Source organism: Desertimonas flava (assembly GCF_003426815.1).
GTDB classification, from domain to species: domain Bacteria; phylum Actinomycetota; class Acidimicrobiia; order Acidimicrobiales; family Ilumatobacteraceae; genus Desertimonas; species Desertimonas flava.
Window position 1 is genome coordinate 1 of record NZ_QKYK01000041.1, and the last position, 41,360, is coordinate 41,360.

39 protein-coding genes are annotated in these 41,360 nt (G+C 71.1%); 26 read left to right on the forward strand and 13 right to left on the reverse strand.

Translation table 11 applies throughout. The features are described from left to right. Positions 1–10: 10 nt before the first annotated feature. From DN771_RS30945 to eno, 8 genes are all read left to right on the forward strand, one after another. Positions 11–115 carry an LPXTG cell wall anchor domain-containing protein gene (locus tag DN771_RS30945; protein WP_227462494.1) on the forward strand — a complete coding sequence of 35 codons (105 nt, stop codon included), beginning with the start codon at positions 11–13 and terminating at the stop codon, positions 113–115. Between the two features lie 153 nt (positions 116–268). Then, positions 269–3,736, forward strand: coding sequence for a transcription-repair coupling factor (gene mfd, locus DN771_RS26585; RefSeq protein ID WP_117000603.1), 3,468 nt, complete (start codon positions 269–271; stop codon positions 3,734–3,736). A 50-nt stretch (positions 3,737–3,786) separates the two neighbouring features. Beyond that, positions 3,787–4,638 carry a peptidyl-prolyl cis-trans isomerase gene (locus DN771_RS26590; RefSeq protein ID WP_117000604.1) on the forward strand — a complete coding sequence of 284 codons (852 nt, stop codon included), beginning with the start codon at positions 3,787–3,789 and terminating at the stop codon, positions 4,636–4,638. 16 nt (positions 4,639–4,654) lie between these two features. Next, complete coding sequence (gene mazG / locus DN771_RS26595) at positions 4,655–6,127, forward strand: nucleoside triphosphate pyrophosphohydrolase (protein ID WP_117000605.1); 1,473 nt, start codon at positions 4,655–4,657, stop codon at positions 6,125–6,127. A 74-nt stretch (positions 6,128–6,201) separates the two neighbouring features. After that, the gene (locus tag DN771_RS26600) at positions 6,202–6,606 is read left to right on the forward strand and encodes an ArsR/SmtB family transcription factor (RefSeq protein ID WP_117000606.1); all 405 of its coding nucleotides are present in this window, start codon (positions 6,202–6,204) and stop codon (positions 6,604–6,606) included. Continuing rightward, positions 6,603–8,294 (forward strand): SulP family inorganic anion transporter, encoded by a 1,692-nt coding sequence (locus DN771_RS26605; protein WP_117000607.1) that lies wholly within the window; start codon positions 6,603–6,605, stop codon positions 8,292–8,294. Before DN771_RS26600 ends, DN771_RS26605 begins: the two co-directional genes overlap by 4 nt. Positions 8,295–8,310: 16 nt before the next feature. After that, positions 8,311–9,585, forward strand: coding sequence for a DUF4032 domain-containing protein (locus DN771_RS26610; RefSeq protein WP_117000608.1), 1,275 nt, complete (start codon positions 8,311–8,313; stop codon positions 9,583–9,585). 35 nt (positions 9,586–9,620) lie between these two features. Continuing rightward, entirely contained in the window at positions 9,621–10,895 is a 1,275-nt protein-coding gene (gene eno / locus DN771_RS26615) for a phosphopyruvate hydratase (protein WP_117000609.1), read from the forward strand. Positions 10,896–11,000: 105 nt separating this feature from the next. On the opposite strand, the gene DN771_RS29880 is transcribed toward eno, so the two are convergent. Next, the gene (locus DN771_RS29880; RefSeq protein ID WP_162942448.1) at positions 11,001–11,912 is read right to left on the reverse strand and encodes a DUF559 domain-containing protein; all 912 of its coding nucleotides are present in this window, start codon (positions 11,910–11,912) and stop codon (positions 11,001–11,003) included. A gap of 174 nt (positions 11,913–12,086) precedes the next feature. Here DN771_RS29880 and DN771_RS29885 point away from each other — a divergent pair, with 174 nt between their 5' ends. Then, positions 12,087–12,827, forward strand: coding sequence for an FtsB family cell division protein (locus DN771_RS29885; RefSeq protein ID WP_162942449.1), 741 nt, complete (start codon positions 12,087–12,089; stop codon positions 12,825–12,827). Positions 12,828–12,898: 71 nt separating this feature from the next. Next, the gene (locus tag DN771_RS26630) at positions 12,899–13,402 is read left to right on the forward strand and encodes a hypothetical protein (protein ID WP_162942450.1); all 504 of its coding nucleotides are present in this window, start codon (positions 12,899–12,901) and stop codon (positions 13,400–13,402) included. Here the strand turns inward: DN771_RS26630 and DN771_RS26635 are convergent. Then, positions 13,365–14,981: an MFS transporter gene (locus DN771_RS26635; RefSeq protein ID WP_162942451.1), complete on the reverse strand. Its 1,617-nt coding sequence runs from the start codon at positions 14,979–14,981 to the stop codon at positions 13,365–13,367. The two genes, DN771_RS26630 and DN771_RS26635, sit on opposite strands and share 38 nt — an antisense overlap. A 100-nt stretch (positions 14,982–15,081) precedes the next feature. Here DN771_RS26635 and DN771_RS26640 point away from each other — a divergent pair, with 100 nt between their 5' ends. From DN771_RS26640 to DN771_RS26655, 4 genes are read left to right on the forward strand one after another with little or no spacing between them, the layout of a single operon-like run. After that, positions 15,082–16,227: a pectin acetylesterase-family hydrolase gene (locus tag DN771_RS26640; protein WP_162942452.1), complete on the forward strand. Its 1,146-nt coding sequence runs from the start codon at positions 15,082–15,084 to the stop codon at positions 16,225–16,227. 39 nt (positions 16,228–16,266) lie between these two features. Further along, on the forward strand, positions 16,267–17,079 hold the full coding sequence (locus DN771_RS26645; RefSeq protein WP_117000615.1) for a TPM domain-containing protein: 813 nt from the start codon (positions 16,267–16,269) through the stop codon (positions 17,077–17,079). A gap of 26 nt (positions 17,080–17,105) precedes the next feature. Further along, positions 17,106–17,801, forward strand: a complete 696-nt coding sequence (locus DN771_RS26650; RefSeq protein ID WP_117000616.1) for a hypothetical protein — start codon at positions 17,106–17,108, stop codon at positions 17,799–17,801. Next, positions 17,788–19,101: a hypothetical protein gene (locus DN771_RS26655; protein WP_162942453.1), complete on the forward strand. Its 1,314-nt coding sequence runs from the start codon at positions 17,788–17,790 to the stop codon at positions 19,099–19,101. The genes DN771_RS26650 and DN771_RS26655 overlap by 14 nt, the downstream gene beginning before the upstream one ends. Before the next feature lie 193 nt (positions 19,102–19,294). On the opposite strand, the gene DN771_RS26660 is transcribed toward DN771_RS26655, so the two are convergent. The 3 genes from DN771_RS26660 to ychF all read right to left on the reverse strand — a co-directional run bounded on the left by DN771_RS26660 (position 19,295) and on the right by ychF (position 21,095). Beyond that, on the reverse strand, positions 19,295–19,705 hold the full coding sequence (locus DN771_RS26660; RefSeq protein ID WP_117000618.1) for a PIN domain nuclease: 411 nt from the start codon (positions 19,703–19,705) through the stop codon (positions 19,295–19,297). After that, positions 19,702–19,923, reverse strand: coding sequence for a type II toxin-antitoxin system VapB family antitoxin (vapB, locus tag DN771_RS26665; RefSeq protein ID WP_117000619.1), 222 nt, complete (start codon positions 19,921–19,923; stop codon positions 19,702–19,704). The genes DN771_RS26660 and vapB overlap by 4 nt, the downstream gene beginning before the upstream one ends. An 83-nt stretch (positions 19,924–20,006) precedes the next feature. Then, positions 20,007–21,095 (reverse strand): redox-regulated ATPase YchF, encoded by a 1,089-nt coding sequence (gene ychF, locus DN771_RS26670; protein WP_117000620.1) that lies wholly within the window; start codon positions 21,093–21,095, stop codon positions 20,007–20,009. 100 nt (positions 21,096–21,195) lie between these two features. Here ychF and DN771_RS26675 point away from each other — a divergent pair, with 100 nt between their 5' ends. After that, positions 21,196–21,483: a hypothetical protein gene (locus tag DN771_RS26675; RefSeq protein WP_117000621.1), complete on the forward strand. Its 288-nt coding sequence runs from the start codon at positions 21,196–21,198 to the stop codon at positions 21,481–21,483. A gap of 24 nt (positions 21,484–21,507) precedes the next feature. Here DN771_RS26675 and DN771_RS26680 read toward each other — a convergent pair whose 3' ends face one another. Then, positions 21,508–22,158: a DUF6518 family protein gene (locus DN771_RS26680; RefSeq protein WP_162942454.1), complete on the reverse strand. Its 651-nt coding sequence runs from the start codon at positions 22,156–22,158 to the stop codon at positions 21,508–21,510. A gap of 101 nt (positions 22,159–22,259) precedes the next feature. On the opposite strand from DN771_RS26680, the gene DN771_RS26685 reads away from it, so the two are divergent. Continuing rightward, the gene (locus tag DN771_RS26685) at positions 22,260–23,261 is read left to right on the forward strand and encodes a PHP domain-containing protein (RefSeq protein ID WP_117000623.1); all 1,002 of its coding nucleotides are present in this window, start codon (positions 22,260–22,262) and stop codon (positions 23,259–23,261) included. 10 nt (positions 23,262–23,271) lie between these two features. Here DN771_RS26685 and DN771_RS26690 read toward each other — a convergent pair whose 3' ends face one another. Then, positions 23,272–24,435, reverse strand: a complete 1,164-nt coding sequence (locus DN771_RS26690) for a serine hydrolase domain-containing protein (RefSeq protein ID WP_117000624.1) — start codon at positions 24,433–24,435, stop codon at positions 23,272–23,274. Positions 24,436–24,480: 45 nt separating this feature from the next. On the opposite strand from DN771_RS26690, the gene DN771_RS26695 reads away from it, so the two are divergent. From DN771_RS26695 to DN771_RS26715, 5 genes are all read left to right on the forward strand, one after another. Further along, positions 24,481–24,963 carry a glutathione peroxidase gene (locus DN771_RS26695; RefSeq protein WP_117000625.1) on the forward strand — a complete coding sequence of 161 codons (483 nt, stop codon included), beginning with the start codon at positions 24,481–24,483 and terminating at the stop codon, positions 24,961–24,963. Between the two features lie 170 nt (positions 24,964–25,133). Beyond that, positions 25,134–25,829: a hypothetical protein gene (locus DN771_RS26700; protein ID WP_162942455.1), complete on the forward strand. Its 696-nt coding sequence runs from the start codon at positions 25,134–25,136 to the stop codon at positions 25,827–25,829. A gap of 206 nt (positions 25,830–26,035) precedes the next feature. Then, a complete protein-coding gene (locus DN771_RS26705) occupies positions 26,036–28,120 on the forward strand; it encodes a prolyl oligopeptidase family serine peptidase (protein ID WP_117000627.1) in 2,085 nt (694 codons plus the stop codon). A gap of 19 nt (positions 28,121–28,139) precedes the next feature. Beyond that, entirely contained in the window at positions 28,140–28,421 is a 282-nt protein-coding gene (locus tag DN771_RS26710) for a hypothetical protein (RefSeq protein WP_117000628.1), read from the forward strand. Between the two features lie 6 nt (positions 28,422–28,427). Then, positions 28,428–29,054: a VOC family protein gene (locus tag DN771_RS26715; protein ID WP_117000629.1), complete on the forward strand. Its 627-nt coding sequence runs from the start codon at positions 28,428–28,430 to the stop codon at positions 29,052–29,054. Between the two features lie 11 nt (positions 29,055–29,065). Here the strand turns inward: DN771_RS26715 and DN771_RS26720 are convergent, their stop codons facing one another. Then, the gene (locus DN771_RS26720; RefSeq protein ID WP_117000630.1) at positions 29,066–30,019 is read right to left on the reverse strand and encodes a PD-(D/E)XK nuclease family protein; all 954 of its coding nucleotides are present in this window, start codon (positions 30,017–30,019) and stop codon (positions 29,066–29,068) included. A 77-nt stretch (positions 30,020–30,096) separates the two neighbouring features. On the opposite strand from DN771_RS26720, the gene DN771_RS26725 reads away from it, so the two are divergent. After that, entirely contained in the window at positions 30,097–30,441 is a 345-nt protein-coding gene (locus DN771_RS26725) for a hypothetical protein (RefSeq protein ID WP_117000631.1), read from the forward strand. Positions 30,442–30,454: 13 nt separating this feature from the next. Here the strand turns inward: DN771_RS26725 and DN771_RS26730 are convergent, their stop codons facing one another. Both DN771_RS26730 and DN771_RS26735 read right to left on the reverse strand, forming a co-directional pair. Next, positions 30,455–32,329 carry an alpha/beta fold hydrolase gene (locus DN771_RS26730; protein ID WP_117000632.1) on the reverse strand — a complete coding sequence of 625 codons (1,875 nt, stop codon included), beginning with the start codon at positions 32,327–32,329 and terminating at the stop codon, positions 30,455–30,457. A 53-nt stretch (positions 32,330–32,382) separates the two neighbouring features. Next, positions 32,383–33,984, reverse strand: a complete 1,602-nt coding sequence (locus DN771_RS26735) for a peptide chain release factor 3 (RefSeq protein ID WP_117000633.1) — start codon at positions 33,982–33,984, stop codon at positions 32,383–32,385. Between the two features lie 74 nt (positions 33,985–34,058). Here DN771_RS26735 and DN771_RS26740 point away from each other — a divergent pair, with 74 nt between their 5' ends. Beyond that, a complete protein-coding gene (locus DN771_RS26740) occupies positions 34,059–34,376 on the forward strand; it encodes a GNAT family N-acetyltransferase (protein WP_117000634.1) in 318 nt (105 codons plus the stop codon). Here DN771_RS26740 and DN771_RS26745 read toward each other — a convergent pair. Then, positions 34,373–35,176: an alpha-ketoglutarate-dependent dioxygenase AlkB gene (locus DN771_RS26745; RefSeq protein WP_193615420.1), complete on the reverse strand. Its 804-nt coding sequence runs from the start codon at positions 35,174–35,176 to the stop codon at positions 34,373–34,375. The two genes, DN771_RS26740 and DN771_RS26745, sit on opposite strands and share 4 nt — an antisense overlap. A 133-nt stretch (positions 35,177–35,309) precedes the next feature. Between DN771_RS26745 and DN771_RS26750 the strand changes: the two genes are divergently transcribed. Both DN771_RS26750 and DN771_RS26755 read left to right on the forward strand, forming a co-directional pair. Continuing rightward, entirely contained in the window at positions 35,310–36,776 is a 1,467-nt protein-coding gene (locus tag DN771_RS26750) for a LysM peptidoglycan-binding domain-containing protein (RefSeq protein ID WP_162942456.1), read from the forward strand. A gap of 31 nt (positions 36,777–36,807) precedes the next feature. Further along, positions 36,808–37,635 (forward strand): 50S ribosomal protein L11 methyltransferase, encoded by an 828-nt coding sequence (locus DN771_RS26755; protein ID WP_162942457.1) that lies wholly within the window; start codon positions 36,808–36,810, stop codon positions 37,633–37,635. On the opposite strand, the gene DN771_RS26760 is transcribed toward DN771_RS26755, so the two are convergent. After that, a complete protein-coding gene (locus DN771_RS26760) occupies positions 37,604–38,026 on the reverse strand; it encodes a VOC family protein (RefSeq protein ID WP_117000637.1) in 423 nt (140 codons plus the stop codon). The two genes, DN771_RS26755 and DN771_RS26760, sit on opposite strands and share 32 nt — an antisense overlap. Further along, complete coding sequence (locus DN771_RS26765) at positions 38,019–39,833, reverse strand: flavin-containing monooxygenase (protein WP_117000638.1); 1,815 nt, start codon at positions 39,831–39,833, stop codon at positions 38,019–38,021. The genes DN771_RS26760 and DN771_RS26765 overlap by 8 nt, the downstream gene beginning before the upstream one ends. 99 nt (positions 39,834–39,932) lie before the next feature. Between DN771_RS26765 and DN771_RS26770 the strand changes: the two genes are divergently transcribed. Next, positions 39,933–41,228, forward strand: a complete 1,296-nt coding sequence (locus DN771_RS26770) for an aspartate aminotransferase family protein (protein ID WP_117000639.1) — start codon at positions 39,933–39,935, stop codon at positions 41,226–41,228. Positions 41,229–41,360 lie beyond the last annotated feature (132 nt).

A 41,360-nucleotide genomic window follows, 5' to 3' on the forward strand; every position in this document is an offset into this window, starting at 1 on the left:
GAGTGGGACCCTGCCCGAGACGGGTTCACCCACGCTGCTGATCGCCGCCCTCGCCGGGCTGCTGACGGCCAGCGGTGCGACCCTGCTCGCCATCCGCGGCAAGTCGGAGCGGTAGCCGGAGGCCCACTCACGCCGGTCGTGCACAACCGGAGGGTATGTACCGGACGGAAGCGTCAGGTAGATACCCTCCGGTCGCCGCGGTGGGTACGTACCCTCCCGTCGGTCGCGGGGCCGCGGTGAGGCGAGCCGCCGGTACCCTCGATGGGCCGTGCGTCTGGCGTCGTTACCCCCCCTGCTACGCGATGAACCGGCGCTGACGCGCGCCCTCGGCGACCCGGGTGCCCGCCTCGCCATCGGCGAGGTCGCCCGGCCGATCTCGATCGCCGCCCTCGCCAACCTCTCCAACCGCACGCCGCTCGTGGTGGCGTGCCCGACCGGCACGATGGCCGGTCAGCTCGCCGACGACCTCGTCCAGTTCCTGGGCGAGCCGAACGTCTCGGTGCTGCCGGCGTGGGAGACCCTGCCGTTCGAGCGCGTCAGCCCATCGGTCGAGACGATGGGCCGGCGGCTCGAGCTGCTGTGGCGTCTCCGTCAACCGGAGCGGATGCCGAAGGTCATCGTCGCCGGCGTGCGGGCCCTGTTGCAGCGCCTCGGGCCGGAGGCGGTGGAGGTCGAGCCGATCGCCGTGCACAAGGGCGACATCGTCGACCCCGACGACCTCGCTCGCACACTCGCCAACTTCGGCTACCGACGCGAGGAGCTGGTCGAGCACCGTGGTGAGTTCGCCCGCCGAGGGGCGATCATCGACGTCTACCCGTCCACCGGCGACGCCCCGATCCGGATCGACCTGTGGGGCGACGAGGTCGACCGCCTCACGACGTTCAGCCCGAGCGATCAGCGCTCGGTCGACGACATCGCCGAGGGTCTGATCTTCCCGGCCCGCGAGCTGATCCCCACCGACGAGGTCCGGCAGCGGGCCGCCAAGCTGGTGGCCACCGAGCCGTGGGGGCGCGAGCAGTGGGAGCGGCTGTCGGAGGGGGCCCTGTTCGACGGCATGGAGAGCTGGCTGCCGTGGCTCGTGGACACCGGGCCGAGCGGCGATCTGCTGCTCACCGACGTCCTGCCCGACACGGCCAAGGTCGTGCTCGTCGAGCCCCGGCGGATCCGCGACCGGGCCGCCGACCTCATCGCCGAGGAGGACGACCTCGCCAAGGCCCTGGCGTCGACGTGGGAGCGTCCGGCCGACGTGCCCTTCCCCCGTCTGCACGCCGAACCCGACCGCCTGCTCGCCAACACGGGATCGTTCTGGTCGATCGACAGCGCGCCCGAATCGCCCGACACGCCGGTCGTCGAGGCGTCGGGCTGGGGCCCGGTCGCCGGCGACGGGTCGGGCTTCGCGGCGCGCCTGTCGCAGTTGCTCGGCCAGGGCTATCGCGTCGTCGTGGCGGCCGACGGCGAGGGCTCGGCGGCGCGACTGCGCGACCACCTGCTCGACAGCGGTCTCGACTTCCCGGTTCTCACCTCCGCCGACGGCGACCTCACCGCCAGGGGCGGGCGCATCGTCGTCGCCCCGCTGCACCATGGCGTGACGATCGGCGCGGCGCGAGTGGCCGTCATCGCCGAGGCCGACCTCACCGGTCGTCGCCGGGCCCACCGCCGGCCGCGGCCTCGTCGCCGCGACGCGGGCGGCGTGTTCGAGGACCTCAAGCCGGGCATGTACGTGGTGCACTTCCACCACGGCGTCGGCCAGTACGAGGGCATGGCCAAGCGCACGATCGGTGGCGTCGAACGCGACTACCTCCTGCTCGCCTACAAGGGCGGCGACAAGCTCTACGTCCCGTCCGACCAGATCGACACGCTGCGCCAGTACGTCGGCGGTGAGGCGCCGACGCTGCACCGCCTCGGCGGCTCGGACTTCGCCAAGGCCAAGAGCCGGGTGCGGTCGGCGGTGCGGGAGATCGCCCAGGAGCTCGTCGTGCTCTACCAGAAGCGTGTGACGGCCGAGGGGTTCGCCTTCCGGCCCGACACGCCCTGGCAGGCCGAGATGGAGGACGCCTTCCCGTTCGTGGAGACGCCCGACCAGAAGGCAGCCATCGCGGCGACCAAGGACGACATGGAGCGGCGCTATCCGATGGATCGCCTCGTGTGCGGTGACGTCGGCTTCGGCAAGACCGAGATCGCCGTGCGGGCCGCGTTCAAGGCCATCCAGGACGGCAAGCAGGTCGCCGTGCTCGTCCCCACCACCCTGTTGGCCTCGCAGCACGGCCAGACGTTCGCCGACCGTTTCGCCGGCTACCCGATCCGCGTCGAGACGCTGAGCCGCTTCCTCACGCCGGGCCAGGCCCGCCAGGTGGTGGCCGGGCTGGCCTCCGGCGAGGTCGATTGCGTGGTCGGCACCCACCGCCTGCTCGCCGACGGCGTGAAGTTCAAGGACCTCGGCCTCCTCGTCGTCGACGAGGAGCAGCGCTTCGGCGTGCAGCACAAGGAGGCGATGAAGCAGTTGAAGACGAACGTCGACGTGCTCACGCTGACCGCCACACCCATCCCGCGCACGCTCGAGATGAGTCTCGTCGGCATCCGCGACCTGTCGCTGCTCAACACGCCCCCGGCCGATCGCCAGCCGATCCTCACCTATGTCGGTGGCTACGACGAGCGGGTGGCCGTCGAATCGATCCGTCGCGAGCTGCTCCGCGAGGGCCAGGTCTTCTGGGTGCACAACCGCGTGAGCTCGATCGAGCACGCCGCCGCCCGCCTGCGCGAGCTCGTGCCCGAGGCCCGTGTCGCCGTGGCGCACGGTCAGATGGACGAGGGCACGCTGGAGCAGGTGGTCGTCGACTTCTGGGACGGCCGGTACGACGTGCTCGTCTGCACGACGATCATCGAGTCGGGCATCGACATGCCGGCGGTCAACACGCTCGTCGTCGAGCGCGCCGATCTGCTCGGTCTCGGCCAGCTCCACCAGCTGCGCGGCCGTGTCGGCCGCAGCGGTCAGCGGGCCTACGCCTACCTCTTCCATCCCCCGGAGGTGGCCCTCAGCGAGGAGGCCTATGAGCGGCTCAAGACGATTGGCGAGGCCACCGAACTGGGCAGTGGCTTCAAGATCGCCATGCGCGACCTGGAGATCCGCGGCGCCGGCAACCTGCTCGGTCAGGCCCAGTCAGGGCACATCGCCGCCGTCGGCTACGACCTCTACTGCCAGATGGTCACGGAGGCGGTCGCCGAGATGAAGGGCGAGGCGCCGCCGAACGAACCGGGTGAGATCCGCCTCGACGTGCCCACCGATGCCAACCTGCCGCGCGACTACGTGTCGAGCGAGGCGTCGCGGCTCGAGGCGTATCGCCGGCTGGCCGCCGTCACCACGCCCGAGCAGGTCGACGACATCGCCGCCGAGTGGACCGACCGGTACGGCCCGATCCCCGAGCCGGCCGCGGCGTTGCTCAACGTCGCCCGCCTGCGGGCCGAGTGCCATCGGCTCGAACTGCACGACATCTCGATCGCCGCCGGGTCGCCCGGCCGGCCGGGCGAGGCGCGCCTCGCGCCGCTCGATCTCAAGCTCAGCCAGTCGACCCGCCTGCGCCGCCTGAGCCGTGACGCCAAGTGGAAGGAGGACGCCCGTCAGTTGGTCGTCCCGATCCCGCGAACGCGTCGGGGCGAGAACGGCCCGGTCAAAGTGGACCCGGCCGAGTTCCTGGTGGGCTTCCTGCGAGAGCTGATCCCGCCCGAGACCGCCGCGTAGCGCCCCACGCGTGGGGTGCGCGGGATGTCGCCGGGGTAGCTTCGACGTCCGTGAAGCTTCGCTCCCGTGCCCTGATCGTGGTCGCTGCGGCGGTCGTCGTCGCTCCCGGGGGCGGCGCGCCGGCCAGCGCCGCCGACGTCGCCGCCACCGTCAACGGCACCGACATCACCGTCGACGACTTCGAGGCCACCTTGCTGTCGCTCGGAGCGCCCGACGTGGCCCCGGCCGACCAGGTGCGCACCGTACTGACCGAGGAGATCGTCAACCTCGTGATCGTCGACGCCCTCGAGGCTGCCGGAGTCGACCCCGACGAGGGCGCCGAGGACGACGAGACGTTCGACGCCCGGTCGGCCCGCTACCGGTCGCTGCTCGCCGACGCCGGCCTGGTCGACGTCGCCGAGCGGCAGGAGGCCTACGAGGAGGCGGGTGAGGTCGACGGCGTCATGTGCCTCGGTCTGGTCGCGGTCGACGAGGCCGACGACGACGCGCTCGACGCACTCCGCGACGCCCTCGAGGCGGGCGACGACTTCGGTGCTGCCGCCACCGACGCCGGGTTCTCGCCGCTTGCCGTCGGTCAGTCGGGGCCGTGCTTCGCCGTGTCGACGATTCCCGAGTCGCTGTCCGAGCCGCTCGCCGAGGCCGTCGCCGACGCCGGCGTGGGCGAGCTGTCCGAGCCGATCGAGCTGGAGGGCAGCGAGTACGTCGTGTTCGCCCAGCCGTTCGAGGACGTCGCCTCCCTGCTCACCCGGGACCTCGCCGAGGCGGCGGTCGCCGACCTGCTCGACGGGGTCGAGGTGACGGTGAACTCGCGGTACGGACGCTGGGACCCGGCGACGTCGAGCGTCGTCGCCCTCGACGCTCCCGACGCCGCCGAGTCCACCGACGTCGCCGTCGCCAACTGAGCGTCAGGGCCGAGACGTGCCGTCCATCACCATCGTCGGGCTCGGCCCGGGCGGCGACGAGCACGTGACGGCAGTGACGGTCGCGGCGATCGCCGCTCACGAACACCGCTACCTGCGGACGGCGCGGCACCCGAGTGCCCATCTGCTCCTCGACCAGCCCGGCGGCGCCGAGGCGCTCGACCGCTTCTACGAGTCCGCCGACACGTTCGAGGACGTCTACGCGGCGATCGTCGACCACCTCGTCGCCGCAGCCGGCGAGCACGGCGAGATCCTCTACGCCGTTCCCGGCTCACCACTCGTGCTCGAGCGGACGGTCCGGGCGCTGCTCGCCGACGATCGGACCACGTGCCGCGTGCTCCCGGCGATGTCGTTCCTCGACGTCGCCTGGGCCCGACTCGGCATCGATCCGGTCGAGGCCGGCGTCCGCCTCGTCGACGGCCACGAGTTCGCCACTGCCGCGCGGGGTGAGCGTGGCCCGCTGCTGATCGCCCACACCCACGCCAACTGGGTGCTGTCGGACATCAAGCTCGCCGTCGACGAGGCATCGGGAGACGAGCCGGTCACCATCCTCCAGCGCCTCGGGACCCCCGACGAGGCGGTCGTCGAGACGACGTGGAGCGAGCTCGACCGCACCGTCGAGGCCGACCACCTCACGTGCGTCTTCGTGCCGCGGCTGGCCACGCCGATCGGCGACCACTACGTGCGCTTCCACGAGCTCACGCGCACGCTGCGCGAGCAGTGCCCGTGGGACCGCGAGCAGACCCATCAGACACTGGCGCCGTACCTGGTGGAGGAGGCGTTCGAGCTGGTCGACGCCCTCCAGGCGCAACGCAACGACGAGCCGGCGAGCGACACGGACGTGATCGAGGAGCTCGGCGACCTGCTCTATCACATCGAGTTCCACGCCGCCATCGCCGAGGAGGAGGGTCGCTTCTCCATCGTCGACATCACCGACAACGTCCACGACAAGCTGGTCCGTCGCCACCCGCACGTCTTCGCCCCTCCCGGATCGGCACGTGTCGACGCGGCCGACTCGGCCTCGGTCGAGGCCAACTGGGAGGAGATCAAGCGCGCCGAGAAGCAGCGGGACTCCCTGTTCGACGGGGTGGCGATGTCCCAGCCGTCGCTCGCCTACTCCCAGCAACTCGGCCGCAAGGTGGCCAAGGTCGGGTTCGACTGGACCGACGCCGACCACGCGATGACCGACGTGTCCGACGAGCTGGCCGAGCTGGCCGAGGCCCGTGCGGGAGGGGATGCGGCCGAGATCGCCGACGAGTTCGGCGACGTCCTCTTCGCCCTCGTCAACGTCGCCCGGCACCTCGGTGTCGACGCCGAGCTCGCCCTGCGCGCATCGGCCGGCAAGTTCCGCCGTCGTTTCGAGGCGATCGAGGCGCTGTGCGCGGAGCGAGGCGTCGACATCCGCACCGCCGGACTCGAGGCGCTCGACGCCATGTGGGACGAGGTCAAGGCTCTCGAACGCTCCCGCTGACGGGAGGTGGCTTCCGACACGTGGGATTCTGTACGTAGGATTTCGATCTGCTCATCTGATAAATTTGTCAGATCGTGAAATCATCATCTGGCGACCCATCACCTGACGACCCTTCATCTGACGATCCGTTCGCCGCCGCCGAACGGCCCCTCTCGGAGATCAAGGCCGATCTCTTCAAGGCCCTCGGGCATCCAGGTCGCGTCCGCATCCTCGAGCTGCTCCGTGACGGGGAACGGGCCGTCGCCGATCTCGTCCCCCTCGTCGGCCTGGAGTCGTCGCACCTGTCGCAGCAGCTCGGTGTGCTGCGTCGTTCCGGCGTCGTCGTGTCCCGGCGTGACGGCTCGAACGTGCTCTACCGCATCGCCGATGCCGCGGTGGTCGATCTGCTCGACGCTGCTCGTCGCTTCCTCATCAACACCTTGAGCGTCAACGAGGAACTCGTCGTCGCGCTCCGCAGCGACCGCGGCGCGCACCGATGAAGCGTCTGCTCCCTCGCGCCGCTGACTACGCCGGTCTGCGCCAGGGTTGGCGCAGTGACCTCGTCGCCGGGCTCACCGTCGGCGTCGTCGCCCTGCCGCTCGCCCTGGCGTTCGGCATCACCACCGGACTCGGCGCCCAGGCCGGTCTGATCACGGCGATCGTCGCTGGGCTCGTCGCCGCCGTCTTCGGCGGCTCGAGCGTCCAGGTGTCCGGGCCGACGGGCGCGATGACCGTGGTGCTCGTGCCCATCGTCGAGCGCAACGGTACCGACGCGGTGCTCGTCGTCGGGATCATGGCCGGCGTCCTGGTCGTCGCCGCCGCGTTCGCCAAGGTCGGGCGCTACTTGGCGTACGTGCCGTGGCCCGTCATCGAGGGCTTCACCGTCGGCATCGCCATCTTGATCTTCCTCCAGCAGGTGCCGTCTGCGCTCGGGGTCCCCAAACCCGAGGGTGAGAACAGCGCGGCCATCGCGTTCCGTGCGGTGCGAGCGGCTCTGGAGGGCGACGGTGTGGCGAGCGCCTCGGTCCTCGTCGTCGTGGTGATCGGCGTCATGCTCGTGGTCCCTCGTATCCGCCGCACGTTGCCGGCCTCGCTGATCGCTGTCGCGGCCGCGACCATCGTCGCCAAGCTCTTCGACCTGGACGCCGCACGGATCGGGGAACTGCCGAACTCCCTCCCGCTCCCGTCGCTGCCCAGCACTTCATTCGGTGAGATGTCCGACCTCGCGTCGGCGGCCGTCGCCGTCGCCCTGCTCGCGGCGATCGAGAGCCTGTTGTCGGCGAAGGTGGCCGACGGCATGACCGACACCGTCCCCCACGACCCCGATCGGGAGCTCTTCGGGCAGGGGCTGGCCAACGTCGTGTCGCCGCTCTTCGGCGGCATGCCGGCCACCGGCGCGATCGCCCGCACCGCGGTCAACGTCCGTAGCGGCGCGCGGACACGCGTCGCAGCGATCATCCACGCCCTCGTGCTCGTCCTCGTCGTCCTCTTCGGGAGCGACGTGGTCGCCGACATCCCGCTCGCCGCGCTGGCCGGCGTGCTGATCGTCACCGCCTTCCGCATGGTCGAGGTGCACAACGTCCGCGCCGTCGTGCGGTCGACCCGGTCCGACGCCATCACGCTCGTGCTGACCACGGCGGCGACGGTCGCCTTCGACCTCATCGTCGCCATCGAGGTCGGCGTGGCGGTCGCCGCGCTGTTCGCCCTGCGTCACATCGCCCGCAACGCCGAAGCGGTCCGTGAGCGGCTCCCGGTGCTCTACGCCCGCCGCGACTCCGACGGCGACGCCGAACGCATCAGTCCCGACGACGAGGCCGACCTGCTGCACGACCACATCCTCGTGTACCGGCTCGACGGGGCCCTGTTCTTCGGTGCCGCGCAGCGCTTCCTCACCGAGCTGACCGCCGTCACCGACGCCCAGGTCGTCATCCTGCGCATGTCCCAGGTGCAGGTGCTCGACGCCACGGGCGCGCAGGCGCTGGGGGAGATCGTCCGCGAGCTGGAGAGCCGTGGCATCACCGTGCTGATCAAGGGCGTGCAGCCCCGGCACCTGAAGATCCTCGCCGCGGTCGGCACCCTGGCACGGCTGCGCCACGAGAACCATCTGTTCGACACGCTGGACGACGCCGTCACCCACGCCCGGCGCCACGTCACCGGGGCTGCGCAGGAGCCGTTGGCCCACGCGTGATACTGGCGGGGTGCGCATGCAGCTCGCCGACCCCGCCGACCACCCGCGCGTCGGGCTGCTGCCGTTCGCCACCGACCTCGCCGACTGGGACCTGCCGTACATCCGCGACGTGCTCGGCCTGCACCGCCACGTCGTGCGCCTCGTCGAGCTCGGCGACGAGGTCGAGCGGGTGTCCTATGTCGTCAAGGAACTCCCGGACCACCTCGTGCTGCGGGAGTACCGCCTGCTGCGAGGGCTGGCCGAGGACGGGCTGCCGACCGCCGAGGTGGTCGCCGCGGTCACCGAGCGCGCCGGTGGTCGCGACGGGATGCTCGTCACCCGCCACCTCGACTACTCCCTGCCCTACCGCACGCTGCTGTCCGATCGTGGCCTGTCGATCCCGTATCTCGGCGAGCGGCTCCTCGACGCCCTCGTCGGCCTGCTCGTGCGGCTGCACCTCGTCGGGTTCTTCTGGGGGGACTGCTCGCTGTCCAACACACTCTTCCGCCGCGACGCCGGGGCGCTGTCGGCCTACATCATCGACGTCGAGACGTCGGAGCGGTACTCCTCGCTCACGTCCGGCCAGCGGCAGATGGATCTCGACATCGCCACCGAGAACGTCGCCGGCGGCCTCCTCGACCTCCAGGCCGGCGACCGCCTGGTCGGGGGGATCGACCCGTGGGAGCTGGCCGCCAACCTCGAAGGGCGGTACAACGACCTGTGGAACGAGCTCACGGCCGAGCAGGAGTTCCAGTACGGCGAGACGTGGCGGATGGAGCAGCGCATCGACCGGCTCCACGACCTCGGGTTCGACGTCGCCGAGATGGAGATGATCGCCGACGAGGCCGGGCACAAGATGAAGATCGTCCCGCGGGTGGTGGAGAGCGGGTACCACCAGGAGCGCCTGATGTCGCTGACCGGCCTCAAGGCCGGGGAGAACCAGGCCCGCCGGCTGCTCGGCGACATCCGCAGCTTCGCCGCCGAGGTCCAGCAGGCAACGGGCCGCACGCTGCCGGAGAACGTGGCCGCCGTGCGCTGGCTCGACCAGCGGTTCGAGCCGGCGATCGCGGCGATTCCCGGCCCGCTGATCGGCAAGCTGCAGGCCGCCGAGATCTACCACCAGATTCTCGAACACCGCTGGTTCCTCTCGGAGCGTGCCGAGCGGGACGTGCCGATCCGCGAGGCGATCGACGCCTACATCACCGACATCCTCGAGCACACGCCGAGCGAGCAGCTCCGCCTCGACGCCACCGCCGAGCTGATGCTCAGCGACATCGCCTCGTATCTCGAGGCCGCCCCGCCCGACTCCTGAACGCGCGGCACGTCGGCCCACTACGTTGGTCCTCGATGTCTGAGATCGTCGAAACCATCGGCCGTGAGATCCTCGATTCCCGCGGCAACCCCACCGTCGAGGTCGAAGTCGTGCTCGATTCCGGCGCCCGTGGTCGAGCGGCCGTCCCCAGCGGGGCGTCCACCGGAGAGCACGAGGCGGTCGAGCTGCGCGACGGTGGCGACCGCTACGGCGGCAAGGGCGTCGCCACGGCGGTCGGCTACGTCAACGGCGAGATCGCCGAGGCCATCGAGGGCCTCGACGCCACGTCGCAGCGCGCCATCGATGCGCTGCTCATCGAGCTCGATGGCACCGAGAACAAGGGTCGTCTCGGCGCCAACGCGATCCTCGGCGCCAGCCTGGCCGTCGCCAAGGCGGCGGCCGACGAGCTGGACGTGCCGCTGTACCGCTACGTCGGCGGCCCCAACGCCCACGTCCTGCCGGTGCCGATGATGAACGTCATCAACGGGGGCGTCCACGCCGACAACACGATCGACCTCCAGGAGTTCATGATCATGCCGGTCGGCGCCCCGAGCTTCTCGGAGGCGTTGCGATGGGGGACCCAGACGTATCACACGCTGAAGAAGCTGCTCCACGACCGCGGCATGTCCACGGCGGTCGGCGACGAGGGGGGATTCGCCCCCGACCTGGCGACCAACGAGGACGCCATCGTGTTCCTCGTCGAGGCGATCACGGCGGCCGGCTTCACGCCCGGCGACGACATCGCCATCGCCCTCGACCCGGCGACGAGCGAGCTCTACCGCGACGGCGCCTATCACCTCACCGGCGAGGGCAAGGTGCTCTCCTCGGACGACTTCGTCGCCTACTGGGACCGCCTCGTCGGCGCCTATCCGATCGTGTCGATCGAGGACGGTATGGCCGAGGACGACTGGGACGGCTGGGCCGCCCTCACCGCCGCTGTCGGCGGCAAGGTGCAGCTCGTCGGCGACGACCTCTTCGTCACCAACACCAAGCGGTTGCGCCAGGGCATCGATCGCAAGGTGGCCAACTCGGTGCTCGTGAAGGTGAACCAGATCGGTTCGCTCACCGAGACGCTCGACACCGTCGAGCTCGCCACCCGCTCGGGCTACACGTCGGTCATGAGCCACCGCAGCGGCGAGACCGAGGACGCCACCATCTCCGACCTCGCCGTCGCCACCAACTGCGGCCAGATCAAGACCGGCGCGCCGGCCCGCTCCGACCGCGTGGCCAAGTACAACCAGCTGCTGCGCATCGAGGCCGACCTCGGCGAAGCCGCCGCCTACCGCGGCCGCTCCGCCCTCAACCCCTGAGGCCGCCGCACCCGCAGCCCGCTCACCCCAGCCCGCAGCCAGCCTCAACGGTCGGAGATCGCCGCGTCCGGCGCGCCGATCTCCGACCGTTGGCGCGCCGCGAGGCTACGACGCCAGGGCGACCGCCTCGCGGAGCCGGGCGAGCACCCAGTCGGGGCGGTCACGCACGTCGTTGTAGGTGAACGTGATCACCCGGTAGCCAGCGAGGACCAGCTTCGTTCGCCGCTCCTCGTCGTGTTGCCGCTGGCGTCGAAGGGAATGGGTGGCGTGCCCCTCGAGTTCGATCACCAAGCCGCCTGGGAACAGGGCGTCGAGGCGAGCGGCCCAGCCGCGCTCGGCGCGGACGACGACTCGCATCTCCGGTCGAGCGAGACCACCGCGACGGACGATGGCGAGGAACCAGCGTTCGAGGCGGCTCTCACCGCCGGCATCGACCAGTGCCTCGCGGAGCTGCTCGCCCGCGACTCCGGGCCGGAGCGATTCGATGACCGCGGCGCGCAGACGATCCTCCGAGACGCGCCGGCTCCGCACGGCCGAGTCGATGGCGTTCTCGGTCTCGGCCACGGTGAAGCCGAACAGTGGCGACTCGACGATGAGCCGTTCGGCCGACAGACAGCGGATGCCCTGGATGGTGACGGTGTCGCGAGGCCCCAAGGCGCGACTGGTGGTGTGGACCACCCACGGGACATGGCAGCTGCGATGCTCCCTGCGGACGAGGACCTCCGGAATGTCCGGGACCGACGCGAACCCGTCGAGCCGATGCAGGCGGGCGGCGGTCCGGCCTGCCACGAAGCCACGCCCCGCCACGTCGGCGGCAGCAGCCCACGCCTGACGCTGCCATGTGTCCGTCGATCCACCGACGTAGTACGAACGAGGTCCGGCTCGATGCAGGAGTCCGCTTTGGATCCAGCGGTAGCGCAGGCTCTTGCCGACCCCGAGTCGATCGAGCTGGATCGACGCGACGGCGCCGTGCTGGCGGCCTGCAAGCCAGGCGACGTCCTTGAACAGCGACGACATGAGGCCATTGTTGCGGTGGGGTGTCACAGTCGGTCGCGGGCCGGTCAACGGTCGGAGGAGGTCGCGCTCGACGCGTCGATCTCCGACGGCTGGCGGTGGCCGGACCGGCCCGGCGCAGGACGGTTCGGGTACCTGCCGCGAATCGTCGGGTCGCGGCTGCGAGAATGGCTGGTCGTGGATGACGAGGAGGACATCGGGCCCGACGCCCGAGAGGCGGACGACGAGCGCAGCAGCGGACGGTTGACGACCATCATCCCGCGGCCCGCCGACCGCAGGGCGTCCGACGCCGGGCGTTCCCGGCTCGGCTCCCGGCGCCGGCGTTCCTCGGACCGCATCGCCAGTCGCCGCTCGGGCTGGGTCTTCGGCCTCGCCGCCCTCGTCGTGGCGGGAGCGATCGCCGCGGCGCTGTTCGTGCTCCCCGTGCGGACGTGGTTCGAGCAGGACAAGCAGATCGACGCGTTGGAGAACGAGCTCGACGAGATGCGGGCCGTGAACGACGACCTCACCGGCGAGGTCGACCGGCTGCAGACCGACGAGGGCATCATCGAGGCCGCCCGCGAGGAGCTGGGCCAGATCCAGGCCAACGAGCATCGTCAGACGATGCTCGCCCACCCCGACCTGCCTCGCGACATGCCCGACGGGTGGCCGTACACGCAGGTCGACCAGATCCTCCTCGCTCACGCCAACGCCGTCACGGCCGCAGCCGCGGCCGCGGCCGGCGAGGCATCGACCGACGGCGGTGGCCCTGCCGTCGGCAACGGCGGGGCCGGCGGCTTCCAGCCGGTCACGGGCGCGACGGCGACGACGGGTGCGCCGGCGGCGCCGGCCACCACGACGACGGCTCCGCCCGCCGCCAGCACCAGCACCAGCACCAGCACCAGCACCACCGTCACACCAACGGCGGCGGGCGGTTGACGCCCGCGGCCGCGCCCAACGATCCGCATCGGTCGTCGGAGTCGGGGTGGCTCCCGCATAGCCTTGCGACAATGAGGTCTCGCCAGCTCTTGCCGGTGCTGGTGATGCTGGTTCTCGTCGGGGTGGTGGCCTGCGGCGACGAGGGGAACAAGTCCGCCGAGCGAGCCGTGGCCGTCGTCGAGGCGACGATCCGCCACGTCGCGTCCGAGCACCCGCCGGCCGAGGGCGCCGAGGCCGGCGATCTGCCGGTGGTCTACGTCGTGAGCGTGGGCGAGGAGACGCTGTCGGCGGGGATCCAGGCCGAGGTCGTGTCGAACCTTCGTGACGAGATCGAGGTGCGCTTCGCCGACGCCCGGGAGGAAGCGATCGACGAGACGGCGCCGACGGCGCCGGTCAAGGACGGGGGAGTGCTCGTCGTCCTGGGAGAGATCCCCAAGCTCGGCAATCCGGCGGTCGTGCCGGTCGAGATCTACACCGCCCGGCACGAGCACATCAAGATGGTGTACTCGTTCGTGCCGGCGGGCGACGTGTGGAACATCACGTCGACGTCCGAGGTGCCGCTCGACGCAATCTGAGGCGGGACCAACGGGACTCGCCCGATGCTCGCCGTTCGGGGTGCTCGTCGCCCGTGGGCTCGGCCCCAGCCGGCTCGATCATCGCCCGTTCGATGTCGGCGAGCAGCGCACGCATGGCGTCGACGGCGGCATCGAGCTCCTCGGCGTCGGGCTCGGCGCCGGGGCGCATGGCTTCGCGACGGAGCCGCTCGATCCGGGCGGAGAGGCCGTGGTCGATGTCGTGGCCGGCGGCGCGGGTGAGATCGGCGACGCTGCCCAGCTCGATCGCCACGGTGCGAGAGTGCTCGCCGTGCTCGGGCACGGTGAGCTGCTCGACGCGCCGGCTGGCGATGCCGAGCGGGTCGAACGGGTGCGTGACACCTGCCCGGCGGGCCTCGATCATGTTCCTCGCGTAGAACACCGCGGTGGGCACGACGCAGATGACGATCGTGATCATGGCGACCCGCACCGACATTCCCGATGCCGTGGCGGCGATCGCGCCGATCACCCAGCCGAGTTGGAACTGGGTTTCGAAGCGGGCGAACGCGCTGCCCCGCCTGGTGTGCGGCGACCTCGACTGGAGGAGGGCGTCGAACCCCTGCCGGCCGACGGACGCGGCCACCCCGAGGGTGGCCGCGACGAGCATCAGCGTCAGGCGCGACGGCCCGAGGGCGCAGATCGACGCGGCCACGGCCAGGCCCATCAGCGAGTAGGTGGTGAGGCGGTCCTCCGACGTGTACCTCCGGAGAATCGGGGCCAGCGCGTTGCCGGCGAACGATCCGAGACCCCACGCGGCAGCGGCTGCCCCGTAGACGATGGCCGGTGCGCTGTCGCGGCGGAGGGCGAACACGACGCCGAAGACGAAGAAGCCGACGGCGCTCCGGATGAGCAGGAACGCCCACGCCGTTGCCGTGACGATCGATGTCTGCAGCTGCACGAGCTGGACGTCGGCGGACAGCTCGACATCGGCGTCGGTCTCGCGCTGATCGGGCAGCCGGGTGGAGAAGAAGGCGGCGAGCAGGAAGCCGGCACAGCCGAGTGCGAGCGTGACCTTCTCGGACGCGAACGTGACGATGAGCGCGGCCGACGGGGCGACGATCGAGCCGACGATGGCGCTGATACGGGCCAGGCTCGAATTGGCCGAGACGAGGTGGGCCGGGTCATCCACCAGGCTCGGGACGAGCGCCTGTTTGATCACACCGGTCGCCTTGCCGACGACGAGCAGGGCGAGGGCGAAGAAGTAGAACGCCAGATCGAACAGCGTGAAGGCCAGTCCGACCACCAGCACGGCGCGGATCAAGAACACCGTCGTGGCGATGAAGCGGTGGCTGCGCGGGAAGCGGTCGATCGCCGGGCCGATCAGCGGAGCGAGGAACGTGAACGGCACGAGGTTGATGATCAGGTACAGCAGGACCTGCTGCCGTGAGGCATCGGCGCTGATGCTGAAGAAGAGGGAGCTGGCGAGCGACACGTCGACGAGGGCGTCGGCGCCCACGCCCAGGGCGTGCGCCCTGGCGAAGCGGCGCAGCCCTTCGGTCCAGTGAGGGGGGCGCCGCGTGAGATGACGCACGCGCTCGCCGATCGCTGTCACGCCTCCCATGTTGGCGCGCAATGTACTCGGCGGCGAGCCGGCAGGGTTAGGGTCGGCGTTGCACGTCATGCCCGCCCCGGCCTGGGTGGGCCAACGAAGGGGAGTTGCGATGCGAGGAACGAAGGCCAGGGGCCTCGTCGCCGTGGCGGCGGTCACCATCGGGCTGCTCGGCGCGGCGAGCACGATGGCCGGGGCGTCCAGCGATCCGGCGCCCGAGTGGACCGAGATCGTGCCGGGTGGCGACTGCCAGTGTGCCGACGGTGCCGACTTCTCGTTCTTCGCGCGCGAGGCCGATCCGACGAAGGTGATGTTCTTCCTCGAGGGAGGCGGCGCCTGCTTCGACCCGGTCACCTGCGCCTTCACGTCCGACCCGTCCACCACCTACGACTGGGACATCGGCGACGACGACGACCCGGCCACGATGGGCGGGATCTTCGACTTCGACCACCCCGGCAACCCCTTTGCCGACTACTCGGTGGTCTACGTGCCGTACTGCACCGGAGACATCCACCTCGGCAACACGACGCACGAGTTCTCGCCCGAGCTGAGTGTGCAGTTCAAGGGTGCGGTCAACGGGGCGGCAGCCGTGGAGTACCTCGCCGGGAACTTCGCCGACGCCGAGCAGGTGGTGGTGGTCGGTGAGAGCGCCGGTTCGGCCGCCGCACCGCTCTACAGCGGGCTCATCTCGGACGCCATGGACAGCCCTCGGATCACGGTGTTCGCCGACGGGTCCGGTGCCTATCCCGACGAACCGGCCCTCAATGCCGCCGTCGGCGGCCTCTGGGGGACGATGAACGCGGTGCCCGACTGGGAAGGCACCGAGGACATGACGGTCGAAGAGTGGAGCCTCCCCGGGCTTTGGGTGCAGGCCGGCACGCACGACCCCGACATCGTCATGGCCCGGTTCGACTTCGCCTACGACGCCACGCAGTCGTTCTTCGCCGGCTTGGTGGGGGTCCCCGCCGACGACCTCCTCTCGTTCATCGACGCCAACGAGGCGACGGTCGAGGCCGCCGGGGTCGAACAGTGGAGCTACACCGCCCCGGGCAGCGATCACACACTCGTCCGCAACGACGCGTTCTACGAGATGGAGGTGGAGGGGGTCACCCTCGTCGACTGGGTGTCCGCGCTCGTCGCCGGGGAAGAGATCGCCGACGTCCATTGCGAGGAGTGCGAGCCGCCGGCGCCGGCCGGCTCGGATCCCGCCGATGACGGCGCGGCTGCCGGGACGGACGTGACGTCCAGCACCGGTTGACCGGGAACCTGCGGCGCGCCGTCGTCGTCGCAACCGGTCGTGAATCGCCACCGTTCCATCGTCGCCACCCTCGTGGTCGGCGGCGCCCTGATCGCCGGTGCTCCCGCAGCCACGTCGGCGTCGACCGGCACACCGGCCGACCCGCTCGGCTGCACCAGTGAGGTGTTCGATCCGTCCGCCCTGCTCGACGACCGTGTCGACACGGCCGTCGAGCAGGCCGAACGGTCGCTGGGCGCCGACGTTCGCGTCCGGGCCGAGCGCAGCGTCGACGGAGGGCTGGACGCCCGGATCGACCAGCTCGTCGCCCAGTGCGACGGCTGGGCGGCGCCGGACGGTGAACTGGCCGACGACATGGTGGTCGTGCTGTTCTCCGAGGTGGAGCGCGAGGCGTCGGTGTACTACGGCGCCGATCTCGGTCCCGACCTGGAGTACCGGTGGTCGGACGCCGTCGACGACATGACCGCCGAGTTCCCCGACGACTATTCCGCCGGTGTCGTCGCCGCGCTGCGCACGCTGCGCGTCGGCTCGTTCGGCTCGACGTCGTCACCCTCGCTCGCTGACACCTCCTCGAACGCCTCGGGCCCCCTCATCGGGCTGTTCGTGATCGGGGCGTTGATCGTGCTCGGTGTCGTCTCGTTCGTCCGCTGGGACGGGTTGGAGGGGCACTCGTGGGCCGGCACCTACGGTGACGACGACTCGAGCGGAGGTTGGTCGTGGTCGAGCGGTTCGAGCCGGCGCCGATCGTCGTTCCGGAGCTTCGGGTCGAGCTCGCGCTCACGTTCGTCCGGATCTCGCCGCTCGTCGTCGTCGAGAGGGTCACGCCGCGCCGGCGGCGGTACGAAGAAGTGGTGACCGCAGCGCCCCCTATCGTTGGACCCGTGGCTCGGTCCGTCGGTCCCTTCGTCGTCGTTCCGGCCCGGCCCGGACCGCTGGTGGTCGTCGGCGCCGATCGCCCCCGCGACGACATCGACGTGGCGCTCGACGACGTGTTCGGCGCCCCCGATGATCGTGGTCCGGGTACCGCAGATGCCGTCCTCGTCGCCGGCGGTGGCGGTGTTGTGCTCGCCGGGCTGCTGGCCTCGTGGCCGGCCATCGCCGTCGTCGCAGGTGGCGCCGCCGTCGGGCTCGGGCTGATCCTGCCCGTCCGTTCGTCGTGGCGCCGGGTCACGGCGCGCCGCCGCGACGGGGCACGGATCGCCCGGCGGGCAGACGGGACGTTGTTGCGGGCCGACGGCGAACTCGTCGGCGCGCTCGTCACCCAGCACGAACTCGTTCGAGATCGGGCGGCCACGCTCTCGACGGTCGAGCGGCTTCGCGTCGAGTCGGTCGCCCACGCGGCCCTCCGTGAGGTCGCCACGCTGCTCGGTGATCGGGAGCCGACGGGCGCCGCTGAGGTGGAGTACGTCTCGGCCCGGCTCACCGCCCTCACCGCGCTGGCCCAGGCGGCCGCCGCGTCTGGCACAGACCGGGCGACCAACGTGGCGGCGCGCCACGAGGTGGAACAGCTCGGCGGATCGTCCCTCGACGATGCCGCCGCGCTGGTGAACGAACTGGGTGGCGATGACCTCCGCTGACGTCGCCGCCGTCGACGCGGGAGATGACCGGCTGGAGGGTTCGTCACCGTCGATGCCGGAGTCGGTGATGCCCGAGCAGACCGCCGAGATCGCCGCTCCGGAGAGCGACGCTCCGCTCGGCCTCGTCGGAAAGCTCGTCGCCGTCCCCCTCGCCCCGTTCGTGGCCCTGTGGGAAGCCGGCCGGGCGTTGGTCACGAAGGTGCTCCCGGCGCTGTTCGGCCGGGCCGGTCGGGCCCTGCGCCGGATCGTCGAACTGATCGTCGCGCCGTTCCGCTTCGTCGGTCGGCTCCTCGCGACCGCCCTCCGACGCATCGCGGCCCTCGTCGTCGCCCCGTTCCGCGTGCTCGCCCGGGCCGTCGCGGCTGCCGGCCGCCGCCTGGCCGCCCTGGTCCGCGCCGTGCTGCGCCCCGTCGTCGCCGTGCTGCGAAGGCTCGGCGTGCTCGCCAGCGGGCTCGGGCGCGCCGTCGCCGGGTTCCTCCGCCGGATCGGCGTCGTCGTGCGGTCGGCGTTCCGGTCGGCCCTCCGGGCGGTTGTCGGTGTGTTCCGCCGCCTCGGCCTCGCCTTGCGAGGAGGCCTTCGGGCGATGCTGGTCACGAGCCGTGGCCTGTTCCCCCGCGTCGGAGCCGTGCTGCGAGGCGTCGCCCGACGCGTGTGGGCGCCGTGCCGCGAGGTCCTCGCCGCACTGGGCCGCGTCGGTCGAATGGTGATGGCGACCCTCCGCAACGTCGCGGCGACCGTGGCCGCGGTCGTCCGCCGCGTCGTGGCTGCGGTCCTGGCACCGTTACGGGCTGTCGGACGTCTCGTCAGCAGGTTGGCCGGCGCCGTCGGCACCGTGGTCACGTCGGTGACCAGCGCCGTCGGCAAGGTGGTGCGGTCGGTGACCGGTACCGCCGGTCGTGTCATCAGCGCGGCGACCGGCGCCGTGAGCGCCGTCGTCCGGTCGGCGGCCCAGGCCGTCAGCCGCCTCGCCACCGTGGTCCTCGCACCCATTCGCGCCGCCCTGCGGACCGGGCGTTCGATGCTGCGAGCGAGCGGCCGGTCGGCGAGTCGTGTGCTCGCCGGGGTGTTGCGGGTGCTTCGCCGGGTTCGTGCGGCCATCGTCACGGCGAGCCGTCGCGTGCGGACCGCCGTGGTCGCGCCGTTCGCCGCCGCCGGCTGGACGACCCGCACCGCCATCAGGAGCGCGTCGGCCTCGGCCCGGCGCGCGCTCGCCCCGGTGTCACAGGGCGTGCGGTCGACCCGCCAGGCGACCCGACGGATCGCCGCCGACGTGCGGCGGGCGTTGCGAATCCGCCGCTGACCATCTCGACCGCAGCTGACCGTCGCTGGTTTACACGTTGAAGCGGAACGTCGGAGAGCGCTCGATTCATGGCAGCTGACCTGCGGCGCTGCAGTTCAGTCGCGTGGCGGAGTTCGCAGAAGGTACGCAGCTCGTTGGGTAGACCGCTTGCCCGCTCAGGTCAGCCTGACCGTTTGCGGCGCCGTCGCGAGTGTCAGCTCGCTTCGCGGAGCCGCTCGATGGGCTGTCCGGTGACTTCGGCGATGAGCTCGAAGTCCTTGTCCACGTGCAGCACCGTGAGCTGTGCCAGTTCTGCCACGGCGGCGATGAGTAGATCGGGAATCGAGGGTGCCCGGTGCTGGCCTCGCTCGGCGAGGATGGCTTGGACCTCGATGGCGCGATCTTCGATCTTCGGCGTGAAGTACTCCACGGGCATCGAGCGCAGCGGGGCGGAGCCGAGAGCGTGCCGAAGGTCGCCGGCCGAGCGAGCCGAGAAGCCGACTTCGAGCAACGTCACGCTCGTGACATGGACGAGTCCCCGCTCGATGCGGTTGGCCCACGCGGTTGCATCAGGACTGGCCCCCAGACGGACCAGCGCAGACTTGTCGATGAGCCAGTCGGTCATCGCCAAGCGCGGTCGATGACTCCGGGGTCAGCGAGGTCAGCGAACGTGTCGGCAAAGGTGGTGAGGTCGGCCACCGAGACCGCGGCGGGCACCACGTCGCGCTCGCGGGCAAGAGTGCGCCGCAGGTACTCGGTGCGCGAGAGGCCGAGCCGCTGGGCCTTCGTGTCGATGGCAGCGATGACGTCTTCGGGGACGTCGCGAATCAGGATGTCAGTCACGGTACCTCCTTCGATATCAGACGATATCACCGCCGCTACAGGTCACAGCGTTCGCGTCACGCGAGCGCCGCCCGCGAACTCTGCTACACGTTGAAGCGGAACTCCATCACGTCGCCGTCCTGCACGATGTAGTCCTTGCCCTCGAGGCGGATCTTGCCCAGTTCCTTGGCCTTGGTCCAGCTGCCGATGTCGAGCAACTCGTCCCAGCGGATGACCTCGGCCTTGATGAACCCGCGCTGGAAGTCGGTGTGGATCCGGCCCGCAGCCTGCGGCGCGGTGGATCCCTCGTGGAACGTCCAGGCCCGCGACTCCTTGTCGCCGGTGGTCAGGAACGTCCGCAGCCCGAGCAGGTGATAGGCGCTGCGCACCATGCGGAAGAGGGCTCCCTCGCCGAGACCGAAGCCCTCGAGCATCTCAGCCCGCTCGACCGGGTCGGTGATGGCCGCAGCCTCCGCCTCGAGCTGGACGCACATGCCGATCACCTCGACGTTGTCGCCGGCATCGTTGAACTCGGCGGCCACCTTGGCCTCGGCCTCGGGGATCGAGTCGAGCTCGTTCTCGCCGACGTTGACCACGGCCAGCACGCGCCGCGACGTCAGCAGGAAGTGCGGCGCCAACTGCTCGCGCTGATCGGCGGTGAGCCCCGCCCGGTACAGCGGCCGGCCCTCGCTGAGCGCGGCGTTGGCGGCGCGGAGGGCGTCGACCTCGTCGCCGAGCCCCTTGTTCAGCTTCGACTGGCGCTCGGCCTGGGCGAGGCGCTTCTCGACGGTCTCCAGGTCGGCGAGCGCCAGCTCGATCTCGACGACACGGAGGTGCTCGAGCGGGTCGGAGGGGCCCGGGACGTCGTCGTCCTCGAACGCTCGGAGCACGAACACCACGGCGTCGACCTCGCGGATGTTGGCGAGGAACCGGTTGCCGAGGCCCTCGCCCTTGCTCGCCCCCTCGACGAGGCCACCGATGTCGACCACCTCGACCGCGGCGTGCACGACGTTGCGGCTCTTCGACATCTCGGCGAGTCGGTCGAGGCGATCGTCGGGCACCTTGGCGACGCCGATGTTGGGGTCCTTGGTGGCGAACGCGTAGGGCGCGGCGAGGGCGCCGCCACCGGTGAGGGCGTTGTACAGGGAGCTCTTCCCGGCATTCGGTAGGCCGACGAGTCCGAAGCGTTCCATCGGGCCGACGATACGGGCCAGGCGTCGAGAAATTCGCCGCGCCGCTTGGTGCAGTTTCCTAGCTTCTGGCGCGCCAGGCGATCCCCGGGAGGCTTCACAGATGTCTGACAACTTTCGGCGCAGCCGGGACACGGCCGATGACGGCCCCCCCGACGCGGACGATGGGCTGTCCGACGAGTTCGACATCGAGGCGCTGAGGGGCGGCGGGGCGGCGGACGTCGGGGGAGAGGACCCGTGGTCGACCGACGACGCCGTGTCGTTCGACGACGAACCGGGTCTCTTCGATGACGGCGTCCTCGGTGGGGTCGACGGACGGCTCGACGAGTCCTTCCACGACAGCCCCGACGACGGCCCCGACGGCGGCTGGGCCAGCGACGCTTCGATCTGAACGGCTCGTGCCGGCCCGCAGGTCTCAGACCCGGCTGAACACGAGATCGACGGCTTCGGTCCCCAGGCGGGCGGCGACCCACGCCGCGGCGGCCACGCCGAGCACCTCCGGGGCCCGTCGTGCGCCGGCCAGTCGGAGAGCCCACGCCAGTACGACGGCGCCGATCGCCAACTCGACGGCGGCGACGCCGCGCAGCGTGTCGACACCGACCCACCAGAGCAGGTGCATCGCCTCGGCGACCAGCACCCCGCCCACCAGGGCCACGGCGGCCGGCCGCCCACGCGGCGAGTGGCGCGCCCAGAAGCCGGCGGCGCCGAACACGGGACCGGCCACCACGCCGGCCGCGGACCAGATCAACGCCCCGCGGGGGCCGGAGCTGACCTGCTCGAAGAGGTCGACGGCCTCGTAGTACGTGAACGAGGCGGCGACCAGCGTCGCCGCTCCGGCGGTCGCCGCGCGCCCGGCGCTCGACATCAGCGCCCCGACGACGAAGGCGGCCACGAGCCACGCCCCACCCGAGTTCGCCAACAAGGAGGCGGCGTCGTCGGGCAGGGCGCCCTGCCCGATCTGGGTGAGGATGCCGAGGATCACGCCAGCGGCGACGCCCGTCAGCAGGGCCGGAGCCACCCCGTTGGAGGGGACGGTGGTCGGGGGAGTGGTCGCCGGATGAGTCACGGGGTCGACGGTACGAAGCGATGGTCCTCGCGGCATCGACCGGACGGCGGAACCTCGGACCCCGGCCTCCACCACATGGCCGAGGTTCGTAGTCTGGAGCCGTGACCCCGCTCGAAGCGCTCGACCGTGTCGTCCACTGCCTCGACCGGGCCCACGTGGGCGGCTTCAAGGCCAAGGCCTTCGTCAGGGCGCGAGACGTGGTCCGCAACACCCCGGCCGACGAGATCGCCGAACGGGCGGCCAAGGGCACGCTCACGGCGCTCGACGGCATCGGCGACTCGACGGCGAAGGTGATCACCGAAGCGCTCGCCGGCGGCACCCCGTCGTATCTCACCAAGCTCGAGGCCGAGACGCAGCTCGAGCTGAGCGACGCCGCCCGCCCCTACCGTGAGGCGCTCCGGGGCGACTGCCACCTGCACTCCACGTGGAGCGACGGCGGTGCCACGATCGACGCGATGGCCGAGACGGCGATCGCCCTCGGCCACGAGTACATGGTGCTCACCGACCACTCCGCGCGACTCACGATCGCCCACGGGCTCGACCGCGACCGCCTGCTCCAGCAGCTCGACGTCATCGCCGGCCTCAACGCCGAGCTGGCCCCGTTCCGCATCCTCACGGGGATGGAGGTCGACATCAACGAAGACGGGTCGCTCGACCTCGAGGACGACCTGCTGGAGGGGCTCGACGTCGTCGTGGCGAGCGTCCACTCCAAGTTGCGGTCACCGGCGCCCGAGATGACGCTGCGGATGGTCCGCGCCGTCATCTCGCCTCACGTCGACATCCTCGGTCATTGCACCGGTCGGCTGATCGAGAAGCGCCCACCGTCGGTCTTCGACGCCGCCGCCGTCTTCGACGCGTGTGCCGAGTTCGGCACGGCAGTCGAGATCAACTCCCGTCCGGAGCGGCTCGACCCGCCCTACGAGCTCCTCGAGCGGGCGATCGCCGCCGGCTGCTGGTTCTCGATCGACAGCGACGCTCATGCCACGGGTCAGCTCGAATGGCAGCCCAACGGCTGTGAGCGGGCGGCTCACTGCGAGGTGCCGATCGACCGCATCGTCAACACGATGAGCGCCGACGACCTGCTGGAGTGGACCCGCAACTGAGCGGGCGGCGTCAACCGGCGCCGAGGAGGGCGCCGTACGTCGCGAGCAGCAGGCCCATGCCGCGATCGTCGCCGAGCGTGCCGCCGGCCATCCTGTTCATCACGTAGCTGAACGTCATCCGGGCGTCGATGTCGATCACGGTGATCGACCCGCCCCAGCCGCCCCAGAAGCACGAGCGGGGGTTCGGCAGCGGCACGAACTCGCTCGGCAATCCGAACCCGATGCCGTGCCGCATGGGAATGCCGAACACCTGATCGGTCCAGTTCCACTGCTCGTCGAACACCGGGTCGGCACCGGTCGGCGAGAGCAGCTTCACGCCGCGGAGCGTCCCGCCGCACGCCATCGGGGCGTGGATCTGGGCCAGCGAGCGAGCGTTGCCGTGACCGCCCGCCGCCGGGATCTCGGCCCGGCGCCACGGCGCCGTGTTGGCCTGCTCGGCCTCGAGCTTCACGCCACCGATCGCGCGGAACGCGATCGAGGTCGGGTCGGCCGGTGGGACGAAGGGCTCCCTGGGCGGGATCACGTGTCCGATGCGGTGGTGGTGCTCGTCGGGGGTGCCGATGTGGAAGTCGACACCGAGCGGGCCGGTGATCTCGGCCCGCACGAACTCGCCGATCGTCTGCCCGGTGACCCGGCGCACCAGCTCCCCCTCGAGATAGCCCTGGGTCAGCGCGTGGTAGCCCGAGGCCGTGCCCGGCTCCCACCACGGGGTCATCGCCGCCAGCACGCCGGTCGCCTTGTCCCAGTCGTAGAGCTCCTCGGGATCGATCGGGGGGTCCCAGGTCGGCAAGCCGGCGCTGTGGGCCATCACGTGACGCACGAGCACGCCGGATTTGTCGTTCACGGCGAACTCCGGCCACACCTTGGCGACCGGCGCGTAGAGGTCGATCTCGTTCTGGTCGGCGAGCATCAACAGGGCGAGGGCGGAGACGGTCTTGGTGTTCGACCAGACGTTGACGATGGTGTCGGCCTGCCACGGCGCGCCGGTGTCGTTGCCGGTGTTCGCCGCGTCGGTGTCGACGGTGCCGCCCCAGAGGTCGACGACGAGCTCGCCCTCGATCGTCACGGCGACCGAGGCGCCGACGTCGGCGATCGCCCGCTCGGGGTCGAAGTTGTTCTCGAACGCGCCGCGCACGGCATCGAATCGGCTGTCGCAGGTTCCCCCGAGCTCCATGCGCCGACGTTACGCGGTGGCGTGCCGGTGCGGCATGCTGGAGCCATGACGATCTATGAGCACCCGGTCAACACGCTGGCCGGCGAGCCGTCGAGCCTGGCCCAGTTCGAGGGGCAGCCGTTCCTCGTCGTGAACGTGGCATCGAAGTGCGGCCTGACGCCGCAATACACCGGCCTCGAGTCGCTGCACGAGCAGTACCACGACCGGGGGTTCAACGTCGTCGGGTTCCCCTGCAACCAGTTCGGCGGCCAGGAGCCCGGAACCGCCGAGGAGATCCAGACGTTCTGCTCCACCACCTACGGCGTGACGTTCCCGATGTTCGAGAAGGTCGACGTCAACGGCGACGACCGCCATCCGATCTACGCCGAGCTCACCGAGACGGCCGATGCCGAGGGGCACTCCGGCGACATCCGGTGGAACTTCGAGAAGTTCCTCGTCGGGCGGGACGGGAGCGTCACGCGCTTCTCACCGATGGTCACGCCAGAGGATCCCGCCCTCGTTGCCGCCATCGAAGCCGCCCTCGGCTGACGGCCTGCCCGGCGCCGCCGCGACGGTCGCCCATGCGGGCGACTCTCGTCGAGTTGGGGCAGTCGAGGAGGCACCCACTAGCTTCCGCCCATCCGGGCGCACCGTGTGTTCGGGTGGGAACAGAACGAGGTGCGACAGTGGAGAACTGTCCTGTATTGCCGGCGACCGGCATGTCCGCGACCGCCTTGGTGGTGCTCGCAGCCATTGCCCTGCTCACCGGCATCGTGCTGATCAACCTGACACGGCGACGGAGCATCGTCGCCGTGCTCGCTGTCGCCACGATGTCCGTCATCGGCGCTGGCCCCGTCGACGCCGCGACGAGTTGTCCACCGTCCACGACGTCCACGACGTCCACCTCCATCTCCACCTCCACCTCCACCTCCAGCACGGTGCCGCTGCCGGTCGTCGTGCCGACGAGCGAGGTGGCGACCACGTCGCCGCCACCATCCACCGTCGCGACCACGGCTCCGACGACGACGACGACGAGCCCAGCGTCGACGACGTCGACCTCAACGTCGACCTCGACGTCGACCACGTCGACCTCGACGAGTTCCACATCGACGACAACGATTCCGCTCAGCCGGGAGGTCACGGTCTCGTTCCGGCCCACCGCGACGGCACCGTTCTGCTCGGTGATCGTCACGATGGCCGGGTTCGCTCCGGACACGGACTACACCGTGACGGTCGACAACGACTCCGATGTCGGCCCGTTTCCCGGCTCCCCGTGGGCCTATTCCGTCACGACGGACGGTGCCGGCGCTGCCGAGTTGACGACGGTCATCTACTCCGAGGCGGACCCGTACCACGACGTCTTCCGCGCAACCGTGGACGGGGGCAGCTCCGCTTGGGTCCCGATCAGCTGCTGATTCGATCGTCCCCGCTGTGACGCCGACGGCGACGCCGTTCACCGTTCTCCCAGTTCGGGACGACCGGTACACCGTTAGGCTGGTCCGCTATGTCGAAGAAGACCAAGAAGAAGAAGGCCAAGCTGCGCCGCACCAAGGCGAACCACGGCAAGCGCCCCAACATGGGCCGCGGCTGACGCCACGCTCCACGACGTGACCGGGCGGCTGTGACTGGGTCGACGAACGTCCCGCCCTCGCGGCGTGAGGACGTCGTCGACGACTATCACGGCACCCCGGTCGCCGACCCGTACCGCTGGTTGGAGGCCGGCGACGCCGCCGAGGTGACCGACTGGGTGGAGCGACAGAACGCCCTCACCCGCGGCGTGCTCGACGACCCCGCCGGTCTCGGTGCCGATCGCGCCGTCTGGCACGGGCGGCTCGTCGACCTGATGCAGCTCCCCGTCGTGATGGGCGCCGTACGCCGCGACGACACGCTGTTCACGTGGGAGCGACCGTCCGGCTCCGAGCAGTTCGTCCTCGCCCGCCGTTCGGCCGTCGACGCGGCGCTCGCTCCGGTCACCCTCGTCGATCCCGCCAGTCGGAGCGCCGACGCGGCGACGGCGATCGACTGGTTCGAGCCGAGTGACGACGGCGGCCTCGTCGCCATCGGCACCAGCGAGGGCGGCACCGAGAACTCGACGCTGCGCGTCGTCAGCGGATCCGACGGCAGCTCGGCCGGAACGCCCGGGGCCGACGAGATCCCCAACACGAGGGCGTGCAGCGTCGCGTGGGAGCCGGACGGTGCCGGATTCTTCTACACCCGCTACCCCGAAGGCGACCAGTACCACCGGACCGTGCACCACCATCGCCTCGGTGCCGCCTGGGCCGACGACCCGGTGGTCTGGGCCGAGCACCCCGACCCGCAGGCGTGGCCGTCCGTCGACCTGTCACCGGACGGTCGCTGGCTGGTCGTCTCGGTGAGCGTCGGGTGGAGCCGTACCGATGTCCACGTGCTCGACCGCAGCACGGACCAGTGGACCACCGTCGTCGCCGGGGTCGAGGCCAACACCTATCTCGGGTTCAGCGCCGACGCTTCGGCCCTCGTCGGCACCACCACCATCGACGCGCCCCGCAACCGCGTCGTGCGCATCACGCTCGATCCGGAGACGCTCGGCGCCGGCCCGGAGTCGTGGGAGACCCTTGTCACCGAGCGCGACGACGTCATCGGCGCCGTGGGGTCCACCGCCGCCGGCCTCGTGATGGTCACCAGCCGGGCCGCAGTCGACTCCGTGTGGCGGCTCGACCACGACGGCGTACCGCTCGCCGACCGACCGATCGACCTCGGCGGCATCGTCACGGTCGACGGGGTCACCGTCAGCCGCCGCCACGACGACTTCTTCGTGCTCGCCAACTCCTTCACCGCACCGCCGTCGCTGCGTCGCTGGACGCCCGACGGCAGTGTCGTCACGTGGGCACCGGATGTGCCCGACGCCTCGCTCGTCCCCGACCTGGTGGTGTCCCAGACGACCTACCCATCGCGCGACGGCACGGAGATCGGGCTGTTCCTCATCCATCGGGCCGATGTGGAACCGAACCCCGAGACCCCGACCATCCTCAACGGCTACGGCGGCTTCGCCATCTCGCTCGGACCGGCCTGGCAGCCGCGCATCGCCGCGTGGTGTGCCGCCGGCGGCGTCTACGCCGTCGCCGGGCTGCGCGGCGGCCTCGAGCACGGCGAGGCGTGGCACGAGGCCGGCAAGGGCCCCAACAAGCAGAACGTCTTCGACGACTTCCACGCTGCGGCCGACACCCTCGTCCACCGGGGGGTGACGAGCCGGGAGCACCTCGCCGTCTACGGCGGGTCGAACGGCGGACTGTTGATGGGCGTCGTGCTCACCCAGCGTCCCGACCTGTGCGCGGCCGTCCTCTGTGCCGTCCCGCTGCTCGACATGGTGCGCTTCCCGAAGTTCCTCATCGCCCGCCTCTGGACGAGCGAGTACGGCGACCCCGACGTGGCCGAGGAGTTCGGCTGGATCTTCCCGTACTCGCCCTACCATCACGTCACGCCGGGCACCGAGTACCCGGCCACCCTGATCCAGACGGCGGAGGGGGACACCCGGGTCGACCCCCTGCACGCCCGCAAGATGACCGCGCTGCTGCAGTGGGCGTCTCCTGCCCTCGACCGCAGGCCGATCCTGCTGTTCCAGGAGGATCGGGCCGGTCACGGCGTGGGCAAGCCCGTCGCCAAGCAGGCGGACTCGATCGCCGACGGGCTCGCCTTCCTCGGCGCCCACACGGGGCTCCACCCCTGAGGGCGGCAATACTGGGGGCATGACAGAGCAGCCAACCGGTTCGGACGACGAGCACCTGGAGCGCACCGTCGCCAACTCGGCACCGGGGTCGGCCATCAACCCGACCCCGGACGAGAAAGAAGCCCTGCTCGACGCCTACGACCTCGACGAGGACGGCAAGGTGTCGCTCGTCGAGGAAGCCCGCTCGGCGCTCGGTGTCGTCGACGCCCGGCTCGAGGAGTTCGCCGAGGAGCACGAGGGAGTCGTCGGCAAGCTCGCCGACGCCGCCCACAAGGTCGTCGACAAGCTCGACAACGACTGAGCGCCGGTGACCGTCTCGATCCCGTGGCTCGTGGTCGGGGGCCCGCTCGCGCGATGGACGGCGCTCGGACTCGTCGCTGACGAGTCGACCGGGCGGATCCCCTTCTTCGGCACCGGTCTCGAGATCACCGACCTCGGCGAGCCGGGCATGATCGGCTGGGTGATGTCGGGCGTCGAGGGCGCGCTGGACGCCGAGTTCGACGTCGACGGCGTGCCGACGAGACTCGCCGACCCGGCACCTCCGATGTTCGCCGACCACCCGCTGGGGGTCGACCGCATCGACCACGTCGTGGTCAGCACTGACGATCTCGTGCGCACCTGCGGTGCCATCGCCGACGTCACGGGCGAACCGCTCAAGCGGGTGCGCGAAGCCGGCGCCATCCGCCAGGGGTTCCACCGCGTCGATGGTCTCATCGTCGAGGTCGTCGAGCGGGCGGGTCAGGACCCCGGGCCGGCGACGCTCTGGGGGTTCGTCCTCACCGTCGCCGACCTCGACGCGTCGGTCGCCCTGCTCGGCGAGGACGTGATCGGTGAACCCCGCGATGCCGTGCAGCCGGGCCGGCGGATCGCCACCGTCCGCAGCTCGGCCGGCCTCGGCGTCCCGCTGGCGCTGATGTCACCCCACGTGCGCTGACGGCGACGCGGTCAGGGTTCGTCGCCGTCAGGGTCGTCGACGGCGGCGAGGTGGGCGCGGCCCTCGGCGCACTCGGCTCGCAGCGGGCACCAGCGGCACGCCACGCCGGGTGACCGTGACGGCTCCCGATCCTCGAATCGCACCTCGACCATGCGGTCGATGGCGTCGAGCGTGCGCCGGAGCGTCGACCGCAGCAGGGCCTCGGTCACGACCTCGGTCTCGGCGGTGCCCGAGTCGAGCGAGTAGGTGGCGAGCAGGCGAGGCGGCAGGCGTCGCGTCAGCGTCTCGACGAGGGCGTAGAAGCGCAGGTCGTGGCGGTGGCGGGGGTGCGGCCGACCGGTCTTCACGTCGACGATCACCTTGGTGCTCTCGTTGCCGCGGGGAGGGCCGATCATCAGGTCGACCTGGGCGCGCAGGGCGATCGGCCCGCTCGGCGGGAAGGACGCCCTGGCTTCGGTGACCGGCCGCCACGTGCGGTCCAGCGGCGGGAAGCACTCGAGGAACTTGGTGACGTGCTCGACGGTGCGCGACCGGAGATCGGCGTGGTCGGCGGGGTCACAGTCGGCGAGCCACTCGCCGATGCCTCGTTCCTCGTCGATCACCCTGGCGATCGCTTCTTCGACGAGTGTGGCCGGCACCGGCTCGGCCGGCCAGTGCACCGACAGCTGGATGGCCCGGTGGGCGATCGTGCCGCGCGCCGTCGCCGGCGACCAGGCGAAGTCGTCGGGCGCCGCCCACGCCGCCTCGCAGGCGAGGACCGAGTCGATCGAACGCTTGGTGACCACCAGCTCGGCGCGATCGCCCGACGGTTCACCGACCCGCTCCGCCAGCTCGCCGAGCCCCGTCTCGAAGTCGTCGCGAAGCTCGGCCACGAACGCCGCGTCGAACACGACCGGGTCGCCCCGACGCCCGAGCAAGGCCAGCGTCTCGCGTTGCGTCGGCGTGAGGGTGTCGGCTCCGATCACCCGGCGATCGTACCGATGGGGTGTCACATCCGACCCCGAACGACAACTGTGTAACAGGGCTCGTTCATAGTGGAGGCATGTCAACCGCCGCCCCCGCCGACGACGGCAGCGCCGCCGCCAGCACCCTGGAGTTCGCGTCAGCCGCGCGGCTGCTGTCGGCCGCCACGCGGCGAGCGGGACTGGTGGCGCCGGGCTTCCGCACACCACCACGCATCGTCGGGGTCGACCGCACGATCCGTCGTCACCCGGCCGGAGCCACCGTCTCGGTGCGGGTGCGCGGCCGCCCGTGGCCGGCGATCGCGGCCGACATGATCGACGGCATCGTCGTCACCAACCGGCTCGATGCCCGACGCGCCAACCGGCTGCGGGCCGACCTGTGGGACGTGATGAACCACGCCCATCGCCAGCGTCACGTGGCGTGACCGAACGGCGTGGTCACTCGGCGAGGGCGGCCACCACCACGAGACCCTGCCCGGCGGGAACGGCGTCGGCGAGCCCGTCGAGATCGTCGCTCGTGGCGAGCGCATCGGCGGGGACCACGAGGACCACCACGAACACGCCGTCGGGACCGAACGTCTGCAGCAACGTCGCGCCGTCGATGATGTCGTCGCGCGTGCCCACCACCTGGAACCCGGCGGCGGGCAGTGCCTGTTCGTACCCGGCGATCACGCTGGCGGCGTCGCCGGTCATCGCCCACGCCTCGGTGTAGGCGTCGTCCGGCGGCAGTCCGAGTGCGCCGGCGATCGTCGGGTCGGTGAGGGGGGCGCCGACACCGGCCGGAACCGGCAGCTGGTCCCAGAACACGGGACGGGGGACGTCGGGATCGGGGTCGCACACGGTGCCGGCGACGGGAAGCGACAGCGTGGCGATCGTGGCGGCCTCGATGTCGGTCACGCAGTCGGAGGCGAGGATCTGTCCGTGGCCCTCGCCGGAGTACGCGAGCAGGCGGGCGTTGGGACCCATCATCGCGGTGAGCTCCTCGGCGAGTTCGAATGGCGTGGCGGGATCGTTCATTCCGCCGACGACGAGGATCGGCGCCGACCCCGTGTACGACGGGACGACGGGCTCGACGTCCGAGGGCAGCATCTCGCCACAGAGGTCGTAGAAGTCCACGAGGCCCATGTCTCGCGAGAAGCGCGGCGCGGCCGCCCGGATCTCGGCGAGCAGGGCCTCGGGGTCGGCGGGCACGGCGGCGTCGATCCCGCTCGCGCAGCGGATGATGAAGAACGACTGGAACAGGGTGTCGAACGTGCCGTCGTCGTTGCGTCCCTCGTAGTCGTCGGCGAGGTCGAGCAGACCCTGGCCGTCACCGGCTTCGGCCTCGGCGAGCGCGGCACCCAGTTCCGGCCAGGCCGTCTCGCTGTACAGCGCCGAGACCGTGGCGGTCTCCATCGCCACGTGGTTGACCTCGCGGCCGTCGGCGACGACGAGGGGAGTGGTGTCGAGCCGGGCGAGCAGGGCGTCCCAGCGGCCCGCGACGTCGACCGCGGTGAACGCGCACTCCGAGGTCTCCTCACACCACGCCGCCCAGTTGGCGAACGCGTTCTCGAACCCGATCGCCTGGGTCGCGTACTGCTCGAACTCGGTCCGGCCGACGTACTGGGCCGCGGCGTCGAGCACCATCGAGCGGACCTGGTCGGGGAACAGCGTGGCGTAGACGGCACCGAGATACGTGCCGTACGAGATGCCGATGTACGAGATCTGGGCGTCGCCGAGGGCGACGCGGATCGAGTCCATGTCCCGTGCCGTGGCCTCGGTGGAGTAGTGCCGGAGCGTGTCGCCGTACTCGGCGACGCAGGCACGCGGGAACGCCAACTCGCCAGCGGCCAGCGCGACGGCCTCGGCGATGCTCTCGGGCGTGTCGTCGGCGTACAGCGTGGCGTCGACCTGGGCGTCGTCGAGGCAGCGGATGCCACCCGAGCGATCGACGCCGCGAGGGTCGAAGCCGATGATGTCGAAACGGTCGAGACCGACCATCGAGTTGTGGATCGCCGCGCCGGCGTTGGCCACGAGGTCGTAGCCCGAGCCACCAGGACCGCCGGGATTCATCAGGACCGCGCCCTCGCGCTGGCCGGCGGCCGGGAGGCGGATGAGGGCGATGCCGATCGTTTCGCCTCCCGGGTTCGCGTAGTCGAGCGGCACCGCCAGCGTCGTGCACTCGAACTCGGGGTCGACGTCTTCCTCGCACGGCCCCCACGCGAGCGTGGACTGCTGCGGCGCACGTTGCGGTGCGGCGCCGGCCGGAGCGGCGGTGACGCCGAGTGTGCCGAGTGCGAGACAAGCGGCGAGAGCGAGACGAGCCCGAGACATCGGGCCAGGGTACTGAACAGCGGTCCCGCGACGGCGGCGGGAACGACCCCTGACTACGGCGCGAATGCGCCGCCGGCGACGAGGGGTTCGAGCACGAGTTCGGGCTCGTCGGCCTCGAGCCGGGCGAGGCGGTAGCGGTTCTCGAACAGGGCGACCAGCTCGCCGTCCCCCCGCCGCATGATGCGGATGCCGCCGATGTCCCGCAGGCGCGGCACCGACTCCTTGTCGGTGCGGCGGATCGCCTGATACGACGCGAGCAGGATCTCGGCCGGGGCGTTGAACTCGCTGGCGAGCCGATGACCGAACACCTCGAACTGCAGGGCCCCGACGGCCGCGAGGATCGGTGACGTCTCGGCGTGGTCGGGGTCCCGGAGCACCTGGACCACGCCTTCCTCGTCGAGCTGCTCGAGGCCCTTGCGGAACTGCTTCGATCGCCCCGTGTCGAGCGGGCGGGCGGTGGCGAAGACCTCGGGGGAGAAGCGGGGGATCGGCGGGAACGTGACGGGGGCTCCGGCGTGGATCGTGTCGCCGATCTGCAGGCCGGTGGCGTTGACCAATCCGACGACGTCGCCGGGATAGGCCTCCTCGACCGTCTCCCGGTCGGCGCCGAATGCCGTGGTGGCGTACTTCGTGGTGAGCTCCCGCCCGGTGCGGTCGCACGTGACGGTCATGCCGCGCTCGAAGCGACCCGAGCAGATGCGGGCGAATGCCAGGCGGTCCCGGTGCGACGGGTCCATGTTCGCCTGCACCTTGAACACGAACGCCGAGAAGTCGTCGTCGAGGGCCCGGATGTTGTCCTTGGAGTCGACGCGGGCCGACGGTGCGGGGGCGAGATCGACGACGGCGTCGAGGATCATGCGGACGCCGAAGTTGGTGAGCGCCGAGCCCACGAAGACCGGCGTCGAGTCACCGGCCAGGAACGACGGCAGGTCGACGTCGGCGCCGACGGCGTCGAGCAGGCCGATCTCGTCGAGTGCGGTCTGCCAGGCCGCCCCTTCCTCGCGGGCCGCCTGGTCGTTGGGCACGACCTCCTCGGGGGCGAGCGACGCACCTCGGTCGGTCCGGGTGAACCGGATGTACGTGTCGGTCCGGCGGTCGATGACGCCGCGCAGATCACCGGCGATGCCCACCGGCCACGTGGCCGGCGTGGGACGCAGACCGATCTGGGACTCGATCTCGTCGAGCAGCTCCAGCGGCTCGCGGCCGGGCCGGTCGTACTTGTTGAGGAACGTCAGCACGGGGAGGCGGCGGCTGCGGCAGACCTCGAAGAGCTTCAACGTCTGGGCCTCGATGCCCTTGGCCGTGTCGAGCACCATCACCACGGCGTCGACGCCGGCGAGCACGCGGTAGGTGTCCTCGGAGAAGTCCTTGTGGCCGGGCGTGTCGAGCAGGTTGACGACGTGATCCCGGTACGGGAACTGCAGGACCGTCGAGCTGATCGAGATGCCGCGCTGGCGTTCGAGCTCCATCCAGTCCGACGTCGCCGACCGGCGACCCTCGCGAGCCTTCACGGCGCCGGCCCGCTGCACCGCACCGGCGTAGAGCAGGAACTTCTCGGTGAGCGTGGTCTTTCCGGCGTCGGGGTGGCTGATGATGGCGAACGTGCGCCGGCGCGCCGTCTCGGCGATGACATCGGGCGCGTTGAGGGTCTCCACGACCGTTCAACGCTATCGGCGCCCGGCAGTTCGGGGTCGGGCTGCGCCGCCGTCGGCGACGTAGCGTGCACGCGATGAGTGACGACGCGACCATCACCGTCGGCGAGAACGCCGACGCCGACCGCTACGAGATCCACGTCGACGGCGCGCTCGGTGGCTTCGCCCAGTACGTCCGCCGCAACGGCCGGACGTACTTCGTGCACACCGAGATCGATCCCGCCTTCGGCGGCCGCGGCCTCGGCGGTCAGTTGGTGAAGGCGGCGCTCGACTCGGAGCGCGCCGCCGAGCGGCCGATCGTGCCGCTCTGCCCGTTCGTCAAGGCGTTCGTCGAGCGCCACCCCGCGTACCAGGACCTGGTCGACGGTCGCATCGTCGCGGCGATCGACGACTAACGACCCAGGCCGGTCTCGCGCACGGTGATGCTCAGCCGACCCGGCGGGAGTCCGAGGCCGCCAGGCGCCGTGCCGTCGCGCACCTTCGGCACGCCGTGGAAGATCCGCCGGTTCTCACCGCCGAACACGAGGAGATCGCCCGAGCGAAGCTCGAGATCGGTGAACGGCCCCGTCCGGCGGTCGACAGCGGCGAGGCGGAACACGCATGTGTCGCCGAGGCTGATCGTGACGACGGGCGCGTCCGACGGTTCCTCACCGTCCTGGTGCAGACCGAGCTTGCTGCCCGGCGCGTAGAGGTTGACGATCGCCGCATCGGGCTCGAACCGGGCGGTCGGCCACGGGCCGGTGTCGGCGACGGCGCGGCGGCTGACCTCGACGAGATCGGCGGGCAGTGGCTTCACCGGGGCGGCGTCGGTGTCGTCGGCGTGGCGCGAATACACGTAGGGGTACCAGTGCCAGCCGAGACAGACCGACTGGACGCTCATCAGGTGCCCTGTCGGCATCCGCGGGTGGCGCAGGCCGGCGGGCGGGACGGCCCAAGTGCGGAACTGGGCCACGAGGTCGCGCTGCCGGTCGAGGTCGAGCCAGCGCCGGATGAGCACCACCCCGGGCAGCGGCCGTTCGGGCGCAGCGGAACCGTCGACGGGCTCGGTCAGGTCGAGCGAGAGCTGCGCGAGGCGTTCGCCGGGCACGGCGCGCGGAGCGTCGCCATCGGGAGGGAGCACGGTCGGCACCCCGAGCCGGGATGCCGGAAGCTTCACCGGTTGCTCGACGACGCTGACGCGTCCGGTCGTACCCATACCCTGCCAACGTACGCCGGGATCACCGTGTGAGGTCGGCAGGATCCGGACATCGAATGCGCACCGGGACGATGGCCGGTCGAAGCCGATAAGGGCGGCGTCGGGCTGAGGGCCGGGGCTACCGTGACTCGCGATGAAACGACCGGTGCTGGCTCTCGTCGTCGCTGCGGTCGCCGGCCCGATCACCACGCCAGCCGTCACCATCGCGGCCCCGCCGCCGGCGGCCGACGTCGCCGTCGTGATGGCGGCCTCGCCTGACGACGTCGGGTTCGGCCAGGCGATCGTCGACAGCGTGAATCGGCTCCAGGGCGGCGGAGTGGTCGCCGACCTCCACATCACGAGCGGTCTCGGCGACGGTCGGGCCGCCGCCGGGGAGGCGATCGAGTCGTACTCGGCCGGCGAGTTCGAGCTGGTCGTGGTCGCCGGCGACGAGTTCGACGAGCAGCTCATCGATGCGGCGGTCAACCATCCCGACCAGCACTACGCCTGGATCGCCGCTCCCGACGCCCCCGACTTCGCCCAGGCGTCGGGGCTCCCCAACGTGGCCGTCATCGTGCCGGCGGCCCAGCAGGGCGCGTACGTGCTCGGCGAGTTGGCGGCGGCGGTCACGCCCGACCCCGCAGCGGTGACACTCGTGTCGCCGACGGGATCCGGGATCGACGCCCTCTTCGGGTCGGGGTTCGCGCTCGGCTTCGCCGCTGCGGCGGACGGCGCCGAGGTCGTCGCGACGCCCGAGCCGGCGGCCGGCGCGACGGTGTTCGCCGGCGGGCCGTTCGACATGGCGAGCGAGGCGGCGTCCGGCGGTGCCGTCGTCCTGTACACCGGCTTCGACGCCACGCCGTTCGACGACCGGTTCGCCGCGGCCATGGTGTACCGGCTCGATCCGTCGCTCCACGGTGTGCTCGATGGGCTCGCCGCCGGGGCGTTCCCCGCCGGTGTGTCGGCGGCAACGGTCGGCAACGAGGGGGTCACCATCGTGATCGCTCCCGGAAGCGCGCTGCCGCCCGACGCGCTCGACCGGGCCGGCCAGACGCTGGCGGCCCTTTCGGCCGGCGGCTTCGACGTCGTGGTCGATGTCCCGACCCGCGTCCGCATCGGTGCGGGCGAGACGCCCGAATCGGTCGCCGAATCGCTCGGCGTCTCCGTCGACCAGCTCGCCGAGGCGAACGGCCTCACCGCGGCCGAGGTGACGGTCGGCGCCGTGCTCCAGACCGGCCTGCCCACGGTGGTTGCGGCGGGCACGCCGGCGACGGGGGCGAGGATCACGCCCAACCATGTGGGTCCGGTCGGCGACTGCCAGGGCATGGGTGTCGACACGGCGAACCAGTGGCGGTCCGAGCTCGGTGCGCCCGCGCTCACCGATGGCGGGCTGGGCTCGTGCGACTGGGCTCGCCACCTGGCCGAGACGGGCACGTCCGCCCACGCCGGCGACGTCACCGAGGTGATCTTCATCGGGCAGCGTTGCGGCGACGCGTGGGTCGGCTGGCGCGACTCGGCGAGCCACTACGACGTGATCGTGAGCGCCGACTACAGCGTGGGCGACTTCTCGTGCATCGTCACCGCCGATGGCACCGCCTACGCCGTCGGTCGGCTCGCCTAGTGGCCAGGGTCCCCCCGGGGGGAGTCCGCCGATGACGATCGTCGTCGCGGCCCCGGCGGCCGATGTCGACGGCGTCGTGACTCGCCTGCGAACACTCGGCGCCGATGGAGTGAACGCCTCCAGCACCGGCACCGGCCGGTGGCTCGTCCGGGCGACGACCCCCGACGAGGCGACGGATGAGCTGCTGGTCCAACGACTCCGCGCCGAGGGCCTGATCGCCGTGGCCCGCCCGAACGCGGGCGTGCGCCTCGACGCGTGGATGGAACACACCCGACCGCGCGTCTTCGCAGGCCGCGTCAGCGTGTGCTTCGCCTGGACCGAGCACGACCGTGCCAACCTGGCCGGTCTCGTCGAGCTCGGCCTCGGCGGCTTCGGCAACGGTGAACATCCGACGACGGCGATGCTGATCGACGAGTTGCTCGACCGCGTCGCCGGTGGCGAGCGGGTCCTCGACGTCGGCTGCGGCAGTGGCGTCCTCGGGCTGTGCGCCCTCCGCCTCGGCGCCGGCGAGCTCGTGGCCGTGGACGTCAAGCCGGACGCCGTCGAGGCCACCAGGCGCAACGCCCTGCTCAACCGGGTGGACGCCGTGACGATGGCGACGACTGCGCCGCTCGGCGAGATCGACGGCCCGTTCGACGTGATCGTGGCCAACATCGGCCGCGGCGCCCTCGTCGAGCTGGCGCCGGAACTGCGGCGGCTGCTGGCGCCGGAGGGCTGGCTCGGGGTCAGCGGGTTCTCGCCGGTGCAGCGCGAGCAGGTCGCCGACTTCCTCCGGCCCCTCGCCACGATGGGTCACCGATCGGTCGGAGACTGGTCTGCGGCGGTCCTCAGCGGTCCAGTTCGGCGTAGATCTCGATGACGTTGCGCTCGGGGTCGGCGAAGAACAGCGTGCGGTGCCCGAACGGCTGGTCGACGACCGGCTCGAGCGGTTCGACGCCGCGCGCGACGAGCTGACGCTCGGCCGCGGCCACGTCGCCGGGTGGGACGCGAAAGGCGAGTTGCACGGACGCCCCGCCCCCGCTCAGCGGTCCACCGTCACGAGGCCCGCGCCGGCGAAGCGCCACCAGCGAGGAGCCGACGCGGAGCCCGATCCACCTGCCGGGAATCTCCTCGTGGACCTGAAAGCCCAGGACGTCGGTGTAGAACTCGCGCATCCGGGCCAGGTCGTCGCAGATGAGGACGGTGTAGTCGAGGTTGCGAATGGCGTCGAGCCCTGCGTGGCGCGGTCCCAGATCGGTGGGGTCAGACATGAGGTACGAGTTCCATCCCCTCGAGCTCGCCCGCCGCCCGCCAGTCCTCGAGCAGGCGGTTGAACGCGCTGGCGCCCGGCGTGTAGGCGCCGAAGAAGGCGTTGCCGGCCTGCGGTGACCCTTCGTTGTTGTAGTAGCCGGGCGTGCAGGCGGCGAGGAAGCCGGCGCCGCCCACCTTGAAGCCGTTGATGAGCGCGACCCAGTCGGCCTGACCCTCCTCCGACGGTTCGATCGTCGCCGCCTTCCGGCGGATCGTCTCGTCGATCAGGTAGGCGATGTGCTTGGCCTGGTCGTCGAACATCGACGTCATGTTGACGCTGAACGCGTTCTGCGAGACGCCGACGTAGAACCAGTTCGGGAAGCCCCGTGTGGTCAGCCCGTGCAACGTGCGCAAGCCGTCGGCCCAGTGGTCGAACAGGGAGACTCCACCGCGGCCGTTGATCTCCATCCCGAGGCGGCGGCGGAAGTCGGCTGAGATCTCGAATCCCGTCGCGTAGATGATGCAGTCGACCTCGTACTCGTGCCCGTTGGCCACGACGCCGCGCTCGGTGATGCGTTCGACGCCGCGGGACTCGCTGACGTCGACGAGCGTGACGTTGTCGCGGTTGAAGCAGGCCAGGTACTCGTCGTTGAACGTCGGGCGCTTGCACATGACGCGGTAGTAGGGCTTGAGCGCCTCGGCGACGGCGGGGTCGTCGACCGTCTCGTCGACCCGGGCCCGGATCTCGTTCATCTTCCGCAGATCGCTCGCCTCGACGACGAGGTCGCGCTCCTCCTTGGTGCGGGGACGATTGGCGCCCTTGGGCGAGGAGATGGAGCGGAAGATGTCGGTCCAGCCGTCGTCGACGAGATCGACGTCGACCGGTCGTCCGGCCGCCTGGTCGTTGAAGTTCTCGCGGCGTTCGCGTTGCCAGCCCGGCTGGAGCGAGGACCACCACCCGGGATCGGTCGGCCGGTTGCGCCGCCAGTCGACCGACGACGGCGTCCGCTGGAACACGTACACGTGGGCGGCGTCGGCGGCGACGCGTGGTGTGCACTGGACGGCCGATGCCCCGGTGCCGATGATCGCCACCCGCTTGTCGGCGAGCCCGGTCATGCCGCCGTTGGTATCGCCGCCCGTGTAGGCGTAGTCCCACCGGCTGGTGTGGAACGCGTGGCCGCCGAACTCGTCGATGCCCGGGATGCCGGGCAGCTTGGGACGGGTGATGGAGCCGAGGGCCATGACGACGAAGCGCGCGGTCAGCGCGTCGTCCCGGTCGGTGCGGATGTGCCAGCGGGCTCGCTCGTCATCCCAGTCGATCGACCGCACCCTCGTCTGCAGGATCGCCTTCGGGTACAGGTCGTAGTGATGCCCGATGCGCCGCGAGTGGTCGAGGATCTCGGTCGCGTAGGCGTACTTCTCGGTGGGCATGTACCCCAGCTCCTCGAGGAGCGGGAGATAGCAGTAGGCATCGGTGTCGCACTGGGCGCCGGGGTACCGGTTCCAGTACCAGGTGCCGCCGAAGTCCGCGCCGGCTTCGATGATGCGGAACGACGTGACGCCGCGCTCGCTGAGCCGGGCGGCGGCCAGCAGCCCGCTGAAGCCGCCGCCGATGATGGCGATGTCGATGTCGTCGTGCAGCGGTTCGCGGTCGAACGCCGGGTCGGCGTAGGGGTCGGCGTCGGCGAAGTGGGCGAACCGGCCGGCGGCTTCCACGTACTGATCGGCGCCGTCGGGGCGCAATCGGCGCTCACGCTCGCGGCGATACCGATCGCGCATCGCCTCCTGCTCCGCGCCTTCGAGTCCCGGCTCGGTACCCCCGTCCATGGCGCCAACACTACGAGCGACCGGTCGCCCGGCCGTGGCCGGACGGTTCGTCCACCGGCGACCGAGCGGCACGCCTGGACGGCGCGCGATGATCGCGCGATGTCGGACGACGTCGACCTGGACCGAGCCACCCGCCACCTGATCCGCTACGGAGCGACGTTCTCGCCGTTCGTCGCCGAGCGGGCTGCCGGTTCGTACGTCGAGGACGCCAGTGGCCGGCGCGTGCTCGACTTCACGAGCGGGCAGATGAGCTCGATCCTCGGTCACTCGCATCCCGAGATCGTCGACGTCGTCACCGACATGATCGGCCGTCTCGACCATCTGTTCTCGGGGATGTTGTCGCGGCCGGTCATCGATCTGGCCGACGCGCTCGCCGCGCTGGCTCCCGGTCTCGACAAGGTGCTGCTGCTCACGACGGGAGCGGAGTCGAACGAGGCGGCACTGCGCCTGGCCAAGGTGGCGACCGGTGGTTGGGAGGTCGTCGGCTTCGCCCAGAGCTGGCACGGCATGACGGGCGCGGCGGCGTCGGCCACGTACTCCGCCGGCCGTCGCGGGCACGGGCCGCCCCAAGCGGGATCGATGGCCGTGTTCGCTCCCAATGCCTACCGGCCGCGCTTCACCGGTCCCGACGGGTCACTCGACTGGCGCGCCGAGCTCGACGACGCGTTCGATCTGCTCGACCGTCAGAGTGCCGGGGCTCCGGCGGCGTTCATCGCCGAGCCCGTGCTGTCGTCGGGCGGCATCCTCGAGCTGCCCGAGGGCTACCTCGCCGCCCTGCAGGCCCGCTGCCACGAGCGGGGGATGCTGCTCGTCGTCGACGAGGCCCAGACCGGCCTGGGGCGGACGGGCTCGATGTTCGCCTTCGAGCGCGACGGCATCGTGCCCGACATCCTCACACTCTCCAAGACGCTCGGCGCCGGGCTGCCGCTCGCTGCCGTGCTGACCACCGCCGAGCTGGAGGAACGGGCCCACTATGGCGGCTTTCTCTTCTACACGACCCACGTGTCGGACCCGCTGCCGGCCGCGGTCGGTCTGAAGGTCGTGGAGATCGTGGTGCGGGACCGTCTCGCCGAGCGTGCCGCCGCGGCCGGTGCCCGCCTGCTTTCGGGCCTCGGCGACCTGCGCGACCGCTACGACTGCGTCGGCGACGTGCGCGGCCGCGGGCTGCTCGTCGGGCTCGAGGTGGTCGCCGACAAGGAATCGAAGAAGCCGGCGCCCGAGCTCGGCGCGGCGATCACCCGGCGTTGCTTCGAGCTCGGCCTCTCGATGAACATCACCGCGCTGCGCGGCATGGGAGGCGTGTTCCGCATCGCCCCACCGCTCACCATCAGCGACGCCGAGCTCGACCTCGGCCTGGAGGTCCTCGACCAGGCGATCGCCGACGTCGCCGGCTGAACGGCGTCGCTGCCCCCGGCCCCCGGCCCCCGGCCCCCGGCCCCCGGCCCCCGGCCCCCGGCCCCCGGCCCCCGGCCCCGTCGACCTACCTCGGCGAAACTCCGCTCTGCGAGAACAGCAGGTGAGCACGAC

Coding starts and splice junctions, on each gene's coding strand:
- DN771_RS26740 (WP_117000634.1), top strand. CDS start 34,059: ATGAGTGACGACGCGACCATCACCGTCGGCGAGAACGCCGACGCCGAC.
- DN771_RS26770 (WP_117000639.1), top strand. CDS start 39,933: ATGTCGGACGACGTCGACCTGGACCGAGCCACCCGCCACCTGATCCGC.
- DN771_RS26765 (WP_117000638.1), bottom strand. CDS start 39,833: ATGGACGGGGGTACCGAGCCGGGACTCGAAGGCGCGGAGCAGGAGGCG.
- DN771_RS26660 (WP_117000618.1), bottom strand. CDS start 19,705: ATGACCGACTGGCTCATCGACAAGTCTGCGCTGGTCCGTCTGGGGGCC.
- DN771_RS26750 (WP_162942456.1), top strand. CDS start 35,310: ATGAAACGACCGGTGCTGGCTCTCGTCGTCGCTGCGGTCGCCGGCCCG.
- eno (WP_117000609.1), top strand. CDS start 9,621: ATGTCTGAGATCGTCGAAACCATCGGCCGTGAGATCCTCGATTCCCGC.
- DN771_RS26700 (WP_162942455.1), top strand. CDS start 25,134: ATGTCCGCGACCGCCTTGGTGGTGCTCGCAGCCATTGCCCTGCTCACC.
- DN771_RS26640 (WP_162942452.1), top strand. CDS start 15,082: ATGCGAGGAACGAAGGCCAGGGGCCTCGTCGCCGTGGCGGCGGTCACC.
- DN771_RS26725 (WP_117000631.1), top strand. CDS start 30,097: ATGTCAACCGCCGCCCCCGCCGACGACGGCAGCGCCGCCGCCAGCACC.
- DN771_RS29880 (WP_162942448.1), bottom strand. CDS start 11,912: ATGTCGTCGCTGTTCAAGGACGTCGCCTGGCTTGCAGGCCGCCAGCAC.
- DN771_RS26605 (WP_117000607.1), top strand. CDS start 6,603: ATGAAGCGTCTGCTCCCTCGCGCCGCTGACTACGCCGGTCTGCGCCAG.
- DN771_RS26745 (WP_193615420.1), bottom strand. CDS start 35,176: ATGGGTACGACCGGACGCGTCAGCGTCGTCGAGCAACCGGTGAAGCTT.
- DN771_RS26655 (WP_162942453.1), top strand. CDS start 17,788: ATGACCTCCGCTGACGTCGCCGCCGTCGACGCGGGAGATGACCGGCTG.
- DN771_RS26610 (WP_117000608.1), top strand. CDS start 8,311: ATGCAGCTCGCCGACCCCGCCGACCACCCGCGCGTCGGGCTGCTGCCG.
- DN771_RS26755 (WP_162942457.1), top strand. CDS start 36,808: ATGACGATCGTCGTCGCGGCCCCGGCGGCCGATGTCGACGGCGTCGTG.
- DN771_RS26675 (WP_117000621.1), top strand. CDS start 21,196: ATGTCTGACAACTTTCGGCGCAGCCGGGACACGGCCGATGACGGCCCC.
- DN771_RS26710 (WP_117000628.1), top strand. CDS start 28,140: ATGACAGAGCAGCCAACCGGTTCGGACGACGAGCACCTGGAGCGCACC.
- DN771_RS26630 (WP_162942450.1), top strand. CDS start 12,899: ATGAGGTCTCGCCAGCTCTTGCCGGTGCTGGTGATGCTGGTTCTCGTC.
- DN771_RS26635 (WP_162942451.1), bottom strand. CDS start 14,981: ATGGGAGGCGTGACAGCGATCGGCGAGCGCGTGCGTCATCTCACGCGG.
- DN771_RS26690 (WP_117000624.1), bottom strand. CDS start 24,435: ATGGAGCTCGGGGGAACCTGCGACAGCCGATTCGATGCCGTGCGCGGC.
- ychF (WP_117000620.1), bottom strand. CDS start 21,095: ATGGAACGCTTCGGACTCGTCGGCCTACCGAATGCCGGGAAGAGCTCC.
- DN771_RS26730 (WP_117000632.1), bottom strand. CDS start 32,329: ATGTCTCGGGCTCGTCTCGCTCTCGCCGCTTGTCTCGCACTCGGCACA.
- DN771_RS26695 (WP_117000625.1), top strand. CDS start 24,481: ATGACGATCTATGAGCACCCGGTCAACACGCTGGCCGGCGAGCCGTCG.
- DN771_RS26760 (WP_117000637.1), bottom strand. CDS start 38,026: ATGTCTGACCCCACCGATCTGGGACCGCGCCACGCAGGGCTCGACGCC.